Source organism: Metasolibacillus sp., from assembly GCF_025291715.1.
Classification (GTDB): Bacteria; Bacillota; Bacilli; order Bacillales_A; family Planococcaceae; genus Metasolibacillus; species Metasolibacillus louembei.
This window is the reverse complement of the sequence record NZ_JAMBIZ010000029.1, coordinates 1-50,397: the sequence shown is the minus strand read 5'-3', so window position 1 is coordinate 50,397 and position 50,397 is coordinate 1. Positions and strand designations below refer to the sequence as shown.

The window sequence follows — 50,397 nt, the reverse complement described above, 5'->3', positions numbered from 1 at the left end:
CTTTCGTTGCTTTCGCCATTTGTTTATAGGGATTCGGTTTACGATGTGGGCAAACGATGCCATATTTACGCATAATACGCTGGATTTTCTTTCGGTTCATGACGAGATCAAAATCTTGTTCAAGCGTCATTTTAATCGAGCGTGAACCTTTCTTATAACCACGACGCTTAAAGGCTTTTAAGATCTGGTCGCGTGCTTCTTCATCTCGTTTTTCCTTTACAGCTCGTGCTTCTTCTGTCTCTAAAAAGCGATAATAGCCTGAACGAGAGACGTTTAAAAGCGTACAAAAATACGTCACCATGCGTTTAAATGGAACCTGCTTAAGCGTATCTGCAATGAGTTGAAATACTTTACGTGCGCTTTGTATTTGACTGTCGCTGAGCAGCCTCCTTTCGGTCACTTCGAGCTTTTTTAGTAGCTCGATTTGTCCTTCTCATAATTCAATACGAGCTGCTTGTCTTTCTACCATTTCTGTCATGGTTAATTCACGCTGTAACGGTCTGCCCGAGCTCGTTTTTCGCGTATCTGTCAGACCAATTAATCCATTTTGATCATACGCTTTTCGCCAACATGAAGAAGCTTGTTCAACACGCTTCATCCCGAGCACTTCGATATCAAAGCCATATTCGCTAAAAATCTGTCTGGGTGTTTTACCAGCCAAATACTCATTGATACTGTAGAAGCCATCATGTATGGACTTGCCATTGCCACAATGCTTGTAGCAGTAATGCTATGGTTTAGCAGCTACAACACTGTGATGACATCTGATAAATTTATTTATTTATTCGGCAAGGTATCGCCAGCCCTATCACTTACATTGTCCATTTCATTGCGCTTAGTGCCACGCTTTCGTCATCAGCTAGCACAAATTGTCCAAGCACAAAAAGTAATCGGTATGGATTATACAGCTGGTTCCCTTTGGCATCGAATTAAATGTATCGTACGCATCCTATCTATATTAATTACTTGGGCATTGGACAATGCGATTGATACAGCGGATTCTATGAAGGCTCGTGGTTATGGCATTAAGAAGCGATCAGTTTTCTCATTGTTTGTCTTTGAACGTCGTGATGGCGTCGTTTTAGCAATAATTTTAGTGCTTTTTCTTACGAATTTAGCTGCTGGCTTTATTGGTGCAACAACCTTTTATTTTTATCCAACCTTTAGTGCACTCAACTGGGATATTGGGAGCATTTTATTTTACAGTAGCTACTTGTTGCTGCTCTCTATCCCACTCATTATCGAAATAAGGGAGGCGTTCAAATGGCGATCGTTAAAATCGACAATGTAAGCTTTACATATCCAAATGAGACAGAGCCCGTATTAAAAAATATTGATTTAACGATTCAGCAAGGTGAATTCATTGCATTCATCGGACAATCTGGCTGTGGCAAAAGCACGCTGCTACGCCATTTTAAGCGTGAGCTACGTCCACATGGCAACAGGACAGGTCATATTTTTTATCAAGGCTGTGATTTAGAGCAGCTCGATGCAGAAGTAGCAGCAGCTGATATTGGCTATGTTTTTCAAAATCCTGATAATCAAATTGTTACAGATAAAGTATGGCATGAGCTTGCCTTTGGCTTAGAAAGTCTTGGTGTGAATTCAGCGACAATTCGCCGTAGAGTAGCGGAAATGGCTAACTTTTTCGGCATTCAAAAATGGTTCCATCAAAAGACAACTGAGCTTTCTGGCGGACAAAAGCAATTATTAAATTTAGCCTCTATTATGGTTATGCAGCCAAAATTACTACTGTTAGACGAGCCGACATCACAGCTTGACCCGATTGCAGCATTGGAATTTATTCAAACATTGCATCGCTTAAACAAAGAGCTGGGCATTACAATTATTTTGATTGAGCATCGCCTTGAGGAGGTACTTCCACTCGCTGATCGTGTGCTGATAATGGATAAAGGAACAATTTTATTTGATGGTTCCCCACGCGAAATTTTAAAGACATTACCAGCAAATCATGCAATGATTACAGCTTTACCGACAGCCACAAAAATTTTTCATTCATTGAATGGTGAAGGACTGACTCCTTTGACCATTCGTGAAGGACAGCGTTGGCTGAAGGAGCAACAAATTCCCGCAATTGCGCTGCCTCCCATCATACAGCAAAATAAAGAGAATATTGTATTGGAGGCAAGGGATATTGCCTTTCGCTATGAAAAAAATGGACAGGATATCGTCTATCATTTCAATTTACAAGTAAAGGAGCAGGAGTTTTTAACAATACTCGGTGGCAATGGAACTGGTAAATCCACGGTATTATCCATTTTAGCAGGGCTTCAAAAGCCTTATCGTGGCAAGGTCACTTTATTTAATAGGCCATTAAAAAGCTATAGCAATAAGCAATTATATCAGCACTATTTAACATTGCTGCCACAGGATCCAAAAACTTTATTTGTTCAAAAAACCGTGCAACAGGAGCTTGAGGATATGGCTCATTTACATAAAATAACGAAAGAAAAAATGCAGGAAACGATTCAATTATTCCAATTGACGCATCTAGTCAAGCGCCATCCATATGATTTAAGTGGTGGTGAGCAGCAAAAGCTAGCGCTCGCTAAGCTGTTGTTAATCGAACCAAAAATTTTGTTACTGGACGAGCCAACAAAGGGACTTGATGCACAGGCAAAAGAAGAATTGGCCAATATTTTAAAGGATTTACAGACAAAAGGGATGACGATTATTATGGTGACACATGATATTGAATTTTCAGCGCAATATAGCAGCAGATGTGCCCTATTTTTCGATGGCAGCATCGTGTCAGAGGATGAGCCACGTGCATTTTATAGTGGCAATAGCTTTTATACGACAGCCGCACACCGCATATCACGGGAACAATTGAACAATGCCATTACATGTGAGGATGTCGTTACACTATGTCAAAAAACATGCGTTTAGCTATTTCACTCTTTGTTATTTTCATTGCTATTCCACTTACTTTATATGCGGGGATTACGCTATTTGCTGATAGAAAATATTATTTTATTTCGATTGTCATTATCATTTTAGCATCTGTCCCGTTCTTCCTATCCTTTGAACGCCGTAAGCCACAGCCACGTGAAATTTTAGTGATTGCTGTCATGTCCGCCATTTCGGTAGCCGGGCGCGCATTGTTTGTTGTGACACCAGGCTTCAAGCCTGTTGCAGCAATTACTGCTATCACAGGCTTTTCACTTGGGGCAGAGGCAGGCTTTTTAACAGGCGCTATTTCTGCCCTAGTATCCAATATGTTTTTCGGACAAGGGCCTTGGACGCCATTCCAAATGTTTATGTGGGGAATGATTGGCTTTATTGCAGGGCTACTAGGGAAAACTGGCATCATGCATAAAAAAATCCCTTTAATTCTATTTGGTATGTTTGCAGGTATTTTTTTCTCTTTCGGTATGGACATTTGGGGAACAATCTCAATGTACGGGGTATTTAGCTGGAGTGCTTACATTATTGCCTTAACCTCCGCTGTGCCCTTTATGATTGTTTACGCAATATCAAATGTTATCTTTTTATTATTATTAGAAAAGCCTATACGTGAGAAGCTGGAGCGCATCAAAACGAAATACGGATTATTACAGTAGTGCAAACGGTTTAGCTTGCTGAATGGAGACAAAAAACTATTGAAATCTTGGGGAAATATGTTATTGTAAAAACATAATCGAATATGATGGTTAAATGAGTGCTTAGCAATGCTGAGGTAAAAGGGAAATTAGTGAAAAGCTAATGCAGCCCCCGCTACTGTAAGTGCAGATGAAATCACGCCAATCACTGTTCAATGGAATGGGAAGATGTGAAAGTAAAACGAAGCACGAGCCAGGAAACCTGCTTATTTAATTGGTCACTTGCTTTTCGGAGGGAGAAGTATAGGCGAGACATCGAATGTACAAAAATGTGTATACATTAGCATATACACGCTTTTTCAACATGAAATCTCATAGCCTGTATCTCTTTACTTTAGAGATACAGCTTTTTTTAGTTTAGTATAAGGAGGGTGCATATGATTTTATTTATAGAAGGAATAAATGAAACACGTGAATTAGCCATTACATTGCAGCAGCAAGGGCATCGTGTCATCACACAAAACACTTGTTTAACTGGGACTTTTTTAATGAATTCTTTATCTGTTCATGAAATGGTTGATATGATTACAGAGCACGAAGTTACTTGTGTTGTCGATGCAAGTCACCCATTCGCTAAGGAAGCATCAAAAACCGCAATGGAGGCTGCCTTCAATTGTGGTGTCTCCTATGTGCGTTACGAGCATCCCCAGCTTGTTATGTAAAAATCGATTATACTAAACTCCCTTACAAAACGTGACGTTGCGACTTCATATATTACATGAAGTCGCAATTTAATCATTCCTCTAAAAATCTACTCACAACGGCTGCTTGCACATTTTTTTACGTTGCTGCTGATGCCGCCGCTGCATGATCCGCCTTTACACAATCAATGGCTACAACAATTGCGATAATCAGCTTCTCCAGTGCTTCATCTAGCACCTCTACCTTATAGCTATCGCCCCATGTAAACCATTCTTTATTCACACTGCCAACTACTTCGCCATGCTTTAATAATGTAAAATTCATATCAAACCAATTACCACGTACTTCAATGCCTTCTGCTTCAATGGAATAACGTGCCTTTAAAAAGCTGAATTCCTTTTTAATTTTCACCATTTCTCGTCCATTCACTTCAACAAAAAACGTTGGCAAAAAGCTAAAAACCTTTTTTGTGATTACTGCCACCTCAGCTCGCGATGTATCAAATATTGTATACGTCTTCGGAATTTGCAAAAAGCTCCCGTCAACGAAATAGACATCCTCTCCTTTGGCATTTTTCACAGTAAACTTCCCACTTAGGCTCAATACTTTTTGTTTAATATAAAGCTGTTTCATCTTATCTCTCCTTTCGTTTTCTAATTAACTAATATACGTTGCTCCTTTCCTTATAGATTCATAAATATAGAAAAGACTGTGAAGAAGTATAAACTTCCCCAACAGCCTCTTCCTTATAAACCACGCGTAGCCATTCTTTCATGTGTTGGCAATGTAGATAAGTCAATTCCCTTCATTGGTGTACCTAGGCCATTTGATAAATGAGCAATCAGCTCATAATCTTGATAATTCGCTGTTGCTTGCACGATTGCCTTCGCAAATTGCTCAGGGTTTTCCGATTTAAAAATGCCTGACCCTACAAATACACCATCTGCCCCTAATTCCATCATTAACGCTGCATCGGCTGGTGTTGCTACACCTCCTGCCGCATAATTGATAACTGGTAAACGCTTTGCCTCTTTAATTGCTAGTAATACTTCATATGGTGCGCCAAGCTCCCTTGCCTCTGTCATTAATTCTGCGGAATCTAGATGAATGATTTTTTGCACTTGCGCATTCACCTCACGTAAATGACGCACTGCCTCCACGATATTTCCTGTACCTGGCTCTCCTTTTGTGCGCAGCATTTTTGCGCCTTCACCAATGCGTCTTGCTGCCTCGCCAAGATTACGTGCACCGCATACAAATGATACTTTGAACGAGCTTTTTAATAAATGGAATTCCTCGTCTGCTGGTGATAATACTTCACTTTCATCAACAAAATCAATATTCAATGCCTCTAGCACACGTGCCTCTGAAATATGACCGATACGTGCCTTTGCCATAACAGGAATTGCAACAGCCTCTTGTACTTCTTTAATAATTCGTGGATCTGCCATGCGCGCCACTCCACCAGCTGCACGTATATCTGACGGCACACGCTCTAAAGCCATTACAGCTACTGCTCCTGCCGCCTCCGCAATCCTTGCCTGCTCTGCATTAATAACATCCATAATTACGCCACCATAGTTCATCATTTCTATCTTCCTCCTTTTCCTAAATTTAGGTTATCATATTTTGACCATTACAAAATATCCAGTTTTATATTTTTTAAAGATGTCAGATTAATTAAAAGAACTTTCAGAAAACTAATTGCATGATTACACTATTTATGATAAATTGAAGCCTATACTTCAATTTAATAAAAAATGAAGGAGTGACTTCCTTTTGATATCCATTAAAAAGAAAATTGAACAGCATTTCAGTACACTATCGAAGTCGCAGCAAAAAGTTGCCAACTTCGTATTAAATAATCCATCTTTTATTAGTATGCACTCCGCTGCAGAAGTCGGAAAAAAGGCAGGAGCAAGTGAAACAACGGTGATACGCTTTTGCTATTCAGTCGGATTGGACGGCTATGTACAGCTTCAACAAAAATGGAGAGAATACTTATTTGAGCATAATACAAATAGTACATTAGGTAATTATGTTGCCTCAAAGAAAGCATTACCAGGCGAGCAGCTTTGTGAAAAAGTAATGGGGCAAATGAGCAAGCAAATCGCCAATGTTGCAACGCAAATTGACCCACAGCAATTTCATGAAGTGACAAAGAAAATCCATGAAGCAGGCACTATTTACTTAATTGGAGCTGGTGGCTCTATTTTTGCGACACAATGGCTACAGTTTACACTCAATATGCTGCGACCAGGGGTGAAGCTTGTACATACAGATACAAGCACCTTAATTCGAACATTGCAGGAAGTTGACGAAACGGCTGTGGCAATTGTCGTTTCCTTACATCGCTATTATAAGGAGCCAATTGAAATTGCTGAGCAATTTCAGCAGCGCGGTGCTTATATTATTGCGATTACAGATACAAATGTCGCACCGATTCATCCATATGCGCACGAAACATTTGTTTTACAGCAGGTAGAGCTTTCAACAATTGACTTAATGCCCGTCTTAATGGCATTTCTCAATACGTTAGTAGCAGGCATGATGTCACACGATATCCCATACTATAATCAACAACGGATCAATTATGATGATTTTCAAAATAGCTTTTTAGCAAACAGATGGAGTTGAACAAAATGACCGTACAAACAATTACAAATCAAATGGACAAAATATTTACTCATTTACATGCAAATCCAGAAATTAGCTGGCAGGAAGTTGAGACAACTGCTTATATTGCGCAGCTTTTAAAGGATGAAGGTTTAGAGCCACATACGTTTGACAATATGACAGGCCTCTATGTTGATATAGGTAAAGGCGTTCCGAAAGTAGGCTTCCGTACAGATATGGACGCACTTTGGCAGGAGGTTGGAGGGAAATTTCAAGCCCATCATTCTTGTGGACATGATGGGCATATGACGATAGCTCTTGGCGTAGCATTATTATTAAACGAGCAAAAGGATCGCCTCTCTGGCGCTGTGCGCATTATTTTTCAGCCTGCTGAGGAAAAGGGGCAAGGGGCAAAAGCTGTCATTCAACAAGGTGTAACTGCACCACTTGAATATTTATTTGGCACACATGTAAGACCATTAGTTGAAATTCCAGATGGCGTGCACACACCTGCACTTTATCATGGTGCGGCTAAAATGTTTACAGGCACCATTACAGGAATTGAGGCACATGGTGCTCGCCCTGAGCAAGGAATTAATGCAATAGAAGTAGCTGCGGCCCTTATTGATGCAATGAAACGTCATTGGATTAGCCCAACGCAATCGGCATCTATTAAAATGACACAGCTTCAGGCAGGAGGCTCCTCAGCCAATATCATCCCAGGTAGTGCGACATTCAGTATCGATGCACGCGCCCAAACAAACGAAACAATGGAAGCATTAACAAATGGCTTCCATAAAGCTGTCACGGCAGTGGAAACACTTTACGGGGCTAGAATTGAAACAACTTGTGCGGCACAAATTGTAGCAGCGCAAGTACATGATGAAGCGAAAGCCATTATGAAGCAGGCAATTATCGAAACAGTTGGAGAGCAATATTGCGCTGGCGATGTCGTGACACCAGGTGGAGAAGATTTCCACTATTATGCCTATGAGCAGCCACATTTGAAAACAACAATGCTGGGCTTAGGCTGTGGTGTTACGCCAGGGCTTCATCACCCACTGATGACCTTTAACAAAGAGCGTTTACATGTTGGAGCTGAAATTATTATGAAAGCTTTATTATTGACATTACAAAAAGTAAAAGGAAGCGAGTGCTGATGATTGCAATTAGAGAGCTAACAACGATTGAGGAAATGGAGCTCGTGCAGCAGCTAGAGTGGAAAGTCTGGGGCATCTCCCCTATTCCAACACATCAAACATTTACTGTCGTAAAAAATGGTGGTATCATCGTTGGGGCCTTTGATGCTGATAAGTTAATTGGCTTTAGCTACGCCTTCGCTGGCTGGAAAAATGAGAAAAGCTATTTATGCTCACATATGCTAGGTATTGATAATGCCTATCGCTCACAGCAAATTGGTGAGCAATTAAAGCTAGCTCAGCGCAATATCGCCATTCAAAAAGGCTATGAACTAATGACATGGACATATGACCCACTCGAAACACGTAACGGCTTTTTAAATTTAACAAAGCTCAACGGCATTTGTGATACGTATATTGAAAATTGCTATGGAGAAATGCAGGACGGCTTTAATAAAGGACTACCTTCCGATCGCTTTGAAGTTCATTGGCATTTGACAAGCGATTATGTGGTGCACAAACATCAGCCTTTAGCTCCAGCACCTATTCCTCTTGGTGAGATCGTAATAGATGAACAAGGGTTACCCACTTTAGGTGCCAGGCACACACACAATTTACACACAATTTATGATGCGCAGAGCTATTCCTTACCTGTTCCGCAGGATTTTCAAGCATTAAAAAGGCAAAGTCAGGAGCATGCATTGCATTGGCGGCTTGCTACACGGAAAATTTTTCAAGAGCTATTTGCAGCAGGCTATGCAGCCGTTCGTATAGAAAAGCAATCACAATGGAATCAATATATTTTTGTGAAAAAATCAGCTTTAACACTGGAGGAAATATAAATGAAAATTACTGAAATGACGATACGCCATTTACAAATGGAGTTAAAGTCTCCCTTTACAACAAGCTTTGGCACATTTACGACGAAAAACTTTTTACTGTTAGAGGCAAAGGATGAGTCAGGTACAATTGGTTGGGGCGAGTCTGTTGCCTTCGATTCACCATGGTATAACGAGGAAACGATGAAAACAAACTGGCATATGCTGGAGGATTTTTTAATTCCACTTATTTTAAATAAGGAGATTACTCATCCAGATGAAGTAAGTGATATTTTTTCAGCTATTCGTAAAAACAATATGGCAAAATCGACGATTGAAGGTGCTGTTTGGGATATTTATGCACAACAAACGAACCAATCATTAGCACAAGCTCTTGGTGGAACAAAAGATAAAATCGAAGTAGGTATTAGTATCGGCATTCAAAATTCAATTGAAGAGCTTGTTGAATTAGTTGGAGGCTACGTACAAGAAGGCTATAAGCGCATTAAAGTGAAAGTAAAGCCGGGCTGGGATGTTGAAGTGATGCGTTCATTGCGCAACGCCTTCCCAAATGTGGCGATTATGGCGGATGCGAACTCAGCCTATCGCTTAGAGGATGCACAATTACTAAAGCAATTAGATGAATTTAACTTAACAATGATTGAACAGCCTTTAGCTTCAGATGATATTATTGACCATGCAAAATTACAGCAGCAGCTAGCTACACCGATTTGCCTAGATGAAAGCATCCATTCGCTTGAAGATGCCCGCAAGGCTGTTGAGCTAGGCTCTACTAAAATTATTAACATTAAAATCGGTCGCGTTGGCGGCTTAACAGAGGCTAAGAAAATTCATGATTATTGCGCTGCTGCGGGTATCCCTGTATGGTGTGGTGGCATGCTGGAATCTGGTGTAGGTCGCGCGCACAATGTCGCACTCACAGCGCTACCAAACTTCATCCTACCTGGTGATACAGCAAGCTCGAGTCGCTATTGGGAAAAGGATATTATCGAACCAGAGGTTATCGCTGAAAACGGCTATATCCAAGTGCCTCAATCAGTAGGTATCGGCTATGAGATTAATAGAGAAACTGTTGAATCCTACACTGTAGCAAAAAAGATTTATCGCTAATTGATAGCTGCTTAGAAAATAAGTTAATATAACTTTCTAGGCAGCTATTTTAAGAAAATACTTGAATTATTCGCTTATTAAAAATCAGAATTTTCTAACTAAAATAAGGAGTGAAACAATGAAAAAAAGCTTACAAATTGGCGGAGCGTTTGTCGGACTCATTGTTGGAGCTGGCTTTGCATCAGGTCAAGAAATTATGCAATTTTTCACAAGCTTCGGCTTCATCGGAATTATCGGTGCATTGCTAGCTACATTTGCCTTTTCATTTTTAGGTATGACATTAGCGCAGCTTGGCTCACAGCTTCAAACAACTTCACATAAAGGTGTTATTTATTACATTGGTGGTCGCTATCTTGGTCTTGCACTCGACTTTTTAATTACCTTTTTCCTATTCGGGGTCGCAGTCGTTATGTTTGCTGGCTCTGGTGCAACCTTCCATCAAATGTTCGGCATCCCTACGATGGTTGGTAGTATTATTATGGTGCTTTTAACAATTGGCACATTGCTTTTAAATGTTAAAAACATTATTAATATCATCGCAGCTCTTACACCTTATTTAATGGCAATCATTTTTATTATTTTAATCTATTCATTGTTTACGATGGATGTTTCCCTTTCAGAGGCAGATCAACTTGCTAAAACACAGGCATCTGCAAGCTCTAATTGGTTAGTTAGTGCACTTTTGTACGTTTCTTATAATCTTGCAGCAGGTGCAGCCATGCTTATTGTGATGGGCGGAACAGTAAAGGACCGCAAAGTAGCTGGTCTCGGTGGGATTTTTGGCGGTATTATGCTTGGTATGCTTATTATTTTAATCAATGTGACAATGCTTGTGAAAATAGATGTTGTGGCAGGTGTCGATATGCCAACACTTGCTTTAGCAAATCAAATTCATCCGTTCGTTGGCATTTTAATGGCCATTGCCTTACTCGGTATGATGTACAACACAGCTGTTGGTATGTTTTATGCGTTCACAGTACGTTTTGTAGCACCAGATCATCAAATGTTTAAGCCTGCGCTAGTTCTCGTTGGTACGGCAGGATTCCTTGCCAGTTTTATAGGCTTTACAAAATTAGTAGGTAAAGTATATGCTTCAATGGGATATTTAGGATTTGCCCTTATTTTCGTTATCGTTCTAGCATGGCTTAGAAAAAAATGAGTTTCATCATGATGGAGGGCTGTTTGGGAAGAATCATCTTTGCAGACAGCCTAATTTTGTGTATGTAAAATTAAATCGCTTACTATATTTTTATTTTTTTATTAATTCGTTATTTAGTATTATGTAGCGTTATGTTAAAGTAAAAGTAATTATTGCCATTTTATTAACGAAATTTGGAGGAATTACGCATGAACATTATTGAAGCACTTGCAATGTCCGCCCCTTATATGCACCTTGCATTGAAAGAAGAAGCCATTGTCGCTGTCTGTCGAAAAGAAGATAACAAAATGATTAAATATTTAGCTGGTAAGCGAGTTGATACTGGTTATAAAGATGGGGATTCTATTAATCCTAACGATGATAACGTATTTCTTGCCTTCAATGGGAAAAATGCAGATGTGATTATTCCTCAGGATGTTTACGGTGTGGCAGTGAATGCTTTCTCATTTCCAATTCGTGAAAATGGTAAAGTAGTAGGGGCACTTGCTTTTGGCTTGCCAATTGATAATATGGTAAAGCTTGAGCATTATATGGAGCAAATGAATATGATTGTTACAAACTTGCAAGACAAAGTACATACAATTGCTTCCCACTCTGAAGAGCTAGCTGCTACAAGTGAAGAGATTAATCGCCAAGCTCAGCATACGCTTGAGGATGCTGAAAAAACCAATGGTATTACAGATTTAATCAAAAATATCTCTCGCCAAACAAACTTACTTGGCTTAAATGCTTCCATTGAAGCAGCACGCGCAGGTCAACATGGCGCAGGCTTCAACATTGTAGCGCAGGAAGTTCGCAAAATGTCTCAAGAAACATCAAATGCAACTGAAAATATTGAGGGCTCGTTAAAAAATATTAACCGCAACTTAGAAAACTTAAAGCAAAATCTAGGGCAAATCAATGAAGCTACAAATGAACAAGCTCAGCTAGTTCAAGATTTTAGCGAAATTATTGAAGAGCTGACTACTTTAAGTTATGATATGAAAACATTTATGCAAAGTACATTGAAATAAAATGAAAAGCGGCTTCAACTTTTTAAAAGATGATAAGCCGCTTTTATTATGGGCTTAACCAAATGTAAGCCTTTCAGCCTCAAGTACAAAATGAAATAAAAATTCGAAAAAATACGATGTTAGTTTAAAAAATTAAATGAGGTCTAATCAATATGAAGTTATTAAGAGGATAACCTATGTTTCAAAAAGAAAATGCTCTTCTCATTTTCAGTAATTTTGTGTGCGTGGAATTGTAATACTTCATGAATTTTACTAGTCGCCTCTTGTTGAAACTGTACAGTGTACTCAAACATTTCACCTAAGCCACCATTCGTTTTCTCCAATGCTCCCACACGAGTATTTAGCGTTTGTAAATTCATCTCTACGTTGTCTAAATGTACCTTTACATCCACTAAATCTGTTTCTACCTTTTCAAGACGTATTTCTACATCTGCCAGCCCTGTCTCTACATTTTCAAGACGTACTTCCACATCTGCCAGCCTTGTCTCCACATTTTCAAGACGTACTTCTACATTGGCTAGTCTTGTCTCTACATTTTCAAGGCGCACTTCCACATCTGCTAATCGTGTTTCCACATTCTCCAAACGCTCTTCTACATTCGTTAATCGTGTTTCCACGTTCTCTAAACGCTCTTCTACATTCGTTAATCGTGTCTCCACATTTTCAAGGCGTGCTTCAACTTGATCGAAACGTCTATTCATATTTTGTTGCATGTCATCAACGCTCACTACTAGCTTTTGTAGCATTTCCATCATTACTATTTCATTATTCATGTTCCTCACCTCCTTCTTGCTCAAATTATAGCATGGAAATATTGATAATTTAAGCTTGAAAAAATGTGTGACATCCGCTATATCATTCAGTAATTGTTTAGATAGCTCAATTTATCTTCTGCTAGTAAAGTATGCTGAAATACGATTTACATTGTATATTACAATAATACAACTGTACTTTTTAAAAATACACTAACAATTTGAAACTATTCTTGCACCTCACCCGTCTATTGCATGAAGAAAGGAGGCATCACACTTTGCATACAGATGAAATGAGAGAATTAATACGCCTATATGGCGATTATTTAACACGCCTATCCTATGTCTATGTGAAAAATTGGACCATTGCGGAGGATATTGTGCAGGATGTCTTCATTAAATATTTTCAATCACAGCAATTTAAAGGGCAATCAAGCATCAAAACGTATCTAGCCAAAATGACGATACATAAAAGCTGCGACCATTTACGCAGCACCAAAAATAGATTACGCATTTTAGAAAGCTTTTGGAAACAAAAGCAACAAACATTGCCATCAAGTGAGCAGGAAACATTCAAAAAACTGGAACAGCGCTCTATTGCAAAGGCGGTACTAGAACTACCTATTAAATACCGTGAAGCGATTGTTCTCTTTTATTATGAAGAAATGACAAGTCTCGAAATTGCGACACTCCTCAACATTTCTGAAAATACGGTCAAAACAAGATTAAGGCGCGGCCGCAATTTATTGAAAATATCGCTGAGTGAGCTTCAATTGGGAGGTGATTTATATGAATAATATTAAGCGAGAGCTCAAAGAAGTATTGGAAGAAAAAGAGCGTTTCACCGAAAAAAATATAAACTATATCATACAGCAAATTCAAGAGCCTAAAAGGAAAAATTGGACTCCTTTATTTGTTGTAGCAAGCTTTGTCGCTTTATTAGTACTATTTATTAGTGTCAAGCAGCCAAATGATCAACAGGCACAGTTTACACGTTATTTTGAAAGCAAAATGAAAGATGTCAATTATGAAATCATTTTTCAACAATTCAATTATTTAAAAGACAACGATGCGCTCGTTGCCTTTATTGAACGAAATGAGGAGGAAAAAGTTTATTTAGCCTATTTTGAATATCAAAATGGTTGGCAATGGAGACAAACGACAGGTACGCAAAGCAAGCCCTATTTAGGCAAAGAATTCTGGGGCTCAACTGTGCAAGCACCATATATGTATGCAGGTGTTATTGAAACAGCCATGCTTCAGCAAATAATTGTCGGTGAGCAAAAGGCAACTTTGATTCCTCTTGAGGACGGGCTTACTTACTGGTTTGCTGTTAGTGACAAGGCTGCACGTATTGTTGTCCAAGATAAAAATAATGTATGGGAGCGGCTAGCTGGTGACATATATCATGATGATTCAATTAAACATATTCCATTGATTGACTCATTAACAGAAGAACAATACGCTATTAAATTAACAAATAATACGATGGAGCAAGGCAATCAAGAATATATGCAATACCCTATTGTCGTTGATCCAAAATTTGATACATTAGATCGTTCAGATGTTATTTTATATACGGATAAAGATGGTCAACAGGTGGTGAGCCGCATCCTCGGCTTACCTAATGAAACGATTGAAATTACTAACGGTACTGTCGTTATTAATACAATACCAATCCCTTATCATCATATGTATGCAAAAATAATGGGCGAAACGGTCTACGAAAGTTATATTGAAAAATTTAAAAATCCAAGCAATGCACAAGAAATTTTCTTTTATAATTATCCAGTTACACAGCTTTCTGACAATGAAATTTTTGTTATTCCTGATAACTGGTCTCTGGATAAAATCGAGAAAGTCTCATTTGAACAGGTTGATGCAAAAGTGCTAGGCTATGATAGTAAAAGTATGGAAAAGCATTGGACAGAAGAGGAACGCAATTTATATAACGAATTCAAAAGCTCAAACAATCTAGAAGTGTTTCAGCATATTGACCCCATTACTTATGTACGCACTCAGCTCTATGCGCGATTTATAGTCGACAAACGAGCCGATTATCGCATGTATACAACAAATCCAGAGCATGTGCAATGGACAGAGGACCAGCATATACGTCAAAATAACTCATTATCCCATTTGGAAAATGAGCGTCGTTATGCTATTTACTATGCACAGCTTCTACAAAATGGCGAGTTTCAATTTGAAGGAAGCGAAGGCGCCATTATCTTCAACTTACCTAATGGAGATTTGGGTATGTGGCGCATGGTTCAAAATCAAAACGGCCTCTGGCAGTCTAGCTTTTTACCATTGCAATAAGAGCGAAAAGAGACGTCTAGAAAGTAAACTTTCTAGACGCCCCTCTGTTAAATTTCTATTAATATGGCTGTGGTAAAGGACTTCCTGGTGCTCTCCACCAAGATTCAACTAATTTCCATGTTGCCTCAAAGCTATAGCCTTTCCCTATTAAATAGCCAATCGCTACTGCTTCTGTTAATGCATGCTGATATCCTAAATACTGCGCTTCACATAATCCATGATGAACAACTGGTGCAATCGCTGCAAGCGTTTGTTGCTGTAAATTATTTGGCCCCCCATTGTTGCAAGTATTTGGCTGTGTTCCCTGTGGATACATATGCGATGGATGTGGCTGATAATTTCCATACATATTTCATCACTCCTATTCTGGGCCATGTTTTGCCCTCTGCACTTACTATATGTATGTTGACATCATATGCCACAATTAATTCAACTTCCGACTGTTATTTCTCGCATCATCTCACATAATCCATCATCTTCACATCTTCTAGATAACGCTTCAGTACGAGCATTTGATTAAATTCTGTATCAAGTGACCAATACAATAAATATTTAATGGGTTGATAAATAACTAATAGCATTAAAACCAGTGAAAAAACTTGCAATATATAATTAATTGTTTGCTCATAATTGCCAATCAGCGTTGAAACAAACGTTGTGCTTGGAATCAAAATCGCTGAAATAATCCCATACAGCCATTTCCTTAATTTTTCGCTTAAACGTAAGCCAGATAATTCAGTATCTGCCAAGCTAATTAATATGTTTAGCTGCTCAAGTCTGAGTATATGATTTTCTATTAATATTTTTTTTATTAACTGAATATTTTTTTGAAATGTTGCTTTCTCATCACCTAGCTGAGCATATGTGTTTTTATTTTTTTCATGCTTAAAATAAATAACTGATGCTACACCACACACTACTCCACCAACAATACATCTAAACTTTTGCGTGTTTGGATATGCATAAAGTATAAAAAACATCATCAGGGCAATAAGACTAAGCGAACATACCCATACATACCACTTGATTCCCTTTATATGATACTCTCGGTCAATATATTGTTTAAAAAATGCTTCACCGATTACATTCAGCAAGGCTTTCCTCCTTTTCTTATTAGCGAAAATTCTTTTTCGTTGCAGCCTATTTGAAGTATACGATGATACCTTACTTTTTGTGCTTTCTATGGTTTATTTGTATTTTCTCTAATTTATTTGCGCTTTCTCTGATTTATTTGCGACTTTCTCACTTTATTTGCGTTTTCTCAGATATATTTGCGACTTTCCCAGTTTATTTGCGCTTTCCCTGATTTATTTGCGACTTGCTCACTTTATTTGCGAATACCCTAGTTTATCCACAAATAAAAGGAATGCTTTTTATATAGCATTCCTTTTACATATAGCCCTCACTTGCAGTAGTAGGGTATTTCGCGGTATCCCAAAAATGGTCCTTTGAAATTTGCTCATCTGAAATTAGAAAATAATTGTAAAACACCTTGCTGCCTTGGTCTGGAACAGGGTCATTCCATGTTACATCTAAGTGATACCACTCATCATCCAGCTTCACTAAATTCCAGGCATGTAGCTCGCCAGAAGTGACCTCACCAGAAATATATTTTGTCTCTATATTTAGCTCCTCTAATAAAAGCAAAGCCGTTAACGCATAGCCTTCGCATACACCTTCACCATTCACTAAAATTGAATACGGTGTATATGGGCTTTCCTGGCTATTCAAATTGTATTTTGTATTCGTTACAATATAATCATTTACATATTTCACCTTATCTACATTGGATAAATCACTAGGCATTGCACTAACAATTTGTTTCACTATCCCTTTGACAAGTGCATTTTGCTCTGCTGTCATATCGTATGTTACTTCAATTTTAAACTCCACGTATCCGTTGCGATAATCTGTCGCTTGCCAAGATAGCTCTCTACGTAAACGCGATAAATAAGGCTCATGCCCCTCTAGCCAATTCATCGCAGCATTGACGATTTGCTGCAAATCAGTTGCATCGCCGTAATATTCAATCATAAAATCGCTTTCAAATTGCCCCATATGGTAGGCCATCGCCTGTCCAAGCTGCTCTCCGTTCGTAACTGCTGCTGGGTAATCGCTCTCCTTATAAACAGGTGCAATATTGGCTGTTGCAACCTTCTCAACATTAAAGCTTGAAGGCTTCTCCGTAAACATATTCAACAATTGATTGACCTGCTGCTCCAAATCAAAATTAAAATCGCTATCTAGCTTCAACGCAATTTGCGGATTTACTGTTGGCAATGTTAAAGAGGATGCCCTAAATTCATCTACAGCAATTGAGCCAAACAATAGGCTAGAAAGCAGTAAAGTAACTGTCGCCGTGCCGAACACGACTGACTTTAACCATGAGAAAAGTGCTGTCAATGGATTTTTAACCATTAAATTCAGTTCATCGTTTAGACGTTGCTCATACTTCCTCTGCTTGCGCCTTGTTCTAAAACGACGCCCATTATAAACCGCATTATTGTAGACACGCTTATACGCCTCAAAGCGCTGCGCCTTATTGCCCTTCGTCTGCCTAATCTCTGCACGATTCAGCCGTAACTCCTTCTTTAAATGGCGTCGCACATTTACTTGCATTAAATATGATTTTAATGAAAAGATAAATAACAGAGCAGCAATTAAGCAAACAGTCGCAAATATGATTAAATTGCTGAGTTCACTAAGCATCGTATCACCTCTTTTTATTATTATAAAGGATAAGCTGGAAAATGACTTTTGAAACGTCGGCTGGAATATACAATTATCTATAAAGAAAGAAGCAACCAATTTCATCATTGGCTGCTTCTCCCTATACTACTTGCTTTTAACCTTTACATATTTGCTATAAACGTAGGCTGTTTTACCTTTATAAGAAATTTTGTACCAGCCTTTTTCATTACCTAAAATCGTAATTTCTGTATTTTTTGCAATCGTTCCATATACTTTTCCTGTGTTCGATGGATTTGAACGAACGTTTAAGTGATAAGCTGTCACAATACCTTTAGTTGATTTTGGCTGTGTTACAGTAGGCTTTGATTTTTCAGGCTGTTGCTTTTCTGGTGCTGGCTTTTCTACAGGCTTCTCTGCCTCTTTTTCTGGCTCAGCTGTAGGTGCATTCATTGCTTTTACAAGCTGCTGATAAAACTCACCTGTCGTTTTTACATTCTTGAATTGATCTGCATCTACACCAGCTTTTGTTGCTAATGTTGCAATTTCTTCTGCTGTAATCGCATCTTTAATATTAATCGAAGCGATATTTGTATATTTGCCATCCTCTGATGTTGGTACTGTTAAAATATCTTTATTGATTAGCTCAACAACTGCCGCACGAGCAGGCGATGTTGTATCAACGCCGATAATTTTCCAGTTATCCTTAATAACAGGCTCATAGACACCGTTCATTTCTTCTTTCAAATAGCGAATCGCTAAATTACGAATTGTACCACCTGTTTCCCCATAAGCACTTTCCTCTTTCGAAGACCAAATCATATTAAATTTGCGCCCTTCAAGTGCTTGACCTTTAGATACAAGGAAGTCCATTCGGTATGCATTCATACCAAGTGTTAAATTGTCTTCCATCTTAATTGGTGTGCCATCTAATTTGCGAAGATTTTTGATTCTGTTGCCTGCTAGCTCTGTTAAATCAATATCATACTGAACATTACCGAAATAGTCATTTGTGCTATATTTAGATGCACGTCGCGTTTTATCAAAGCTAACCGTTACATCTCCATCGCGTGTGCTATTGAAATAACCAACAGCCCATTCCATATAATCCTTTAAATCTTGACCTGTTACTTCATAAACAGATACTTCTCCACCAGCAAATTGATAATTATAAGCGATATCCTTTTTCTTAATCGGTCCTACATCCAATGACGCTTTATCATTATCAATTTGATGTGCAACCACATCTGCCTTACTGTAATGAAGCATTACTTCATGGAAGAAATCTGATAAAGGCGTTTCTTGAATGTGTACAGAAGGAATACCTTTGATTTCATTATCAGGCACAAGATCTGTTCCTTTTAGTTGAGCTACTTCAACATTTGCATCTGCACGTGCAAATTCATGATAAGGCTTTAAGATTTCTTCTAATCCCTTGTCTGACTCAACAAATGTACCATCATCGTTTTTTACAGGAATTGTCGATGCATCCTTTTCTTTTAATGTTAGCTGCTCACCTTCACGTGTAAACGTTAAATCAATACGTGAAATATGCGTTCCATATCGATTAGGCTCTGTGATAACAACGCCGTTCACTTCTTCTTTATTAATCAATACATGGTTGTGTCCTGCAAAAATAGCAGCAAGCTCTGGCACAGCATTCGCCATTTCTTTAACACCTGTTCCTGGAACACCGTTTTCATTTTCCAAGCCCATATGCATAAGACCAATCATCACATCTACTTTGCCTTCTAATTCTTTCACTGCTTTTTTCGTTTCATCTACTGGATTTTTTACAACTAATCCATCTAAATGATTTGTACCTTTTTCATACTCTGTAATTAATGGTGTAACCATTCCAATTACACCGATTTTCACGCCTTCACGTTCAATAATTGTATAGGCCGGTAAATAACGTTCTCCATTTTCCTTATAAACATTTCCTGCAAGGCGCTCGCCATTAAATTGGCTAGAAACTTTATCTAATACATCCAAGCCGAAATTAAACTCATGATTGCCATATGTCCAAGCTTCATAGCCCATTTCATTTGCTGCAACCATCATTGGAGATTGCGGTTGGTCATTAAATAATTCAGCAGAATTATCTTGTATTAAATCGCCATTTTCCAATAAAATTGTATTTGGGTTTTCTTGACGAACTTTTTTAATAATTGTGTATAGCTGTGTCAAGCTCCCCGTTAAATTCTCTCCATCTGTTGCATAATCCCAAGGCATAGAGCGCCCGTGAATGTCCGATGTTGCAAGAAGCGTAATATGTATATCCTTGTCTTCTTGTGCACTAGCGGTTGATTGTGTAAAGAAAATACTTGTAGCAAAAATTAAGACAGCAATACTAAGCATCGCTATACTCTTATTAATTTTCCCCATTTCTTAAATCTCTCCTTTTCATTCTGAATCTTTAAATTTATTTAACTAGTGTAGCATTTCAAATTACTTTCCACAAGATAATATCTCGAATTCAAAATATGGGTTTAATAGAGTAAATTATTAGATTTGGAAACTTAAAGAAAGCTTGTAATTGCTTTTCGTTGATAATAAAACCACCTCTAAAAAAGAGGTGGCTTTTATCATAAACTATTTAGCTAACAATTCCTTTAAAATCTGTACTTCTTCCTCCGACAACGTAATCCCTTTTCCCATTTTCTCATGTTCTGGTGCCCATTCACGAATATCATATTTTGGTGCATTGCCATTCCAGCTAATACGATTTAATTCCTTTTTCCAGCCTTTTGGTGATTGTGAAAGTACACCGATATGCTCAATAATTTCGTATTTAATGTCTGCCATAGTTACCTCCTATAGTTGGATTTACTTTATGATTTCAACGTAAATGCCTTTACATGCTCATTTAGCGCTTGCGCCATTTCGTTTGTTTCATTTGAGCTTTGTGCTACTTCGTCGATGCTGTCTGTCGTTTGCTGTGCAGCATTTGTTAAGTTGTTCATCGTTGCTTCAATTTCAGCTATATTGGCCGTTAAGTGCTGAATCATTTGCACGACATGCTGTGATTTTTCTGCCTCCGCTGTCATTATTGAGGACATTTCGATAATCTCTTCAACCGTTTCTGTTACAGCCTGCGAAATGGCGTGTAAAGATTCGGTTGTAAGCTTGACGGTTTCTGTACCTTGCTCAATATATTTCGTGTTGTCCTTGGATGATGCAATAACATGCTCAATATTTACCATAATGTCCTGTACTAATGCTTCAACCTGCGATACTTCACGATTCGATTGTTCAGCTAGCTTTCTTACTTCCTCAGCGACAACAGCAAAGCCTTTACCATGCTCACCAGCGCGTGCTGATTCAATTGATGCGTTGAGCGCTAATAAATTCGTTTGTGCTGCAATTTCAGTAATCGTTGTCGTAATCGCTTGAATTTTTGTTGCAGAGGCAACTAAATTTTCAACTGTTTGACTTACTTCATCAGAGCCTTTTTGAATCAAGGCGATATCATTGTTAATATCTAATGCGCGCTGCTCTCCATCTCGCGCAATTTGCAATGTAGTATGCGAATTTTCTACAGTATGGTCGGCCTTTACTTTCATCGTTTGTAGTTCCTTTGCTAAATCAACCAGCGCATCGCTCGCTTTTTCTGCATGATGCATGCCACCAGTAATCGAGCCTGTGACCTCACTAATATGATTGGCAACACCTTGCATCGTATGCGTCATGCTATCCAAAGTTTTTGCCGATTTCTCTGCATTATTCGATAGTGTATATGCCGTTTGTCGCATTGTTAAAATCATGCTTTGTAAATTATCTGTCATTTGATTTAAAGTTAAAGCTAAGTCGCCCACTTCATCGTGATTTTTAATGGATGTTTTTTCAACAGCTAAATTGCCATTTGCAATTTCCTTCGCCTGCTGAATTAATACGCTGATTGGCTTCACTTTACGGCGAATTAAGAAGCCTGTAATAACCGAAGCTAAAAACATCGGGAAAATGCTAATTAAAATACCATTACGCACAACATCCCATGTGCGTTCTTTGACAATGTTTGCATCAAAATCAATGACACTAATCGCAATAATTTCTTGCGTTGGGTCATGGTCTTTAAAAATAGGTGCATAGCCTGATAGGCGCTCCATTCCGCCAAATTCATAAATTTCAGAATACGTTGGATGCTTATGCTCTAATAAAGCGCTTACAGCTTTTTCATCCATATGGAATGACTCACCAATAGTAAAGCCTGCTTGCGCAAGATGCTGATCAAGTGCTAGCAATGACCCATCAAGCGTTAAAATATATTGCGTTTGAAAAATATCTTTATGTGCAATTGTCCAATTAAGCGCATCGCTTATTTCTTGCTTCTTCGCATCATTTCCTGCTAGAGCCTGCTCAATATCAGCCGCTGCAATTAAGCCTGTCGTAATATTTGCACAGCCATATGCTTCTATTCCTGCAGCCTCATATATTTTCTTATAAGCTGTGATATATGTCGCAAATGAACTAATCCCCAACATCACGACTAAAATACTAGCGATAATTGTCCCAAGTTGAAAAGTTAGTGATTTTCTTAGCTTCATAGTAAATTCCCCTTTTCAAATTCCCATATGAGACAATCATACTATAAAAAAGATGTATTTTGGAAGTATCTTTTTTTAACGAAAGAAAAATCCGAACGATAATTCGGATTTTTGCTTTATATTATATGGAGTATGCTCCATCCCATACAACCTTTTTAAAATGCGCTGCGTCCGTATCACCTTCTGTACTGAAAAATAATATTTTGGAAGCTTCGTTAATCATTAATTGCTCTTTTAAATGTGCATACTCACTTCTTCTCAATATTTCACTAGCAGCACCTACGCCAACAGCTCCCGATTCACCTGAAATCACTTGTATGTCACCCTTCATCGGCGCAGCTAAAACCCTCATCCCTTGCGCAGCAATATTGTCAGAACAGGAAAGAAAGGCATCCGCATAATCCTTTAAAATTGCCCAGCCTAATGTACTTGGCTCTCCACAGGCAAGCCCTGCCATAATCGTATCCATATCGCCTTTTACATAATGTAGCTGACCATCATTTGCTTTAGCTGTTTTAAATAAGCAATCCGCCTTATCTGGTTCAACAATAACTGTTATTGGGCGATCTTCACCATAGACGTCTGCAAAGAAGCCTTGAACTGCAGCTGCCATTGAGCCAACACCTGCTTGAATGAAAATATGTGTTGGCTTTTCACCTAATTCTTTTAGCTGCTCATATGCCTCTACAACCATCGTCATATAACCTTGCATAATATGCCTTGGAATTTCCTCATAGTTTTCCCACGCTGTATCCTGCACTAAAACCCAATTATTTTGCTCTGCATGCTCAGCTGCTAAACGAACTGTATCATCATAGTTCAAGTCTGTAATAGAGGCATCTGCCCCTAATGCTTTAATATGGTTCAGCCTTTCCTGAGAAGAGCCCTTCGGCATATAGACAACTGATTTTTGCTGTAACTGCTTCGCCGTCCATGCTACCCCTCGCCCATGATTGCCATCTGTTGCTGTAATAAATGTTAGCTCACCTAATTGTGCCTTTACTTCTGGTGAAACTAATTTGTCGTATGTTAATTCAGTTGGCTCTATATTTAATTTTTTAGCTAAATATTGTCCAATAGCATAAGAGCCACCTAATGCTTTAAAGGCATTTAAGTCAAATCGATAGGACTCATCTTTGATAAAAAGCTTGCTGACATACAATTCTTTCGCTAGTTGATCTAACATTGCTAAAGGCGTTGGCTCATATTGTGGAAAGCTTTGATGGAATGCTTGCACTTTTTGTGCTTCCTTTAATCCTAAAAACTCCACGCTTGTGCTCGGATTTTGTTGACGCTCATATTTTATTAATTTCATTGTAGCTGCCTCCTTACAATTTCAGCGAAAAATGCTGCGCCCGTTTCCAATACGTCATCGTTATAGTCATAATGCGCATTATGTAATGGAATGATTTCCTCATTTTCAACTTTACTGCCTAAAAACACGAAGCAGCCAGGGATTTTCTCTAAAAACTTGCCGAAGTCCTCTGATGCCATAAATCGCTCACAGCTTTCATTTACTTTGTCTGTTCCGACAATTTTTTTTGCTGCTTCAATTGCTACTGCTGTACAGCGTTGCTCATTGATTGTTGGTGAAAATTCATGCGTATATTCGAAATCACATTCAGCACCATGCACAGCACAAATCCCTTCACAAATGCTTCTCATGCGACTTTCAAGCATTGCCTGCACTTCTGGTGTAAAGCTTCTCGTATCACCTTTAATTTCTACATTAGAAGGAATCGCATTGCGAATGCCATCTGTATGAATCTCTGTACAAGAAACAACCGCCGTATCGTTTGGATTGATATTGCGTGCTACAATCGTTTGCAGTGCTAAAATAATTTCTGCGGCAATGACTAGTGGGTCAATGCCCATATGTGGACTCGATGCGTGTGAGCCCTTCCCTTTAATGCGAATAACAAAATTATCCTCACTCGCCATAATTGGACCTGGTCGCGTTTGAATCGTGCCTGCTGGCAGCCCTGGCATATTGTGCAAGCCATAAATTTCATCGATTGGAAAACGCTCAAATAACTCATCTGCCATCATCGCCTCTGCTCCTTTGCCAATTTCCTCCGCAGGCTGAAAAATAAAGCGGACAGTGCCATTAAAGCTCTTCTCTGTCGATAGCAATTTTGCTGCGCCTAATACAGTTGTCATATGTCCATCATGTCCACATGCATGCATTTTCCCTTGATGTATAGAGCGGTATGCCAGCTCCTTCACCTCATGTAAATTTAAAGCATCCATATCCGCACGTATGCCAATCGCTCTTTTTCCATCGCCAACTGTTAAATTAGCGACAACACCCGTTCCGCCAATATTTTCATGCACCTCTAACCCCATTTTGCGAAGCTCCTGTGCTACATAGGTAGCTGTTTTCACCTCTTCAAAGGCTGTTTCTGGATACTTGTGTAAATGGTGTCGCCATTCTATTAACTGTTGTTTAAAATTCATAGCAAAACCCTCCTTTATCCTTCCATCACCTCATGAACTAATCGTAAAAATGCACGAATCCCGATTTGTAGCTTAGGCTCTGGCGTGTGCTCTTCCTTTGTATGTGATAAGCCACCTTCAGACATTGTAAACATCATGACAGTTGGGACAAGCTTTGCCATTTCAACTGCATCGTGTAAAGGACCAGAGTACATTTTTGTTGGCTCACCTGTTTCCTTTTCAACAGCTTTTTCACATAACTGAATGAGCTGTTCATTGAATAATTGCGGTGCGACCGAATAAATTTTTCGCCATCCTACTGAAACGTCATTTGCGCTCGCGATTTTTTCTGTCACAGCCTGTGCTTCCTCATACATTTTTTGCAAATCAGCCATATCTATCGTACGCATATCTAAGGAAATCGTACATTTCCCTGGTACAATTGTGACAACATCAGGCTGTACTTGCACTTGCCCAACCGTACAAACCGCCTTATATTTTAATGCAAGCTTTCTAAATTCCAATGCTGCCTCTGCCGCAGCTAGAAAGGCATCTTGACGCATAGCTACTGGAAATGAGCCTGCATGAGCAGCCTGTCCAACAAAATCGATATAATGGCGCTCCACACCTGCTGCGCCAAATACACACGCCACATCCTTGTGCTCTTTTTCTAAAACAGGCCCTTGCTCAATATGCAGCTCTAAATAGCCTGTAATATTTCTCGTTAAAAATTCCTGATGCGCTTGTAGCATCCTTTCTGGTATTACTTGAAACTCTGTTGCTGCTTCTTCAAAAGCTATGCCGTGTAAATCAACACGTCCTACTAGCTCAGCCACATTTAAAGAGCCGCTTGCTGCGGATGAGCCTAGGCAGCTATAGCCATAACGAGCGCCTTCCTCATCTGCCCAATCGACCACATATAGCGTTTTCCTTGGCTTTTTATTGTCAGTTACATAACGTCGTAACGCCTCAAGCCCAGCTAATACACCTAGTGCACCGTCAAGCCAGCCCCCATTTGGCACGCTATCTAAATGGCTTCCAATGACAATTGCCTCTGCGCTTTCGCCTTCAATTTTCGTCCAAACATTGCCAGCACTATCCATTGAAACTTCCGCACCAAGCTCCTCTGCTTTTTGGCGATACCAATCACGTGCCGTTTGCCATAACGCCGTCCAAGCAACGCGCTGTGCCCCATCTCGATTAGAAGTTAATAAGGCAAGCTCCTTTAAATCCTCAATCACACGGACTGCCCCTTGTCGTAAGCTATATGCCATCGCCATTCTCCTTTTTATCAAATTTCGCTACAATACAAAATAGTTAACGTTCTCCTTTCAATACGTTAAACTATTGCTATTACAGCTACTATACATATAATCGGAATATTCTTTCTATAAATTTTGTAACTATTTTTATCAAATTTGAGGAAAAGGGGAATGTTGATGAAATCAAAGCCAGTCGCGCAAAATATTTTAGATGGGACAACGTTTGAAATTACATTAACAGAGGATTTAGAGGAGCAGGTGACGTATCAGTTTGATGATTATGCAATCGCCTTATTTACGCAAACATATCATCATTTACGCTCGGATTATATACCGATTCATTGGCATCATGCACTGCAAATTGTGTGGGTGTATCAAGGCTCGCTTGAATATCAAATTAATCATGAAATTGTAACTATTTCTGAAAACACGCTTTTACTTATCAATAAAAAGCAGCTGCATAGCTCAAAAACGATTAATCAAAATACAAATGCACTTTGCATTAACTTCGACTTGGACTTTTTACATCCAAAGCTTTTGACAGCGCATGTACAGCCATTTTTTGAAGACAATCCATTTGCTTCTTGTTTACTGCCATTATCGCTTGAGCAAAAAGCAAGGCTTGCGAACTGGACGCAAGGTCATAAACCAACACCTTTCTCAGTAATCGCCTTTTTAACAGCACTTCTCGAGCATCTACTTACACACTATGATGTGGCAATGAAAAATAGTGAGGAGCATGAAATTGCGATTTTTAATCAAATGCTGCAATTTGTACAAGAAAACTATTCAAATACGATTACGGTCAATGATTTGGCGAACTGCGCGCTCATTAATAAAAGCGCATGCAATCAGTTATTCCGAAAATACACACGCTTATCGCCAATTAAATTTATTAATAAGCATCGCCTTTATATCGCACAAAGCTTAATTTTGCATACAAATAAATCGATTTCACAAATTAGCGAGGAAGTAGGCTTCAATCAAGTGAGCTATTTTGTGGAGCTATTTCGCAAAAATTATCATCTTGCACCACTACAATATCGCAATAAATATCGTACACAAACAAAAGAGTAACGAATAAAATAGTCACATCAAAGGCTTTACTATACAGAATTTCAACGAACCATTAATTGAAGTTTTGGTATTAGAAACTACCAGAACTATGTGCACTGAGCATCGTCGTAGTGGATAGTAAAATATTTTGCAAATGTACCTAAAATCGAGGTTACCTTCATGGTCATTTCAGCTGGGCTACTTATAAATCCACTTTCAATCCAATCTTGAATCACACCCGCAGTGCCGTATGCCATGTAGCGCTTTTGATGTTGGTCATCGGTATTTGCATTATTATATTTAAATTGAAAATGGTGAAGGAACATATAATATAGCCTATCAGGCAATTGGCGATGAATGCCAGGTAATGTGTCCATTACTAGTAACAAGGAAAAATAATCACGATGGTCGTAAATGAAATAGAACAAATCAAAAGATAAATTATTCATTTTCATTACATCAATTGGCGTATCTTTTTTATATTTACACATACTATAATGCTGGATTAATGCTTCCATTTCTTGCATAAGCTCTTCTACTAAATCCTGCTTATCTTGATAGTGCAAATAAAAGGTTGTTCGATTATAGCCAGCATCAGTCACAATATCTTTCACCGTCACAGCATTATAACCTTTTTCGTGAACCAATTTTATAAATGATTTTTTCAAAAACTGCTTTGTTCTTTCTGCTTGAACTGAATGCGTTTTCAAATAACTCACCTCAATGTCGACACTTTTTCAAAAAATGTAGTATTTCTTTACATTTTAAAGGCAATTAATGATTGGTGAAAGCAATTTGATTGCCTACAATGAACTTGTAGCAATTATTGAACAGAAGTGAGGAGATTAGATCATGAAACGTTTTGAGAATAAAGTAGTTATTATAACAGGCGCAGGCTCTGGTTTAGGTCAAGCTACTGCATTACAATTAGCTGCTGAAGGTGCAACACTTGCATTAGTTGACTTAAATGAAGCAGGTTTAAAAGACACACAAGCAAAAATTGTAGAAATTGAGCCAAATGCTGAAACCCTATTATTAACAGCAAATGTGGCAGATGAAAAAGCGGTTGAAGGCTATGTACAGGCAACTGTAGATAAATTCGGCAAAATTGATGGCTTTTTTAACAATGCAGGAATCGAAGGTAAACAAAATTTAACAGAGGATTTTGGGGTTGAGGAATTCCAAAAAGTAATTTCAATTAACTTAAATGGTGTATTTTATGGAATGCGCTACGTATTAAAAGTGATGAAAGAGCAAGGCTTCGGCTCCATTGTAAATACTGCTTCAGTTGGCGGTATTCGTGGTGTTGGTAACCAATCTGGCTATGCAGCAAGTAAACATGGTGTTGTTGGATTAACACGTAATTCGGGTATTGAATATGGTCAATACGGTATTTCAATAAAAGCGATTGCTCCTGGCGCAATTATGACACCAATGGTAGAAGGCTCACTACGTCAAATCGGCGGAGACAACTGGGAAGAGGTAGGTAAAGAATTTGTAAAACCAAACCCAATGAAACGCTTTGGTAAGCCTGAGGAAGTTGGCTATCTTGTAGCATTTTTATTATCGAATCAAGCTGATTTCATCAACGGTGTCGTGATTCCAATTGATGGCGGTCAATCATATAAATATTAAAACAGAGCATATCAGGAAAGGGGCTTCTTTCTTGATATGCTCTATTATTACATGCTTCTTACTTAATCTCCTTATAAAGAGGAATTACCTTTTTAATAAATTCCTCTGGTGATATTGTCATGCTACTTCTGCGCCATTCTACTGAGGCACCATACATTCCCCAGCTTAGCATAACCGCTGCTATTTTTAATGCTTCAGTATCTGCTTTGTCGTGCTTTGCTAACAGCATTTTATAAAAAATAACCTCAAGCTGATCTTTAATTATGCGTGCAATTGTCTCCTCATATCCTCTATGACAGCGTGAAGATAATGAGCGCTGAAAGCTTGTAATTGCTTTAAAAATACTTACCGCTGCTTCCTCATTTAACTCATTTTTAGCCAAAATCGTCTCATCTAAATTAATCATAAATATTTCTGATAAAACCTTTTCTAATAAATCATAAATATCTTCAAAATGAGCGTAAAAGGTTGCGCGATTAATCATAGCCTCTATCGTAATATCTTTAATCGTTATATCTTTAAATTCCTTTTTAGTAGAAAGCTCAATAAATGCATCCATAATGGATTTTCTTGTACGCAGCACACGAGGATCTGTTTTCGCTTGCGTCATAGTATCCCTCCTACTTTTTCGACAATTTTGCCAATGTGTTGGCTAAACAACATATTTAATCATCTATTGGTGTTTTTTTATTTTTATTATTACTACAATAAAGCTGTAAGGCAACTATAACAGCTTATAAAAAAGTAGACCAATTAATTAGGAGGGTCTTAAATGACAAATAATAATATGATGTGTGATTTACAAACAGGTGTGTGTGGTGTTGCTGACGATGAGGAAATGGCAGTCATTGATTTCAACAAACCAGCAAAAACAGTTAATTTATATTATGTAACAGATCCAATTTGCTCACACTGCTGGGCGTTAGAGCCTGTTCTACGTCGCTTCCAAGAGCAATATGGGCAATATGTTAATTTCCACACTGTGCTTGGTGGATTATTAGAAAAATGGCATGATGGTCCGATTGATCCTGCGAATGGTATTTCTAAACCATCCGACGTTGCACCACATTGGAGAGAGGTTGGCGAATATTCACGTATGCCAATTGATGGCTCAGTGATGATTGATAATCCTGTGCAATCTTCTTACCCCTCATCCCGTTTATTAAAGGTCATCGCTAAAAATTATGGCGCTGAAAAAGCCTATGAATATTTACGTCGTACAAGAGAGCAGCTTTTTGCGTTTAATCAAAACGTTTCTGAGCTTGATGTATTAATAAGTATTGTCGATCATCTTGGGCTCGATGGTAACGCTATTATAGCAGAGGCTGAAGGTCCAATCGGTCAGCAATTATTAAACGAGGATTTTGCACTTACACGCGAGCTTGGTGCAAGAGGCTTTCCAACAATTATTATGATAAACGAAGAAAATAAAGGTGTAAAAATAGTTGGTAGTCGCCCACTTGAAGCTTATGTTCAAGGATTACAGAAAGTAGTTGGTGAAGAGATACAGCCAAAAGAGCAACCTTCACTTGCAAGCTTACTTGAAAAAGAGGAGCTACTTTTCTCAAAGGAAATTGAAGTTATGTATGATATTGACCAAGCTGCTATAACAAGCTTTATAGAAGAGGAACTTTCCTCAAATGCTTATGAATTAAAGGAGCTTCTTGGCGAAAACTATATTACAAAAAAATAAAGGAGAATAAGGATGGCTTACTTACTACAAGTAGATTTCAAAATGGCTGGCCCATTCGGAGATGCCATGACACAGGCTTTTACTGAATTGGCACAAAGCATCAATCATGAAGAAGGCTTTATTTCAAAAATTTGGGCAGAAAATGCCGAAACAGGCGAGGCTGGTGGTATTTACAAATTCGCAACAAAGGAAGCAACTGAAAAATATCTTGCTATGCACACAAAAAGGCTAGCTGGATTTGGCATCGACAACGTAAATGCAAAGATTTTTGTAATTAATGAGCAGCTGACAGAAATTAATAAAGGTTGAATAGGAAGCCTAAAATAAATTATATAAAGCCTTTCTGTAAATTGTTCTCACTATTCCAAAGCCTTAAGATTATTTATGTATTGTTGCAATATGGGCTTGTTTGAAAAAGGTAAATCCTTTTTCAACAAGCCCACACTATTTATTATTCTGGATAATACAAATATTTCCGCAAGCAAACATCTCGATGTGTTAAAGTTTCACCATCAAAGCGTAGCCAAATCTCATCATCAGCCATGACACCATGTGTTTTTCGCACAATGCCCCAACGATTATATGCCTGCAAACCTAGGCTTTCTAACAGCTCCTGTGCGTTAGCACGAGTCGGAGGAAAAGTGCGCCACTTCAGCCACATCTCTAGCTCCTCAATGCTAATATGCCCTTCCATATTCGGAGAAAATTGTTTATTAAAATCATCAATATAATTTATCACATAAGGCGTTCCACCATTGGCAGGCTTTAAATCAACATGTGCAATTACATCATCCATCCACATTACATCAAATTTCATATAGTTAATCATTAGCAACGCGTCCTTCATAAAAAAGATGTGCAAAACTAGGGTCATTCAATTGTGATAGTAAAACTTGCTGTGCTCGTCCAAAATCAATATCTATTGTTTCAAGTGCTCGCAATAACTTTGTTTTATTAATAAAAGCAGGCCCTTTGTATAAAGCAAGTTGCTTTGAAAAATTTGAATTGAGCGGTTTCGCCTTCACTTTTCGTTTTAAAATAGTTAATGGCTTCCCCTGTGGATAATCCTTTTCGTCTGATAAAAAGCTAAGCCCATTGTCAAAAATTGGCGCAAGTCGCCACGATTTTTGCATCGGATTATATAAAAATAAAATATTATTTGTATGGCGATCTTCATTCAAAATTAAAGCATCGAATGCAAGCATACGAACTAATTCCTCACGTACATTAATTCCTGTATATAGCTCAACTTGCCGCAGTAGCTGTTCAAACTTTTCTTCAGTTGATAAAGCAGTATTATTTAAAATCGAATCGGTTGATGAAAAATTTGCTTCAAATAGGCGTTCCAGGGTAACTTCCTGCAACTTCTCTCTAAAGTCATAAGAATAACATCCTAATGATGTTTCTCCATTCGGCAATAGAATTTCGCACAGATGATACTTAACATATTCTCGTTCTGTTAACGTAGAACATGATAGAATAAGCGATGCGAGCACCTCTGCTTGTCCTTCATAACCACGTGTATTTTGCTTAATCCACTTATTATCAACTTGCCATTTCGATTGATCCCCTTTACTCGAGGTACTGATTATTGGGACAGTTTCTAACGGAATAATAATTCTTTCCATATCATTCACTCCCTTTAATCATCTATTATAACTTAAATCCCCTTATAATACCTTCACACAAACAGGCTTTTCTACTAAATATTCCACAGGCTGCAACGCAAACAGATTACACTCATCACGCTTTGCCATTGTGAGCTTATCTGTATTTTGATTGCCGATGACGAGTAAATCATCTGAAATAACTGCGAAGTTACGTGGCGTTTCTCCACCTGTATGCATACATTGATGCCATGCTAATTGCCCTTGGGCATCGATCGTAAAAATAGTGATGCTATCATGTCCTCGATTTGATGCAAATAAATAATCCTCTGCAGGCGATATATGAATATCTGCTCCTGTATTTTCACCTAAAAAGCCTTTAGGCAATGTAGCTATCGTTTGAATTAATTCAAAAGTTAGCTTGTTTTCATCGAATTGCAATACATCAACCGTTGATGTTAATTCACTTAATACATAAACGAGCTTATGCTCCTTATGAAAAGCTACATGGCGCGGACCATTTCCTAATGGCATTTGAAAAGTATTTACAAGTGTTAGCATACCATCTGGTTCAGTAAAATATAAGGAAATTGTGTCACAGCCTAAGTCTTGTACAATTTTATAATCTGTAGCAAAAGGTAAAATTTCAATAGAGTGTGCATGTGCCGCCTCTTGTCGCTCCACATTCACACTGCTTCCTGTATGCTGAATCAGCTGCTTACAAGGCTGAATTTCGAATTGTTCATTGACTGTAAAAACTGCTATTGAGCCAGATACATAATTTGTGACATACAAAGCACGCTTGCTTGCATCATAGCGTATATAACATGGTGCTGCTCCATGCGTTGATTGACGGCTAAGCATTGTTAGCTGTTGTCCATCGTAATGATAGCTGTATATAAAGCCAGCTTCTTCCTCACTGACAGCGAAAATAGTCGATTGGTAAACCTCAACGAAAGAAGGTGAATCTATTTCTGCTACGCCTATCTGCCACTTTATCGTTAGCTTCTCTGTATTGAATGTAACGATTTGCAATGCTTTAGCTTGTGCTTTTTGATATGTGCCAATAACTAAACTAACTTCATTTTCCATACTTTCATTATCTCCTATCTTTTATTGGAGTAGTTTAACAAGTATAATTCGCCCGATTTTATCAGAATCTTATACGAAAAAACACATGAAATCAACTTTCATTGATTCCATGCGTCAATCATTATGGCAAAATCGCAAACGAGCGCACAGGAAAGCCAGATGCTTTTTCAGGCTTTGGCACAATATTAAAAATGACTGCCCCTTTCGCTGGCAATTGATCTAAGTTCGTTAATAGCTCGATTTGATACGTATCCTGCTCTAGCACGAAATATTCTCCTTGAAGATTGCCATTTTTGCGGAAATCTGCTGCGGAATCCGTATCGAATGTTTCATGCCCAACTGCACTCACCTTGCGCTCTTTAAATAAAAATTGCAATGCCTCAAAGCCCCAGCCTGGAATATGGTTGTTACCTTCCGCATCCTTATTATTGAATGCCTCTTTATCAGGCCAACGCTTGCTCCAATCCGTACGCAGCGCTACAAATGTACCTGCCTCAATTTCACCATACTCTGCCTCAAATGCCAAAATATCCTCAACGCTTAAAGTAAAATCATTGTCCACCTCTGCCTCTTGCGATTTATCAATGACAACAAGTGGCAGCACAAGCTCCTTTAAATCTAATTCATCTAAATAGCGCGCATCACGCACGAAATGAATTGGTGGATCAATATGTGTCCCATATTGCCCTGGAAATGAAAACTGCTGTGCAAAAAAGCCGTCATCATGTGAAAATAACGTTTCAAACTTAGCATCCTCAAACATAAAGAAATGCGGAGAATCTGGTCCAAATGTATGCGTTAAATCCACCCATTTCTTGCCTTTTAATAGCTCAACTGCCTGTAATAAATCATTCGTCATCGTCCATCCCTGCTTTCTATAAAATGTAAAAAAGCCCTCTTTTTATAAAGAGAGCTTCGATTGCCATATAATCGTATTCCACTCATCTTTAAGGCATTCGCCTATTGGATTTAGCACCATACTAGCAAATAGCTGGTTGCTGAGACGTCATCGGGCCAAATCCCTCAATCTCTCTTGATAAGCTATGAAATTATGTTGATTGTAGCATAACCCTTCTTATCCTACAAGTTTTATATGGATTTGATTTAACTTTTTCTATCCTTTATGAAGAGGACAATACCATAAATCGTAATGAGCAAAGAAACTACAATCCCGATTGGCAGCACAAGAACAAACATTAGCCATCATAGCGATTGCCCCACTGATTAATGGCGTAATGATAAATAATAAACCAAGACCAAATATCAGCACCTTCACTTTTTTACTTTTGCCTTTTAAATTTGCAATATAAAAAAGCAATATGATAAAACATACTAACAGGATACCTACCACAGCAAGAACCCACATCATCGAACCCCAGCCTTCATATTTTCTCTCAAAATCAAGCTTTTGGATTGTATTTTGCACAATAAAATCCTGTACAAATGTAACCATTTCTTCCTCGCCTACATCACCTGAATACAAGATGTTATAAATCACGCCATCATAATACGTATAAAACTCGTCTGCTGCGATAATATTTAAATGAATACGTTTTTTTTCTTATCATATTTTCCTGCAACAATAAATTTTGATAATACTAGCTTTTCAAATAATCCTTCGCACGATTTGCGGTCATGTGCATTGAATAAAAAACTCCTACCTCAAAACTGAGTAGGAGTTTCATCTATTGGTATAACTTCTCTAACTACAATCTGTGGAAATCGCTCCTGCCATTCATCCAAGCTCAATACTTCAAAGCTTGATATCATTTGTCTTGCAATCATTGGAATATTCAACTGTAATGGCAATTGTTTTTCAATTTTCAACTTCAATTGTCTTCGTAGCTTTTTGTCTAAAATAGGATGTTCAATAATTAATACAAATGTAATTGGAAGCTCTTTTTCATTTCCTTTACATGCCCAAAATAACAATAAACTATCATAAAATTTGCGTGCTATTTTAGAATAAAATGTTTCATGCTTTATCTTTTGTAGCATTGCATCTGGATTTACTGCATTCTTAATATTAGCATTTTTATACTCAATAAAAACAACCTCTTGTGCAGTTTCAGTAATAAAATCAACATCGCTTAGCATTGTTTTCACAACACTATCGTGAAATTGCCATACATAATCAAGTGCTGAAAAGTCAAACTGAAAGCGTCCATTCTCTTCCACAACGATTTTACAATTAGTCATCGAAATTTCCCTCAATGACTTCATCCAATAATTTTGTATCTGCTTCTATAATTGGATTATCTTCCAATTCGCCAAAATAAACACTACTGTCTACTTGTACCCCTTGCTCAGTTTGATGTAAATGGTGGAATAGCACTTGTTCTTCTTTTCTCCGCTTAATTTCAAGATATTTTGCTAAGTTATAACTATGTGTCGCAATGAATAACTGCACGCCTTTTCGTTCAAGCTCTAACATTAATTCAACTAAAATGGGCATAAGCTCTGGGTTGATATTTGCTTCAGGTTCATCCCAAAAAAGCACTGTATCCTTTTCAAATAAGCCATTTTTTATTAGCTTCCACAATAAACCAAACTTACGTAAACCTTCTGCTTCTACAGGAAATTCAATTTTCGCCCCATTCGCTTTTTTAATGTAAAATATGCCGTTTTCATGTAGCACTTCCCCACCAATAACTTTGGAAATGGTTTGTAATAGAGCATCATTTAACTTAGACATATTACGAGCTTCAGGCAATTCAGCATTAATAACAATATCAACATACGTCTTATCAAAAGGTATTTTATATTTATTATAAAGTGCCAAAAGACCTTTGGAATGGGACAGCATTTCCTTTGCAGGGATGAAGATTGATTTCACATTAAAATCTAAATGGAAATTAAAACCGTCCAACGTATTCTTGCTACGTTTTTGTGAATTATCAATTTCATAAGTTGCTGAATTTTCATCAGTAAGAACTACACTAACGATTGCTTGTTGGGCATTAACTTTAACTAATTGTAGAGATTCCACAGAAAAATAACTTAGAGCAATATCCATTACTTCATCTTCTTGGCTGGAACTTATTTCTTCGCAAATCCCATACATTACCTTCATCAAATGTGTTTTTCCTGTTCCATTTGTTCCAACAATCACATTAATCCCTTTTGAAAACTGCACTTGCATATCTTCAAACACTGTAAAATTTTGAAGATGTGCTGATTGGATTGGCATTCATTTCACTCCCTTACATTTTGAGCATTTATTCAGCTTGTTTTAAATCCTATGTTAAAGATTTATGGCGCTATATTGTTCCCAATAATTATCTTCATCTCCTCATATATTATGAAGCCAAATATACATGAAAATTATTTCAATGTATTGCTGTTTACCTTGAACAAAAGATTTGTTTGAAATTTTACTGTAAAGTGTATTTAAATTAAAAAGATTATTTTTTTGCTTATAATCATAAAAATAATTTATGCCTATTTCATTACTTTTAATCCTATGTTGTGCTGGCCATAAACTATCATTATCAAAAAAACGAGATAAATAATTAAAAGCAAAAATCCAAATATTTATTCTATATTTACTCCAATCCTTTGTCCTATTTCTTCAGTATTTGAGTATTGATTAAAATATTCAAAAATATAATTCACACAAATCCATATATTCTCATTTCTAGAATCAATGTCATACTCATTTATCTTATCTTCTATTTTTCTTTTTGAAATGTACCCTTCTAAAGAAAGCATTTTCAATCATACCTTTCTTGATTTAGCTATCAATTAGTTTATTATTAACCAAAACTATTTTATACTCAATCAAATATTGGGAAGTAAAATGATTAAACATACTTACTCATCCTCAAACAACGTCATCTGCTTCCTCTCACCAACATAATGCAGTGCCTCTGGCTGATTGTCGGCAAAGAAGGCTTTGTTTAGCTGCTGCTCTTTTTGAACCACTTGATGTGATGCGTTGCGTACCGAGCGAAGTCGGCAGCTGTAAACGACTGGGAAGTAGTCGGCGATGTACTTACCTTCCGCATGGGCAGTTAGTGCAATCATTTGGAAACCGAGCTGCTCGGCGATATAAAATACAGGGCTTAATACATGATCGCTCGATGCTTTGCCGAAAGGATTATCGAGTATGAGCGCGCGATTACGTTTCGTATTCATTGGGCCGCCTGACTTTTCTGCGATAAATTTCAAAATACCTAAATACAGGGCCATGTTTTTGCTCCAGCTTTCCCCGCCTGACCATTTATTGGACTGCTCCCAGCTATAGAAGTTAGAAGAGATTTGGCGCTCGCTTTCTACTTTGCGGCATTTTACTTGCATTTTTTTATTGCCAAGCACTTGGTGCAGCAACGGCACTGTTTGCAAATGTTTTTCCAAAAATTTGCGGATGCTCGCTACATCCTCGTTGCCATACTCATCGCGGTATTTATCTTGCTCAAGCGTCGTTAAAATCCAGTTAATATAATCGCGAATCGCGTCCTTTGCCTCATGCTCCTCCCACTCAGGAATAACAAATTGATACATATCTTTTGTTTCGTTCTCTGTTCGAATACGCGTCTTTTTAGGAATTTCCAATAAATTATGTCGGATTCTAACAAGCTGCTGTACGGCATATTGAATAATTTGCTGCTGGTCTTTGTCATACTCTTGAATCGCTGCATCAGCAAGATGAATTGCCTGCTGAATCGTTTGATTGATAAGCTGTTGATGCTCCATTATTGCTTTGTACGTATGATGATTTTCAATGCCATCCATCGTCACTTTACTTAGCTTGTGATCTTGCAAAGTAGTACAAAACTGACGGAATTGCTGCTTTTCCTTATCCATCATTTGCTGCTGACTTTGCAATTCCTTCAAATTGGCATCTAGCTTTGCGAAAATTTGCTTTAGCTCTTTTTCATATTCATATAAAAAGGCTATTTGCTGCTCAGTAGATAGTGATGGAATTTGCTTAATTTTATTGAGCTGATGGCGGAAATAACTATCCTTTGACTGCTCCTCAGCTAACGCTAAATTTTTTGCCTGCTTATTTATACGCGTATATTCACTTTTCGTATAAGTAAGCTTCTGCTCATAGCGTTCAAAATCAACCTGTAACACTTGCTGTAGCTCTTCAATCGAAGCGGTGCGTGCTGGCACCTCCCCTTCATATTGCGCAATTAATGTCTGAATACTGCCTTTTAAAGATTGCAAAGCTTCCTTTTTTTGCTCCACAGCACTCAATGGCTCTACCTTTGCAGCAATTAAACGATTCATTTCTTGTTGAAGTTGCTTTAGCATCCCCTCAGGTTGGACTGGTAAAGCTATTTGTTTATCCAATGCTGGATGTTCCGCAAGCTTGCGCTCAAGCGAATCGCGATAATCCCGCACTAGTTTTTCATGCGTATCAATTCGCTCCTGCAATTGCTGAATTGTTGCGGACATTTTCTTGAGCGCTTCCTCTATGCGTGTCACCTCTAGCTTCAATGCATGCTCAGACAATGTCGTAGCACGTACCGTTAATGCTGCTCGCTGCTGGTAAATTTCGTGCTGTTCAATTTCATGCATGATACTGTGCTCAATATTTAGCTTTTCTGATGTCATATCAAGCCATTGCTGCTGCAAATTATCTTTATTTTGCGAAAGCTGCTGCACAACTTGCACTAAGCGGGTCACTTCTACTTCATCGATTTTCTTCTGTGCCTGTAATGGCTCGATTTGCTTGTGAATACGCTGATACTCCTGCGCATTCGGAATACGCTCAAAATTTAAATTGCGCAGCTCCTCTTTTTCTTGCTGTAATAATTGTTCTACTTGCTTTTTCGTTGTTTCGGTTTCTGCTATTTTTTGCTCTACTTGACGTAAATCATATTCAGCCTTACTATGCGCTTCCTTTGCCTCAAAGTGTTGCTCATTTAACTGCTTAAAATGCTCATATGGATATTTTTCAAGAAATGTTGTCAGCGTCGTATAAGCTTGCTCCACGTCTGATAGCTTTTTTTCGATTTCCTTACGCTCTTTTTCCACAAAGCTCGCTTCTGCTGTTGCGCTTTGCTTCCATTGTAAAAACGCAGATTTATCTACATGCTCTCGCCAAAATAACGGAGCAATCCATGCCTCATCAAATGGCTCACCTTGTACAAGCTGTTTTGCCTCTTCACGTGTTAACACAACAATTGGTGTTGTTAGCTTATCTGCCAGCACATGCACTTTATCAATCAATGCCTGCCTTTCATTTGCAGTTGTAATAAGCGTTATCGCCCAAAATGGGTAGGCAATTTGCTGCACATCAATTGCTTCTTCTAATGATTGCAAATAATCAACACCTGTTTGAATATGTGTAAACTGTGACCAATGCTGGATTTGCTCAGCTAAATATGGCTCAGCAAAAAATTGGCTTTGCCCGCCATAGTCATCCAAATAACGCCTCGCTTTACGCTCCACAACTAGTTTTTCTGCATGGTCGGCTTGTAACTGCGTTATTTTTTCCTGTAGCTGGTTTGTGTAGCTCATCGCGCGGTCATAAATGCGTGCAGTCATGCTCATTTGATGCAAGACCGTTTGTAGACGAGCTTTCACTGATGCTTCCTCTTCCTCAAATGACTGTAGTCGGTGGTCAAGTACACTAATTTTCTTCTCTAAGTCTACTTGTTTCTCTACTAACAGCTTGCTCATTTGTTGCTGTTCCACCGCTTGCTGCTCCAGTACCTTCAAATGTTTCTCATGCTCATGGCTTGTTTGCTCTAATTGTGTGGCACGCCCAATCCATTGCTTCAATAAGTCCTCTACTTGCTCATTTTCATGCGCTACTAGCTTACGCTTTAACTGTGTTAATTGCTTCGATTTTTCTTGAATCAATGTGTCATTTTTAGTTACACGCTTGCTCGCCTCTTGCATATCCTTGCGTGTCTCCTCTAAATTTGAGGTAATTTCAAGCTCCTTATTCTTTAGCTTTTGGATATCACGTGTTGTTGCAGCTAATTTATTTTGTAGCTGTTCTTTTTTTACTTCTAATAAATAAAGCCATTGCCCTTTGTACAGCTCTAGCTCATTTTGTAAATCATCAATATCCTCTTTTTCATTTTCTTGCTGCAATAGTACACGCGCATGGGCAATCGTTTCCTCCGCTTGCTTCAGCTTTTCTGCATCTATTGCATATTCTAATGAAGCTTTGTCAAGCTGACGTACCTTGAGCTTGCTTTCAATTTGATTGAATTTTTCTTCAGCTACAATTAACTCTTCTTGTAGCTGTCGTTGCTTGTCCTGCTCCTTATAAATCGTTAATGCTTGCTGACGCTGCACAAGCTGTTGCTGTACATTTTTCAAATCGGCAAGCTGTTCTTCAATCAATTTCACATCTTTCTCCGCCTGCTCTCGCTGTTGCTGCAAGTAGTGAACATATGCTACCGCCTGTTGCTGCTGTTCCCTATAGTTCACCAAGGCATCATTATAAACTCGGAATTTATGCACATATTGCTCCATACGCTCCTGCATCGCATAGTATTCAAGTTTCTTTTCATTAAACTCTTTATATTTTTTTAAATTGCTGCGCTGTTTTTCAAACTGATCAGCCATACTAAGCGGATTGAAATGCTTATCGGCATTTTCAACAGAAGGAATCAACAAACGATCAAATAGCTCCTGCGTCCCTTTGCACTCCTCAAAAACCTTTTCGATGCCGCCTTCTGCACTATTCATCACAATCATATTTTCCCACTCTTCACGAATGATAAAATAATTGCTCTCTAAATAATCGGTGAAAGCCTTAATCGACTGTGGAAAAAGCTTTGCGCGCATCGGCGTTTGCTGTACAATTCCTTGAAAATAAAGCTGCATATCATCCTTGCTTGCTGGATATTGCATCCCCGCTTCTCGCTTCGTAAAAGGTATCGCATCAATAGCCTGCTTATCGCCCTCACCATATTCATAAACATAACGTAGCGATTCTACTTTATTATTTTTTGTATAAAGGGTAACAGCTGTCACGACATATTGGCGTGGTCGCTCGTTCAGCAGCCATTCAATTGCAATATGTGCAGGTCCTTCCTCTAAATAAAAGGTTTCTTTAATTTGGCGATTAGCAACAGTGGCATGCGGAATAATTGCCTGCATCGCCGCTTGAATAAATACGGTCTTACCTCCGCCATTTTCTAATAAAATCGCTCCATTATGCGTGTTAAATTGAAATGTTTCATCATGATAGCGCTTTGAGCCTTGCTCATAAATGACATTAGCAAAACGAATTTTAGTAATGGTCGGCATCGTCTTCCTCCTTCATGCTATATAAAAAGGCGATAATTCCTCGATTATATTCTGAATCCATAAAATAATTTCCGATAATGACTTTCGCTTTTTCGGTCAGCTCAAATTCACCAATACCTGTTTCAATCAATATTTCTTCATCACGCAAAAAGCGACATGTTGTATGTAAAAAACTTACTCTACTCATCGTATTGGCGCTTTGGCGCTTTGCTGTTTCCTTGACATCATCAAGCCCGTCCCATTTTTCTAACAGCATATGCCAACGATAGGAATACTGCTTTTCCTTCTCCTTCAATGTTTCCTCATCATATTCACGCAATGTTGCCATCCGACGATCAATCGCTTGAATCCACTCTTCAATTGTAATAAACGGACGCGTTGGATGAATGGAATGAAAGGCATTATAAAACTCTCCAATCACACAAATCGTCGCAAAATACATTAAATATAAATCATCATTGCGACCTTTTGATTTAAAATATTCGCGCTTTAACGCTTCGTTTGTTACATGGAATGGTGATAGCCTCGTTTCAGGCACAAGCAGCACCTCATCACCTACTTCAATACAAATGGCCTGTACTTTTTTACAAAACATCTCAACTAAAGCTCGAAAGTCAGTATCAATTTTAAATAAGCGGACAGCTTCTCCTGTCACACGCCCTTCCATTGCCAGCTCACTGTACATCTCAAAGGCACGCTCTACTTTCTCTTGTTGATATAGCATATTATCCCTCCTGCCATTTGAATTGTAGATTTTGAATCGAATAACGCTTCGTAGGTTGCAATATATTCGGTAATTCTTCAATCACTAATTGACGGTCGCCAAGTAAACTTGTTACCTCTATCAACAAATGCAACGATTGCTCATCTGCATTGTTGCTATCTTTATAGAGAGGTGAGCGGTGATGACAAAGCAGTAAAAAATCATAAAGGTAGCGTGCATCCAATGAAAAATCATTCTGTTCTTTTATATGCTCAAGCCAGTCCTGCACTGTCCAGCTTTGATGCCCTTCGGCAAAGGCAAGCATTGACTTCATATAAGCGCCATATAATGTCCTTATTTGCTTCGCATACTGCTCTCGCTTCTCTTCCTCAACAATTTCCTCATAGCGTGCCAATTCAGCACTTTGCTCTTCCTCTGACCACGATTGCGCACTAAAAATAGTTAGCAATGACCACATTTTTTTATGCCCAACTTTTAAAAATGGCGCTAAAATTCCTTTCATCGACTCAAGTGGCAACGGCGTACTAACAATTTCCGAAACAATTTCTTGATCAAAGTTAAAATTATCTACCCCGATGCTATAAAGCGACTGCTCTGCTGCCTCAAGCGCCTCCTGCTTAAGCTTTAAGCTATGTGTCAGCAATGCGCGATGCTGCTCATGCACAGCCATCAGCGCCTCCTCAATTTTCATCAGCATTCGAAAAGCGCGCATATCCTCCTCATTCGTTGTCGATTCGGATGCCTTTTTCGCATCAACAATAAATTTATGCAGCTCCTCAAATTCGGTATTTTCACGCTGCAAACGTAAATTGCGATCTTGCAGCACTTCCATAAAACGCTGCTGGGTCTCCATATTAATAATGTTGCGCTTAATCTCATGTGATAGCTTCTCCATTCGCTCGTGCAGCTGCTCCACATCCATGCGCATCTCATTAATTTGCCGTAACGCCCCTTGTAGCTCGCCTTTCTCCAACAGCTTGCGTAGCATCAACTGATGAATCGACAGTTGGAACTCTTGAAAATACTCTTTTGTTGCAAAAATAAGCTCCAAGCCATCGTCGTCTAATTGGTAATATTGCCGATTTTCCTTCACATCAAAAAAATCTGTTTTCAAAAAGGAAAAAGGAATCTCCTCCACCTTTTCTGTTTCCCAATTGTAAAAGGAATACGTTTTATAAAGCCCCTTCGCTGGTCGAAAAATTTCTTTAACAGCTAATAACAACGTATGCACTCGCTCATCGGCAACGTTATAGCGTTTCTGAATAAGCGGTCGCAAATAATTCGCTGCCTCCTCTATCCCGACTTTCGACTCACGCATAAGCTTCATTTCAAAAAAATAAAGCAATGTCAACAAACCAAGCATACGCATATCAATATCTTGCCCATCATCATCCTTTTGTTGCTTCGCTGCAAGCTCATACAATGGCTCAAACAAATAAATACGCCGCATACGCTCTCTCAAGCCTGTCGTAATATCAAAACTCCATTCCATTGGCATCCCCCACTAATTCCGCACTCATTCGCTGCCATATTTGCTGTAGCTCCGCTGTCGTTAGCACTTCTTGAGACACATAATAGCGCTGTTCAACTAATTGCTGACACTGCATCTTTGCCTCTTCATGTAATCGTTTCATAAATGCCTGAATCGCTTCTTCATCAATTAATTGCTTTTTAGCTATTGGCTTCCCTAAATCAGTAAGTGCCGCTTCATAAAATGGCGTTGCTAGCTCCACATGCTGCTGTTTATTCAATAAATACCAAATCGATATGCCTGCAAAATCAATATCGCCAAAGTAATAAAATATGTGGTTGGCATATGGTAATGGCAGCTGCTTTGGAAACAAGCTCAAGCTCCCAACAATTTCAAAGCCTGCTCCATATATTAATGTCGTAAAGCAAGTTGCTGAAAGTGCTGGCAATAACGCCTCATAAGTCGTTTTATTTTCTACAATTAAATGGTAATGAGTTGACCGTCCAATATTTTGCGGGTTCAGCGCAAATCGCAGCGGCTCTTTTACATCGACAATTTGCATATCTGCCCATAAGCTGAGTCGTTCTAATAGACGCCGTCCCCCGTTATATTGAATCCATTTTTCATCACCCATAATCTGTTGACTTCGCTCTGGCGCTGGCGCTGATAATGTTGGTAACCCTTCTGCCATTAAATATGTATGTATTTTCTCAATGTATGGTAAATCCTGTTCAAGCTGAGTTTGTGTAAGGCGGTAATATGCATCTAAAGAAATGCGCTCATGTAGTGTTAATTGCAAGCGTTCAATCGTCTCTCGAAGCTCTTTCTTCACAGAATGCTTCAAAATCTTATATTTGTAGTAGAGTTGAGGAGATTGCGGGGGGTTCCCTGAATTTCTCACAGGCTGTAATAACTGCTCATTCACTAAATCTTGCACAATTGCTGCAAACTGCTCATACGTCTCAGGCCTTCCGACAATCTGCTCTAATTCAGCTAATGTGATAAATGTTTTTTTAAATTGAAGTAATTGGTCTTTCATGTTGCCCCCTCCAGTTGTTATTAGTATAGCAAAGATTGAGGGAGGTTGCGGTAGGAAAATTAATTGACTACGGTGAAACCTGAACAAGCTTAATTGTTCAGGCTTTTTGTGCGAACTATATTAAATTCACTTAACCTTCCCCAACTCATCCAAAAACGCTGGTCGTTTTTTATAGGTAATTGCAAGTTGTTCAATTAATTCATATGCCTCCGTCTTCCCACAATCTCTTTTAAAGCTTTTCAACAGTCTACAAACTGCTTTATAGTGACTACGATTGCTTGCTTGAGCGGCCTCCATTAAAATTGCTTTTTTATAGATCCCTTTAGCTTCCTCTGCATAATCGTCAGCTAAATATGAATAATACCTTTCAATATCCGTCCTACTTTGCTCACATAAAACTAAAAGGCGTTGCCATAGTTTTTCTTTAATAATAATATCCGCATAAATGCTATATATGGAAGATTGCGCTGCTAGTTCGTCAAGCATTTCATCTCTCACAGCAGACCACTCCTCATGTGGATATAAAGCCTTCAATTTATCATAATAATCTTGCTTACCTTCTACAATGAGCTCTCTCAAAATTTGCCTTTGCTTCCCCACATCGCCTAATCCTTCGTATGCTATAAGCTCCAGCTCCAGCCATTGCTTTCGTGAATCTCTGGGCAATAAACTCAGTAGCTTGTTATAATCCTTTACGGCAGCAGCTTGCTTGAGCAGCTCTTCCCTAAAACGATCATTAGCAATATTTTGTAGCATATATGCCTCAACAGTCTGCTTATCCTCTGTCTTTTCAAGAAAGGCTTTACGAATATTTTGTGCACTTTGAAGCTCATATTTCCTACGCCAATCATCTTGATGCTCTGCAGCACTGTGCTCTAATCGATTTAAAATTTCTTTAAATGTATTTTTTCGCTCTACCGTATCACATAAAAGAATCATCGCGTAAAGTAAGTCCTCTTCCCAATCAGCTAAACTTTGTTTCTCCGCTGCCTTTCGAATAAATTGGAATATTGTCATTTTCTCCTCTTCTGACGAGAAGTCAACAGCTAACTCACATACTTCTTCAACATTTCCAAGTGCATTCATCATTACATTACTGATATCACCGCTAGAGTCATCTGCATAACCAATCATATCCGCTACTTCTTCAAGCACCATTAAGGCTAACTGTAACGCAAATGGCAGCTTTGAAGCTTCTATTTGCTCTCTAATCGTCTCCAACACCGTATATGCCCCTTGCAGCGCATCATCTACATATTTCCATGAAACAAAACCCCCTATTGCAAAACGCTCAACCGAGTTGCGAATTAAATTTCGACTGCTCTCAATGGAACCATCCTGCTCAGAAAACTTGAACATCAAACGTTCACTAACCCCTTCAATATCTCGACTTAAATCCAATAAACAAGCAATTAACTTCTCTTTCGACTGCTCCTCTAATAATTGTTTGAGCATTTTTACGGGCTTCTTCTTTTCCCCATACAGCTCACGCAATGCATAAAAGGCAGCGACCTCATGTTTACAAATATCCCCATAATCATAAGGACATGTGCATGCACTGTACAAGATATTGGCATTTGAATCCATCGTCACCAACACCTCGTATAGTTCGCTGCCATAGATTGTGATTTCATATTCCCCATCTTCTAAATTGCTAATTGGACCAACTTGCCCTCCATTGAAATAGTCTTGACCTCGCCTTAGAATTTTTGCATCGACTTGTTGTTCGAAGTTGATTAGGTTCATAGATGGCACCTCCTCAGGTGTTTGTTTTTACTTCTGATTATACACGCTCAAACCCAAGATAGCGCGTTCCTTGAAAAGTTAACTTCCCAATATCCCCCTCTGCCAACATCCCGTATTCCGAGCCATTCATTGAAAATTCTGAGCGATCCCCACTTTCAAACTGAAATGTTACATAATAGGAAGTTGAGGATGATGTATGTATATGGTCATTTGCATGATGATGATTTCTAGACACCTGTGTTCTTTTTGTAACAACGGTAGCAGGAACTGTAAGTCGAGGAGAGTTATTATTAGCACTCCATTGAGTAAGTCCTTTCACTACCATAAAAATAAATACGCCAATAATTAATAGTGGGACAATTGTAAACATAGCGTTTCCTAAAGGGTTTGGGTCATAATACATATAATTAACCTCCCTGGTATTTTTTTAATATATTTACGTGTGGATAAGAAAAAGGGTTTCAAAAATAGTAGCATAATAGTGTAAAATATTTCAATAAGAGAAAACAATAGGGGGGATTATTTTGATTGTATACACAGTCAAACCTGAAAAGCTTTATAAAAAAATGCGTGAACAAGGCTATCTAGAAGGACATAAGGATTTTGCGATGTTTCCAGAAGCCTACAAATGGATCATAGAGCAAATGAAAAAGCGCATCACTCATTGTGCTATGGAAAACTACCCTATATGGTTGTGGCAAAGACGACCAAATAGAAACGAAAAAGCACTTGCGCGCAAAGAAGAAAGATGGGTGATTTTAAAGTTAGATATCCCTGAAGATCGAATTTTATGGTCATCATTCGATGAATGGCATGTCATTTTAAACAATAGCCCCATTACATACGATGAAAATGAATGGGATGATTTTAAAAAAAGAGGATTTCCACAAAAAGAAGTAATACAAACATGGGAGCGACTATTCGATCATCAATGGTTGGCCAAAAGACCCTTGGATTGGGCCGGAGATTATGACAAACATTGGTTGCAAGGTGTGACACCACAAATTACGATGGAGCAGGTTAAGAAAGTTTGGAGGTTTATTGGCAAAGGATAGAACGTTGTATCAAAGCTTGAATGTAACAGTTGATGGTTTGAAGAGATTGTTGTTGATAATGCTTTTTTAAGTAACTTAAAAATTAAGGTGATTGCCTGACAATTTGGGCAACATGATGAACAATATCCCTACCTTCAAAAATTACTACTATACATCTACATTTACAACTATTTTGATACAAAGAAGACAAGAGCTGAATCTGTTCTTAAGAGGAATTTATAATAGTAAATGTTTGAACTGAACCCCGAATAGTGGACACTTTTTAAAAAAATAGACGCCCTTTGCATTAAGTGATGTCTATTTTATTTTCTATTAAATTACAGCCTCTCTTACCTTAATCACCAAACAACCGCTATCGTATCATAATCACCATAAGCGATTTCACTTGGGTATACACCCTCCGCTTCCGCTGCTGCATTTATGTGTCTTTTCAGTTTTTCATACTCTGTCGAATGCTGATTTAAACGTTTAGCAATAAGGTGAAGCTTTTTCGGACGTTCTGGTGGATCCATCTCAATCCACTGTAAATTCAAATAATCGACAAACTGCGTATATAAATCCGCGTAAAACTTATATGAAAATAAGCTCGTGCCATCTGTCCATTTTTTGAATGAAACATACGACTTCTCTGGCATAGTCTCTCCAGCAAGTTGCAATACTTTACTTTGGAACAAGCGCACTATCGCTTGACTTTCATCCCAAGTATGCATAGGTCTCTTTGTACTGCGCTCATATGATTCTATAAATTCATTTAACACATACACAACATAAAGTAGCTCTGGCCAATATATTTCAAACGTAAGCGTCAAATACTCCACACCTTCTAATAATTACCGTGTTTTGTGATAATCACCTTAACATCAATTGTTAGGGGGTTTTTTATGTCAGTAGATGAACGTAAACAAATGTGGCAAGATCGCATCGATGCCTACAGATCCAGTGGAGTGCCAAGTGTCAAAGCTTGGTGTAAACAAAATCAAGTAGGTGTTCAAAGTATGTATAGCTGGATGAAAAGATTGGAAACTGAGCCGACTCACGTCGCTATTAGCGAGCTCTTGGAATCTTCGTCTTGCATAACTGTGACGGAAGCCATGACAACCACGTCCATCTTGATGAATGCCAGCTTTTAAGCAAGCTCGACGAACACCACTGCTTACGGTATTGGCTGTTACAGCAACTAAATATTCATCTTTGCCAAGCCAAAATAAATCATTTTGTAGTGCTTCTTTGAACTGCGGCTGCACTATGATTTTTCTGAAACGTCCGCCTTTTGTCACGCCTGCTCCTTCGGTAATTTCTAAATAATACTCACCGTCCTTTTTCGTAAAATGCTTGCCGCGAAGGTTGACGACTTCTTTTAAACGTAAGTCTAAATTGCTCATCAATTGCACCGCTTTCTGGACCTCCTCCGAGCAATTTTCTTCGATTAATTCGATTTCTTTATCCGTATACGAGCGATTGCGGGTCTGCAATTTGGACTGACCAGAAAATATTCTCTTCTCCGGACAAAATGTAACGTTCCACTGTTTTTCCGTTGCCACTTGCAACAGTCGAAGAGAAGTCTCAACATTCGACATATGACCTTCACCGCAACCCTTTTCCTGCATGAAGTCAAAGTAGGCATGATAGTGTTTTGGGGAAAGCTGTTGCAACTCTATAATTTGGTAACTCTGACGCACCCACTTCACAAAGTTTTGGCAATCACTAAACGTGTTTTTCTTTTGCTTGTATGAGTGTATGCCTTTAATGCCTTGGCTGCGAAAAGCGCGCTTGGACTGACCAATATAATCAATCGAATCGAGCGCCACTTTGACCTGAAACACAATCGTTTTCTTGCCTGAACGTACTTTTCTGTTCATGTTCTCACCTCCTTTCATGGTTAGTTTTCGCGAACACATTCTTTTAAGGTAGTGCATGTTTTTCGTTTCAATTAAGCTGCTCACTTTTGCGAGAGGCAGAGCAATGATACATCCTCCAATAAAAAAATCGCTAAGGGGTCCGTCTGACGCGCTGGTCGGATTCTCCAGCTTTCCCTTACCGATTTATACACAAAAAAGCTCAACGACACCGACCATAATTGGTCTTACCGTTGAGCTTTTAATCCACCTAACTTTTGCATCACAAAAGAGAGGTATATCTATTCAATTTTTACGCACTAGTCGCCACTAGTAAGCTTTTATACTTTTGAAATTGCTCTGGTATTTCCAGAGTCCTTATCTTTTATACCGAGCCTTTCCAAAATGGAATTCCCCGGCGAATACGTCTGATTATGATCAAACGATTTGAATTTTGACTGAATCTTCTAACTTGAGATATTTCAGCTAGCTCCGAAAAAGGAGTTGGATGTGTTACTGATATGAATATACGATAAATTTTGTGAAAACTCAATTAATAATCAGAAAATTATAACAATAGATTAATTCAACCTAATTTCGTTCCTATTTATGGTGATTTTCTAGGAAAACAAAAGTCTTAAATTATAGCTAATTATTAAATTTAGGAATGATTTTTTAAAGGGCTAAGACTATTGCTGTAACAACCCCAATTATTGTAACAATTTGTATCCCTAAACTTAATTTCTGTGCTTTTTTAGTAGTGGATGTAATATAGAGTCGTGGACATAACTCTACTAAGTTAGTAAAATAACTTATATGAGAGGACGTGTCCGAAATGAGTCAAAAAAAGTATAATCAAGAGTTCAAACAAACAGTGGTGGAGCTTTATCGCTCTGGCACTTCGGTCAATCAACTATCAAGAGAATATGGTGTATCAGAGGTAACGATTTATAAGTGGATTAAACTTCATTCCCCGATTGAAGGGACAGATGAGTTAACCGCAGCTGAAGTCACTGCGATCCAAAAGGAAAATCTACGCTTGAAACAAGAGGTAGAAATCTTAAAAAAGGCTATGACCA

At 38.4% G+C, this 50,397-nt stretch carries 49 protein-coding genes and 2 riboswitches; of the genes, 19 read left to right on the top strand and 30 right to left on the bottom strand.

What is annotated here, in order from left to right:
* Together M3Z76_RS15590 and M3Z76_RS15585 are read right to left on the bottom strand one after the other, a co-directional pair.
* Window positions 1-301 (bottom strand): IS3 family transposase (locus M3Z76_RS15590; protein ID WP_295656973.1); only part of this gene is annotated, 301 nt, incomplete at its 3' end.
* Between the two features lie 132 nt (window positions 302-433).
* The gene (locus tag M3Z76_RS15585) at window positions 434-661 is read right to left on the bottom strand and encodes a helix-turn-helix domain-containing protein (protein WP_295656970.1); all 228 of its coding nucleotides are present in this window, start codon (window positions 659-661) and stop codon (window positions 434-436) included.
* Between the two features lie 27 nt (window positions 662-688).
* Here M3Z76_RS15585 and M3Z76_RS15580 point away from each other — a divergent pair, with 27 nt between their 5' ends.
* The 4 genes from M3Z76_RS15580 to M3Z76_RS15565 all read left to right on the top strand — a co-directional run bounded on the left by M3Z76_RS15580 (window position 689) and on the right by M3Z76_RS15565 (window position 4,285).
* Window positions 689-1,291 carry an energy-coupling factor transporter transmembrane component T gene (locus tag M3Z76_RS15580; protein ID WP_293928791.1) on the top strand — a complete coding sequence of 201 codons (603 nt, stop codon included), beginning with the start codon at window positions 689-691 and terminating at the stop codon, window positions 1,289-1,291.
* Window positions 1,264-2,910: an ABC transporter ATP-binding protein gene (locus tag M3Z76_RS15575; RefSeq protein ID WP_293928789.1), complete on the top strand. Its 1,647-nt coding sequence runs from the start codon at window positions 1,264-1,266 to the stop codon at window positions 2,908-2,910. The genes M3Z76_RS15580 and M3Z76_RS15575 overlap by 28 nt, the downstream gene beginning before the upstream one ends.
* Window positions 2,889-3,584, top strand: a complete 696-nt coding sequence (locus tag M3Z76_RS15570) for an ECF transporter S component (protein WP_293928787.1) — start codon at window positions 2,889-2,891, stop codon at window positions 3,582-3,584. The genes M3Z76_RS15575 and M3Z76_RS15570 overlap by 22 nt, the downstream gene beginning before the upstream one ends.
* A 79-nt stretch (window positions 3,585-3,663) precedes the next feature.
* Window positions 3,664-3,847, top strand: a riboswitch (cobalamin riboswitch).
* A 153-nt stretch (window positions 3,848-4,000) separates the two neighbouring features.
* Entirely contained in the window at window positions 4,001-4,285 is a 285-nt protein-coding gene (locus tag M3Z76_RS15565) for a precorrin-6A/cobalt-precorrin-6A reductase (protein WP_293928785.1), read from the top strand.
* 118 nt (window positions 4,286-4,403) lie between these two features.
* Here M3Z76_RS15565 and M3Z76_RS15560 read toward each other — a convergent pair whose 3' ends face one another.
* Both M3Z76_RS15560 and pdxS read right to left on the bottom strand, forming a co-directional pair.
* Window positions 4,404-4,898: an LURP-one-related/scramblase family protein gene (locus M3Z76_RS15560; protein WP_293928783.1), complete on the bottom strand. Its 495-nt coding sequence runs from the start codon at window positions 4,896-4,898 to the stop codon at window positions 4,404-4,406.
* 113 nt (window positions 4,899-5,011) lie between these two features.
* A complete protein-coding gene (gene pdxS, locus M3Z76_RS15555) occupies window positions 5,012-5,860 on the bottom strand; it encodes a pyridoxal 5'-phosphate synthase lyase subunit PdxS (protein WP_293928794.1) in 849 nt (282 codons plus the stop codon).
* A gap of 184 nt (window positions 5,861-6,044) precedes the next feature.
* Between pdxS and M3Z76_RS15550 the strand changes: the two genes are divergently transcribed.
* The 6 genes from M3Z76_RS15550 (at window position 6,045) to M3Z76_RS15525 (ending at window position 12,141) form a co-directional block, all read left to right on the top strand.
* Window positions 6,045-6,902, top strand: a complete 858-nt coding sequence (locus M3Z76_RS15550; RefSeq protein ID WP_293928782.1) for a MurR/RpiR family transcriptional regulator — start codon at window positions 6,045-6,047, stop codon at window positions 6,900-6,902.
* 5 nt (window positions 6,903-6,907) lie between these two features.
* Window positions 6,908-8,041 (top strand): amidohydrolase, encoded by a 1,134-nt coding sequence (locus M3Z76_RS15545; protein ID WP_293928780.1) that lies wholly within the window; start codon window positions 6,908-6,910, stop codon window positions 8,039-8,041.
* On the top strand, window positions 8,041-8,862 hold the full coding sequence (locus tag M3Z76_RS15540; RefSeq protein WP_293928778.1) for a GNAT family N-acetyltransferase: 822 nt from the start codon (window positions 8,041-8,043) through the stop codon (window positions 8,860-8,862). Before M3Z76_RS15545 ends, M3Z76_RS15540 begins: the two co-directional genes overlap by 1 nt.
* On the top strand, window positions 8,863-9,969 hold the full coding sequence (menC, locus tag M3Z76_RS15535) for an o-succinylbenzoate synthase (RefSeq protein ID WP_293928776.1): 1,107 nt from the start codon (window positions 8,863-8,865) through the stop codon (window positions 9,967-9,969).
* 118 nt (window positions 9,970-10,087) lie between these two features.
* The gene (locus M3Z76_RS15530) at window positions 10,088-11,128 is read left to right on the top strand and encodes a YkvI family membrane protein (protein ID WP_293928774.1); all 1,041 of its coding nucleotides are present in this window, start codon (window positions 10,088-10,090) and stop codon (window positions 11,126-11,128) included.
* Window positions 11,129-11,316: 188 nt separating this feature from the next.
* Window positions 11,317-12,141 (top strand): methyl-accepting chemotaxis protein, encoded by an 825-nt coding sequence (locus M3Z76_RS15525; protein WP_293928772.1) that lies wholly within the window; start codon window positions 11,317-11,319, stop codon window positions 12,139-12,141.
* 161 nt (window positions 12,142-12,302) lie between these two features.
* On the opposite strand, the gene M3Z76_RS15520 is transcribed toward M3Z76_RS15525, so the two are convergent.
* Window positions 12,303-12,914, bottom strand: coding sequence for a coiled-coil domain-containing protein (locus M3Z76_RS15520; RefSeq protein WP_293928770.1), 612 nt, complete (start codon window positions 12,912-12,914; stop codon window positions 12,303-12,305).
* Window positions 12,915-13,171: 257 nt separating this feature from the next.
* On the opposite strand from M3Z76_RS15520, the gene M3Z76_RS15515 reads away from it, so the two are divergent.
* Both M3Z76_RS15515 and M3Z76_RS15510 read left to right on the top strand, forming a co-directional pair.
* Window positions 13,172-13,690, top strand: coding sequence for an RNA polymerase sigma factor (locus tag M3Z76_RS15515; RefSeq protein ID WP_293928768.1), 519 nt, complete (start codon window positions 13,172-13,174; stop codon window positions 13,688-13,690).
* Window positions 13,683-15,212, top strand: coding sequence for a S26 family signal peptidase (locus M3Z76_RS15510; protein ID WP_293928766.1), 1,530 nt, complete (start codon window positions 13,683-13,685; stop codon window positions 15,210-15,212). Before M3Z76_RS15515 ends, M3Z76_RS15510 begins: the two co-directional genes overlap by 8 nt.
* 58 nt (window positions 15,213-15,270) lie before the next feature.
* Here M3Z76_RS15510 and M3Z76_RS15505 read toward each other — a convergent pair whose 3' ends face one another.
* The 9 genes from M3Z76_RS15505 to M3Z76_RS15465 all read right to left on the bottom strand — a co-directional run bounded on the left by M3Z76_RS15505 (window position 15,271) and on the right by M3Z76_RS15465 (window position 26,157).
* The gene (locus M3Z76_RS15505; RefSeq protein WP_293928764.1) at window positions 15,271-15,561 is read right to left on the bottom strand and encodes a hypothetical protein; all 291 of its coding nucleotides are present in this window, start codon (window positions 15,559-15,561) and stop codon (window positions 15,271-15,273) included.
* 106 nt (window positions 15,562-15,667) lie between these two features.
* The gene (locus tag M3Z76_RS15500) at window positions 15,668-16,306 is read right to left on the bottom strand and encodes a hypothetical protein (protein ID WP_293928762.1); all 639 of its coding nucleotides are present in this window, start codon (window positions 16,304-16,306) and stop codon (window positions 15,668-15,670) included.
* A 295-nt stretch (window positions 16,307-16,601) separates the two neighbouring features.
* Window positions 16,602-17,921: a transglutaminase domain-containing protein gene (locus M3Z76_RS15495; RefSeq protein WP_293928760.1), complete on the bottom strand. Its 1,320-nt coding sequence runs from the start codon at window positions 17,919-17,921 to the stop codon at window positions 16,602-16,604.
* A gap of 126 nt (window positions 17,922-18,047) precedes the next feature.
* The gene (locus M3Z76_RS15490) at window positions 18,048-20,288 is read right to left on the bottom strand and encodes a 5'-nucleotidase C-terminal domain-containing protein (RefSeq protein ID WP_293928758.1); all 2,241 of its coding nucleotides are present in this window, start codon (window positions 20,286-20,288) and stop codon (window positions 18,048-18,050) included.
* A 207-nt stretch (window positions 20,289-20,495) separates the two neighbouring features.
* On the bottom strand, window positions 20,496-20,708 hold the full coding sequence (locus M3Z76_RS15485; protein ID WP_293928756.1) for a YdbC family protein: 213 nt from the start codon (window positions 20,706-20,708) through the stop codon (window positions 20,496-20,498).
* A gap of 26 nt (window positions 20,709-20,734) precedes the next feature.
* Window positions 20,735-22,447 (bottom strand): methyl-accepting chemotaxis protein, encoded by a 1,713-nt coding sequence (locus M3Z76_RS15480; RefSeq protein WP_293928755.1) that lies wholly within the window; start codon window positions 22,445-22,447, stop codon window positions 20,735-20,737.
* A 121-nt stretch (window positions 22,448-22,568) separates the two neighbouring features.
* A complete protein-coding gene (gene dpaL, locus M3Z76_RS15475) occupies window positions 22,569-23,762 on the bottom strand; it encodes a diaminopropionate ammonia-lyase (protein WP_293928754.1) in 1,194 nt (397 codons plus the stop codon).
* Window positions 23,759-24,904 carry a M20 aminoacylase family protein gene (locus M3Z76_RS15470; protein ID WP_293928753.1) on the bottom strand — a complete coding sequence of 382 codons (1,146 nt, stop codon included), beginning with the start codon at window positions 24,902-24,904 and terminating at the stop codon, window positions 23,759-23,761. The genes dpaL and M3Z76_RS15470 overlap by 4 nt, the downstream gene beginning before the upstream one ends.
* A gap of 14 nt (window positions 24,905-24,918) precedes the next feature.
* Window positions 24,919-26,157 carry a hydantoinase/carbamoylase family amidase gene (locus M3Z76_RS15465; RefSeq protein WP_293928752.1) on the bottom strand — a complete coding sequence of 413 codons (1,239 nt, stop codon included), beginning with the start codon at window positions 26,155-26,157 and terminating at the stop codon, window positions 24,919-24,921.
* A gap of 165 nt (window positions 26,158-26,322) precedes the next feature.
* Here M3Z76_RS15465 and M3Z76_RS15460 point away from each other — a divergent pair, with 165 nt between their 5' ends.
* Window positions 26,323-27,222, top strand: coding sequence for a helix-turn-helix transcriptional regulator (locus tag M3Z76_RS15460; RefSeq protein ID WP_293928750.1), 900 nt, complete (start codon window positions 26,323-26,325; stop codon window positions 27,220-27,222).
* An 86-nt stretch (window positions 27,223-27,308) separates the two neighbouring features.
* Here the strand turns inward: M3Z76_RS15460 and M3Z76_RS15455 are convergent, their stop codons facing one another.
* Window positions 27,309-27,911, bottom strand: coding sequence for a TetR/AcrR family transcriptional regulator (locus tag M3Z76_RS15455; protein WP_293928748.1), 603 nt, complete (start codon window positions 27,909-27,911; stop codon window positions 27,309-27,311).
* Between the two features lie 142 nt (window positions 27,912-28,053).
* Here M3Z76_RS15455 and M3Z76_RS15450 point away from each other — a divergent pair, with 142 nt between their 5' ends.
* Window positions 28,054-28,836, top strand: coding sequence for an SDR family oxidoreductase (locus tag M3Z76_RS15450; protein WP_293928746.1), 783 nt, complete (start codon window positions 28,054-28,056; stop codon window positions 28,834-28,836).
* A gap of 58 nt (window positions 28,837-28,894) precedes the next feature.
* Here M3Z76_RS15450 and M3Z76_RS15445 read toward each other — a convergent pair whose 3' ends face one another.
* Window positions 28,895-29,446 carry a TetR/AcrR family transcriptional regulator gene (locus M3Z76_RS15445; RefSeq protein ID WP_293928744.1) on the bottom strand — a complete coding sequence of 184 codons (552 nt, stop codon included), beginning with the start codon at window positions 29,444-29,446 and terminating at the stop codon, window positions 28,895-28,897.
* Window positions 29,447-29,608: 162 nt separating this feature from the next.
* Here M3Z76_RS15445 and M3Z76_RS15440 point away from each other — a divergent pair, with 162 nt between their 5' ends.
* Window positions 29,609-30,529: a DsbA family protein gene (locus M3Z76_RS15440; RefSeq protein ID WP_293928742.1), complete on the top strand. Its 921-nt coding sequence runs from the start codon at window positions 29,609-29,611 to the stop codon at window positions 30,527-30,529.
* Window positions 30,530-30,541: 12 nt separating this feature from the next.
* Complete coding sequence (locus M3Z76_RS15435) at window positions 30,542-30,838, top strand: monooxygenase (protein ID WP_293928740.1); 297 nt, start codon at window positions 30,542-30,544, stop codon at window positions 30,836-30,838.
* 142 nt (window positions 30,839-30,980) lie between these two features.
* Here M3Z76_RS15435 and M3Z76_RS15430 read toward each other — a convergent pair whose 3' ends face one another.
* The 13 genes from M3Z76_RS15430 to M3Z76_RS15365 all read right to left on the bottom strand — a co-directional run bounded on the left by M3Z76_RS15430 (window position 30,981) and on the right by M3Z76_RS15365 (window position 46,831).
* Window positions 30,981-31,358: a hypothetical protein gene (locus M3Z76_RS15430; protein ID WP_293928739.1), complete on the bottom strand. Its 378-nt coding sequence runs from the start codon at window positions 31,356-31,358 to the stop codon at window positions 30,981-30,983.
* Window positions 31,351-32,157, bottom strand: coding sequence for a HipA domain-containing protein (locus M3Z76_RS15425; protein ID WP_293928738.1), 807 nt, complete (start codon window positions 32,155-32,157; stop codon window positions 31,351-31,353). The genes M3Z76_RS15430 and M3Z76_RS15425 overlap by 8 nt, the downstream gene beginning before the upstream one ends.
* Before the next feature lie 42 nt (window positions 32,158-32,199).
* Window positions 32,200-33,228, bottom strand: a complete 1,029-nt coding sequence (locus tag M3Z76_RS15420; protein WP_293928736.1) for a lactonase family protein — start codon at window positions 33,226-33,228, stop codon at window positions 32,200-32,202.
* Between the two features lie 121 nt (window positions 33,229-33,349).
* Window positions 33,350-34,087 carry a cyclase family protein gene (locus M3Z76_RS15415; protein ID WP_293928734.1) on the bottom strand — a complete coding sequence of 246 codons (738 nt, stop codon included), beginning with the start codon at window positions 34,085-34,087 and terminating at the stop codon, window positions 33,350-33,352.
* 79 nt (window positions 34,088-34,166) lie between these two features.
* Window positions 34,167-34,271: riboswitch (SAM riboswitch) on the bottom strand.
* Window positions 34,272-34,342: 71 nt separating this feature from the next.
* Window positions 34,343-34,681, bottom strand: a complete 339-nt coding sequence (locus M3Z76_RS15410) for a hypothetical protein (protein WP_293928733.1) — start codon at window positions 34,679-34,681, stop codon at window positions 34,343-34,345.
* A gap of 209 nt (window positions 34,682-34,890) precedes the next feature.
* A complete protein-coding gene (locus M3Z76_RS15405) occupies window positions 34,891-35,427 on the bottom strand; it encodes a hypothetical protein (RefSeq protein ID WP_293928732.1) in 537 nt (178 codons plus the stop codon).
* Window positions 35,420-36,418, bottom strand: a complete 999-nt coding sequence (locus M3Z76_RS15400; RefSeq protein WP_293928730.1) for an AAA family ATPase — start codon at window positions 36,416-36,418, stop codon at window positions 35,420-35,422. Before M3Z76_RS15400 ends, M3Z76_RS15405 begins: the two co-directional genes overlap by 8 nt.
* A 623-nt stretch (window positions 36,419-37,041) precedes the next feature.
* Window positions 37,042-41,448: a coiled-coil domain-containing protein gene (locus M3Z76_RS15390; protein WP_293928728.1), complete on the bottom strand. Its 4,407-nt coding sequence runs from the start codon at window positions 41,446-41,448 to the stop codon at window positions 37,042-37,044.
* Complete coding sequence (locus M3Z76_RS15385; protein ID WP_293928726.1) at window positions 41,432-42,172, bottom strand: DUF6063 family protein; 741 nt, start codon at window positions 42,170-42,172, stop codon at window positions 41,432-41,434. Before M3Z76_RS15385 ends, M3Z76_RS15390 begins: the two co-directional genes overlap by 17 nt.
* A 1-nt stretch (window position 42,173) precedes the next feature.
* Window positions 42,174-43,664 carry a replicative DNA helicase gene (locus M3Z76_RS15380; protein ID WP_293928724.1) on the bottom strand — a complete coding sequence of 497 codons (1,491 nt, stop codon included), beginning with the start codon at window positions 43,662-43,664 and terminating at the stop codon, window positions 42,174-42,176.
* Entirely contained in the window at window positions 43,648-44,682 is a 1,035-nt protein-coding gene (locus tag M3Z76_RS15375; protein ID WP_293928722.1) for a Wadjet anti-phage system protein JetD domain-containing protein, read from the bottom strand. The genes M3Z76_RS15380 and M3Z76_RS15375 overlap by 17 nt, the downstream gene beginning before the upstream one ends.
* A gap of 126 nt (window positions 44,683-44,808) precedes the next feature.
* Window positions 44,809-46,428, bottom strand: coding sequence for an SWIM zinc finger family protein (locus M3Z76_RS15370; protein ID WP_293928721.1), 1,620 nt, complete (start codon window positions 46,426-46,428; stop codon window positions 44,809-44,811).
* 37 nt (window positions 46,429-46,465) lie between these two features.
* Window positions 46,466-46,831 carry a DUF2500 domain-containing protein gene (locus M3Z76_RS15365; protein WP_293928720.1) on the bottom strand — a complete coding sequence of 122 codons (366 nt, stop codon included), beginning with the start codon at window positions 46,829-46,831 and terminating at the stop codon, window positions 46,466-46,468.
* Between the two features lie 121 nt (window positions 46,832-46,952).
* On the opposite strand from M3Z76_RS15365, the gene M3Z76_RS15360 reads away from it, so the two are divergent.
* Window positions 46,953-47,483, top strand: a complete 531-nt coding sequence (locus M3Z76_RS15360; protein WP_293928719.1) for a DUF3841 domain-containing protein — start codon at window positions 46,953-46,955, stop codon at window positions 47,481-47,483.
* A gap of 338 nt (window positions 47,484-47,821) precedes the next feature.
* On the opposite strand, the gene M3Z76_RS15355 is transcribed toward M3Z76_RS15360, so the two are convergent.
* Window positions 47,822-48,292, bottom strand: a complete 471-nt coding sequence (locus tag M3Z76_RS15355; RefSeq protein WP_293928717.1) for a DUF6904 family protein — start codon at window positions 48,290-48,292, stop codon at window positions 47,822-47,824.
* Window positions 48,293-48,364: 72 nt separating this feature from the next.
* On the opposite strand from M3Z76_RS15355, the gene tnpA reads away from it, so the two are divergent.
* Window positions 48,365-48,613: an IS66 family insertion sequence element accessory protein TnpA gene (gene tnpA / locus M3Z76_RS19845; RefSeq protein ID WP_483310179.1), complete on the top strand. Its 249-nt coding sequence runs from the start codon at window positions 48,365-48,367 to the stop codon at window positions 48,611-48,613.
* Window positions 48,614-50,153: 1,540 nt separating this feature from the next.
* The coding region (locus M3Z76_RS15345; RefSeq protein WP_295656940.1) for a transposase at window positions 50,154-50,397 on the top strand (244 nt) is incomplete at its 3' end.

What these genes read in the sequence shown, in the direction of transcription:
- M3Z76_RS15570 (WP_293928787.1), top strand. Translation starts at nt 2,889, where the DNA reads ATGTCAAAAAACATGCGTTTAGCTATTTCACTCTTTGTTATTTTCATT.
- M3Z76_RS15560 (WP_293928783.1), bottom strand. Translation starts at nt 4,898, where the DNA reads ATGAAACAGCTTTATATTAAACAAAAAGTATTGAGCCTAAGTGGGAAG.
- M3Z76_RS15580 (WP_293928791.1), top strand. Translation starts at nt 689, where the DNA reads ATGTATGGACTTGCCATTGCCACAATGCTTGTAGCAGTAATGCTATGG.
- M3Z76_RS15415 (WP_293928734.1), bottom strand. Translation starts at nt 34,087, where the DNA reads ATGACGAATGATTTATTACAGGCAGTTGAGCTATTAAAAGGCAAGAAA.
- M3Z76_RS15490 (WP_293928758.1), bottom strand. Translation starts at nt 20,288, where the DNA reads ATGGGGAAAATTAATAAGAGTATAGCGATGCTTAGTATTGCTGTCTTA.
- M3Z76_RS15525 (WP_293928772.1), top strand. Translation starts at nt 11,317, where the DNA reads ATGAACATTATTGAAGCACTTGCAATGTCCGCCCCTTATATGCACCTT.
- M3Z76_RS15425 (WP_293928738.1), bottom strand. Translation starts at nt 32,157, where the DNA reads ATGGAAAGAATTATTATTCCGTTAGAAACTGTCCCAATAATCAGTACC.
- M3Z76_RS15465 (WP_293928752.1), bottom strand. Translation starts at nt 26,157, where the DNA reads ATGGCATATAGCTTACGACAAGGGGCAGTCCGTGTGATTGAGGATTTA.
- M3Z76_RS15510 (WP_293928766.1), top strand. Translation starts at nt 13,683, where the DNA reads ATGAATAATATTAAGCGAGAGCTCAAAGAAGTATTGGAAGAAAAAGAG.
- M3Z76_RS15405 (WP_293928732.1), bottom strand. Translation starts at nt 35,427, where the DNA reads ATGACTAATTGTAAAATCGTTGTGGAAGAGAATGGACGCTTTCAGTTT.
- M3Z76_RS15505 (WP_293928764.1), bottom strand. Translation starts at nt 15,561, where the DNA reads ATGTATGGAAATTATCAGCCACATCCATCGCATATGTATCCACAGGGA.
- M3Z76_RS15410 (WP_293928733.1), bottom strand. Translation starts at nt 34,681, where the DNA reads ATGGTTACATTTGTACAGGATTTTATTGTGCAAAATACAATCCAAAAG.
- M3Z76_RS15420 (WP_293928736.1), bottom strand. Translation starts at nt 33,228, where the DNA reads ATGGAAAATGAAGTTAGTTTAGTTATTGGCACATATCAAAAAGCACAA.
- M3Z76_RS15460 (WP_293928750.1), top strand. Translation starts at nt 26,323, where the DNA reads ATGAAATCAAAGCCAGTCGCGCAAAATATTTTAGATGGGACAACGTTT.
- dpaL (WP_293928754.1), bottom strand. Translation starts at nt 23,762, where the DNA reads ATGAAATTAATAAAATATGAGCGTCAACAAAATCCGAGCACAAGCGTG.
- M3Z76_RS15530 (WP_293928774.1), top strand. Translation starts at nt 10,088, where the DNA reads ATGAAAAAAAGCTTACAAATTGGCGGAGCGTTTGTCGGACTCATTGTT.
- M3Z76_RS15365 (WP_293928720.1), bottom strand. Translation starts at nt 46,831, where the DNA reads ATGTATTATGACCCAAACCCTTTAGGAAACGCTATGTTTACAATTGTC.
- M3Z76_RS15440 (WP_293928742.1), top strand. Translation starts at nt 29,609, where the DNA reads ATGACAAATAATAATATGATGTGTGATTTACAAACAGGTGTGTGTGGT.
- M3Z76_RS15375 (WP_293928722.1), bottom strand. Translation starts at nt 44,682, where the DNA reads ATGAAAGACCAATTACTTCAATTTAAAAAAACATTTATCACATTAGCT.
- M3Z76_RS15480 (WP_293928755.1), bottom strand. Translation starts at nt 22,447, where the DNA reads ATGAAGCTAAGAAAATCACTAACTTTTCAACTTGGGACAATTATCGCT.
- M3Z76_RS15435 (WP_293928740.1), top strand. Translation starts at nt 30,542, where the DNA reads ATGGCTTACTTACTACAAGTAGATTTCAAAATGGCTGGCCCATTCGGA.
- M3Z76_RS15400 (WP_293928730.1), bottom strand. Translation starts at nt 36,418, where the DNA reads ATGCCAATCCAATCAGCACATCTTCAAAATTTTACAGTGTTTGAAGAT.
- M3Z76_RS15540 (WP_293928778.1), top strand. Translation starts at nt 8,041, where the DNA reads ATGATTGCAATTAGAGAGCTAACAACGATTGAGGAAATGGAGCTCGTG.
- M3Z76_RS15485 (WP_293928756.1), bottom strand. Translation starts at nt 20,708, where the DNA reads ATGGCAGACATTAAATACGAAATTATTGAGCATATCGGTGTACTTTCA.
- tnpA (WP_483310179.1), top strand. Translation starts at nt 48,365, where the DNA reads ATGTCAGTAGATGAACGTAAACAAATGTGGCAAGATCGCATCGATGCC.
- menC (WP_293928776.1), top strand. Translation starts at nt 8,863, where the DNA reads ATGAAAATTACTGAAATGACGATACGCCATTTACAAATGGAGTTAAAG.
- M3Z76_RS15470 (WP_293928753.1), bottom strand. Translation starts at nt 24,904, where the DNA reads ATGAATTTTAAACAACAGTTAATAGAATGGCGACACCATTTACACAAG.
- M3Z76_RS15445 (WP_293928744.1), bottom strand. Translation starts at nt 29,446, where the DNA reads ATGACGCAAGCGAAAACAGATCCTCGTGTGCTGCGTACAAGAAAATCC.
- M3Z76_RS15520 (WP_293928770.1), bottom strand. Translation starts at nt 12,914, where the DNA reads ATGAATAATGAAATAGTAATGATGGAAATGCTACAAAAGCTAGTAGTG.
- M3Z76_RS15575 (WP_293928789.1), top strand. Translation starts at nt 1,264, where the DNA reads ATGGCGATCGTTAAAATCGACAATGTAAGCTTTACATATCCAAATGAG.
- M3Z76_RS15545 (WP_293928780.1), top strand. Translation starts at nt 6,908, where the DNA reads ATGACCGTACAAACAATTACAAATCAAATGGACAAAATATTTACTCAT.
- M3Z76_RS15565 (WP_293928785.1), top strand. Translation starts at nt 4,001, where the DNA reads ATGATTTTATTTATAGAAGGAATAAATGAAACACGTGAATTAGCCATT.
- M3Z76_RS15450 (WP_293928746.1), top strand. Translation starts at nt 28,054, where the DNA reads ATGAAACGTTTTGAGAATAAAGTAGTTATTATAACAGGCGCAGGCTCT.
- M3Z76_RS15370 (WP_293928721.1), bottom strand. Translation starts at nt 46,428, where the DNA reads ATGAACCTAATCAACTTCGAACAACAAGTCGATGCAAAAATTCTAAGG.
- M3Z76_RS15385 (WP_293928726.1), bottom strand. Translation starts at nt 42,172, where the DNA reads ATGCTATATCAACAAGAGAAAGTAGAGCGTGCCTTTGAGATGTACAGT.
- M3Z76_RS15380 (WP_293928724.1), bottom strand. Translation starts at nt 43,664, where the DNA reads ATGGAATGGAGTTTTGATATTACGACAGGCTTGAGAGAGCGTATGCGG.
- M3Z76_RS15495 (WP_293928760.1), bottom strand. Translation starts at nt 17,921, where the DNA reads ATGCTTAGTGAACTCAGCAATTTAATCATATTTGCGACTGTTTGCTTA.
- M3Z76_RS15430 (WP_293928739.1), bottom strand. Translation starts at nt 31,358, where the DNA reads ATGATTAACTATATGAAATTTGATGTAATGTGGATGGATGATGTAATT.
- M3Z76_RS15390 (WP_293928728.1), bottom strand. Translation starts at nt 41,448, where the DNA reads ATGCCGACCATTACTAAAATTCGTTTTGCTAATGTCATTTATGAGCAA.